Raw genomic sequence first — 57,159 nt, 5'->3', positions numbered from 1 at the left:
TGCAGACCATCTGGCGTCTGCGTCAGCCCGATGGCTGCCCGTGGGACCGCGAGCAGACGCACCGCAGCATTGGCAAGAACATGATCGAGGAGGCCTACGAGGCGCTCGATTGCATCGAGGCCGACGACGCGGCACACCTGCGCGAGGAGCTCGGCGACGTGCTCATGCAGGTAGTGCTGCATGCGCAGATTGCGGCGGACGCCGGCGAGTTTACGCTTGCCGACGTGGCACGCGATATCGACGCCAAGCTCATTCGCCGTCATCCGCACGTGTTTGGCGATGCGGACGCCGAGAGCTCCGATGAGGTGCTCAAGATTTGGGACGAGGTCAAGCTTGCCGAGAAGGCCGCCAAGGACAAGGCCGTGGCGGCGGGCGAGGCTGCACCCGAGGGCCTGCTCGACGGCGTGCCCACGCATCTGCCGGCGCTGATGCAGGCCCAGAAGGTGTCGCGCAAGGCAGCGGCCGTGGGCTTTGAGTGGGAGACGGTCCAGGACGTGTGGGACGAGGTCGCCGAGGAACGTGCCGAGTTTGAGGCCGAGGCTCCCGGCTCGCCCGAGCGCGAGATAGAGTTTGGCGACCTGCTCTTTGCCCTGGTCAACGTTGCGCGCAAGGAGGGCATAGACGCCGAGAGTGCTCTGCGCGCGAGCACGGCCAAGTTCCGCCGTCGCTGGGCCGCGATGGAGCAGATGGCTGCCAACGCCCATGTGGATCTGGCTGAGCTTTCGACCCACGGCCTCAATGACCTCTGGGATGCCGCCAAGGCAGAGGAGTAAGACTGCGGGAACGACGGGCTGACACGCCGCATCGTTCCCGCTAAATTTTTCGAAAAACAAGTGTATCCCTCGGCTAACTTAGGGCATAATGCAAAAAGTGCGACATGGCTAACTTACGGAGGCGCACCGACGGTGCACGGTCAGCCGGTCGCTTGCATCCATTACGTTTCCAAGTGAGAGGGAGACAACATGAGCGATATTTTGGATGTCTACGGTCGCGAGGTGCTCGACAGCCGCGGCAACCCCACCGTCGAGGTCGAGGTCGTGCTCGAGGACGGCAGCTTCGGGCGCGCGATGGTGCCTTCGGGCGCTTCGACCGGCGCCTTTGAGGCATGCGAGCTGCGCGACGGCGACAAGGGCCGCTATCTGGGCAAGGGTGTCTCGCAGGCCGTCGAGCACGTCAACAACGAGTGCGCCGATGCCGTCGTGGGCCTCGATGCCTTCGATCAGCGCGCCGTCGATGCCGCGCTGATCGCCGCGGACGGTACCCCCAACAAGACCAAGCTCGGTGCCAACGCCATTCTGGGCGTGTCGCTGGCCGTTGCCCGCGCCGCAGCCGAGTCGGCGGGCCTGTCGCTGTACCAGTACCTGGGCGGTGTCAACGCCCATCTGCTGCCCACGCCCATGATGAACATCCTCAACGGCGGCGTGCACGCCGACAACAACGTCGACTTCCAGGAGTTCATGATCATGCCGGTGGGCGCCCCGAGCTTTGCCGAGGGTCTGCGCTGGTGCGCCGAGGTCTACCACACCCTCAAGGGCGTGCTACACGAGGCCGGCTTGGGCGGCGGCGTGGGCGACGAGGGCGGCTTTGCGCCCAACCTCAAGACTAACGCCGAGCCGTTCGAGTACATTACCAAGGCCGTGGAGAAGGCCGGCTTTAAGCCCGGCGTCGACTTCATGTACGCCATGGATCCGGCGTCCACCGAGTTCTACAACGCCGAGACCGGCATGTACGAGCTCAAGGGCGAGGGCGTGGAGTACACGAGTGCTCAGATGGTTGATTACTGGGAGAAGCTCGTCGACACCTATCCCATCATCTCCATCGAGGACGGTATGGCCGAGGAGGACTGGGACGGTTGGGTCGAGCTGACCCGTCGCATTGGCAACAAGGTGCAGCTGGTGGGCGACGACCTGTTCGTCACCAACACCGAGCGCCTCAAGAAGGGCATCGAGCTGGGTGCCGCCAACGCGATCCTGGTCAAGGTCAACCAGATCGGTACGCTCACCGAGTCGCTCGAGGCCATCGAGACCGCCAAGGAGGCCGGTTACGCCTGCATCGTGAGCCACCGCTCCGGCGAGACCGAGGATTCCACGATCGCCGACCTGGTCGTGGGCGTCAATGCCGGCCAGATCAAGTCGGGCGCCCCGTGCCGCAGCGACCGTATCGCCAAGTACAACCAGCTCATCCGCATCGAGGACGAGCTTGAGGGCAGCGCGCGCTACGCCGGCAAGGCCGCGTTCTACAACATTCGCTAAACGGGCGAATTTGGCGAGGGGGAGGCTGACTCGGTTCCGCCCCGCCTTGGCTGGACGCCGCAAAGCGCTGTGGGCGCTGGGCCATATGGCTCAGCGCCTTTTTTATGTCGAGCAAAGGCTGGCGAAGGCGGTGCGGGCGCTCGTGCTATAACTAAAGGACTTAGCGCAAACAAACCTCAACCGCACAAGGCGCACATGGATCAGATTTACGACAACAGGTACTATTCCGCCGGTTCGCGCGAGCCGTCGCCTCGCCGTGCGCGCACGGTGCAGCTCGGTGGGCCCGATTATACGGGTGCTGCCCGTCCCACGCATCGCACGGCGGGCACTTCGCACTCCCATGCTCAAACGAATATGTCGACGCATCGCCTGGACCGTCCGTCGAGCGCGACGTACGAATCACGCCCGTCTGCTCAAGCGCACGACAAGTCGTCCAGGCCCTCGAGCCGTCTTTCGGGTTCGGACTTTATGCACTACGCCAACGACAACGCGGTGGTCAAGGCGATTTACGACTTTACCCACGGACCCCAGCGAGGGTTGTTTATCGGCATTGTCGTTGCCTTGGTGCTCGTGAGCCTGTACTTTCCCGTGCGCGACCTCTACGTTGCCAAGCGCTCGAGCGACATTTTGGCCAAGCAGGTCGAGATTCGCCAGCAATACAACGACGAGCTGCAAAAAAGTGTCGACAAACTGCTCTCGGAGGAGGGCATTAAGGACGCGGCGACCGAGGATTTGGGCCTGGTGATGCCCGGCGAGACCAAGATTGACGTGCTGGGCTTGGACGACGATTCGGATTCGTCTTCGAGCAAGAAGTCGTCGAACGCCAAAAAGGCCAGCGAAGTGGCCAAGGAGATTGAGGAAGTCGGCAAGGACGCGCCGTGGTACATTCAGACGCTCGACATGTTGTTTGGTTTTAACGGCGTCGAAGGTCAGACGGTCGCGTCCAGCGGCGAGTAGCGCCCAGAGGGGAGCCCGCAATGGCAGGTTGCAAACGATATAAGGTGGCGGCGATCGACCTGGGAACGGTGTCGTCGCGACTGGTGCTGGCGCAGGTCGAGGCCGGGGCGATCGTGGAATCGTTCAAGCATACCGAGATTACCGATCTGGGCGAGGGCGTCGACGCGACGGGCCGCTTTTGCGAGGCAGCGGTCGAGCGCGTGCTCGCCGCATGCCGCATGTTTGTGGACGAGGCGCGTGCCTTTGGGGCCGTGTGCATCTGCACCACGTGCACGAGTGCCGCGCGTGATGCGTCTAATGCCGCCCTGCTGCTGGACGGCCTGCGCGAGTTGGGGCTCAAACCACAGGTGATTCCGGGCGAGGTCGAGGCGCGCCTGACATTTTTTGGCGTGGCGCACGACTTTGCCGGCGAGCGCATCATCGTCGCGGATTCGGGCGGCGGCTCCACGGAGCTCGCGACGGGCGTATACGCTCCGGAGCGCAGCGTCTTTGCGCTGGAGGGAACGCGCTCGCTGGACATCGGTTGCCGTCGCGTGACGGAGCGCTTTTTCTCCGCGTTGCCGCCCGCGGATGGCGAGCTTGCTGCCGCTGCCGCGTGGGCAGGCGAGCAGTTCGCCGCCTATTTTGAGGGCCTGCCTGTCGACTTTGAGCGCGCCGAGCGCCTCGTTGCGGTGGGTGGCACCGTCACCACGCTCGTGGCACTCGTTCACGAGCTGGAACCGTATGATTCGAGCTTTGTGCACCTACGCGAGCTGTCGCTGGAGCAGGTCTCGGCCGCTATCGAGCGCATGTCTGTGTTGGACGCGGAAGGCATCGCCGCGCTACCGAGCGTGCAGCCCAAGCGCGCGGGCGTGATATTGGCTGGCGCCGTGGTGATTCGCGAGCTTATGCGAGCCGGCGACTACGACACGCTCACCGTAAGCGAGAACAGCCTGCTCGCCGGTATGGCTGCCACCATCAACGAGACTCTCGACGGCGCGACCCCCACCATCGGCTGGACCCCCACTCTCAGCACCCTCCAATAAGTTGCGGTGAAATACGGACTAAAATCGCCCTTTCGGGCACCGAACAGTCCCTATTCCACCGCAACTCAACAGCCGGCACTTAGGGACGTTCCTTTTCTGCCGGCACCTGGGGACAGTCCTTGGGTTGATATGGGCTGTCAAAAAAGCCCCGTCCCAAATTATCTGCTCTGCAGTTGACGGCGTCCAAAAGAAACAAGCCCGCATCCCCAGGGGGCACGGGCCCGTAAAAGCCAAATGGTAGGGGCGGTGGGACTCGAACCCACAATCCTTGCGGCGAGAGATTTTAAGTCTCCTGCGTATGCCAATTCCGCCACGCCCCCGTGAGACTAGAAGTCTAGCACAAGCCGTCCGTTACGCGTTGACGGCCATCGAGTGTTGGCCCGACTTCTCGAGGAACTCTTGGAACTTGGCCTCGTCGCCCTTGTTTTGGTACTGCAGCGCCAGCAGATACTCCAGGCGGCAGCTCTTGACCTTGTCGTCACCGGCTTCCTTGAGCATGCGCTCCAGCTCGGGAATGTCGTTGTGGCGCTTGAGGATCATCGTGTCGTACATCAGTTGGCATTCGTGCGCGACTGCCTCGGCCTGGCCGCCCTCAAAGCCTTTGATCTCGTGCAGCAACTCCTTGGACTTTTTGCGGTCTTCCTGGCCAACGTAGTAGTTAAAAGCTTTGATCACCAGGTCGACGCGCTGCATTTTGGGCAGGTTGAGTCCCAGCAGCAGGTCGAACATCTCGCTGGCGCGCTCGTGGTCCTCGCGCAGCAGATAGGAGTTCAGACGCAGGTAGTCGCGGTTGTAGCGCGGGTACAGCATGCCGGTGAGTTTGGCGTCGAGCAAACGGTCGAACTCGTCCCACTGCTTGGCAGCCATAAGCTGCTGCAGACGCTTGAACGTGGTGCGTTTTTTGACGCTAAAGAACACCGACACGGCGATGCAGATGATAACGACGGCGGTCCAAAGTGTGCGGGAATCGGGCATGTTAGGGTCCTTAGTCGCTCGTAAAGCGAGCGGTATGACAACACGTACTAGATGTATTATACGCAGCGCGCAAGCAAACTGGCATAAAAGCTCATCGAGGCTGAGCGCCATCGCTCTCTGCGGTACACTTACCTAAAGTAAACCATGAAGGGAGACATTACCTATGAAGAAGATCGTTTTGGCTTGCGGTGCTGGTGCTGCTACTTCCACGCTCGTTGCCCAGAAGGTCGCCACCCTGCTCGACGCCAACGGTTACGCTGACAAGTACGAGATCGTGCAGTGCGCCATTTCCGAGGCCAAGGACGCTTGCGACGAGGGCGCCGATCTGCTGATCGCCACCACCGTTGCCCCCGAGGGCCTCACCTGCCCGTACGTGAGCGGCGTGCCCTTCATGACCGGCATGAACCGCGTCGCTGCCGAGAAGGCCGTCCTCGACGTCATGGCTCAGTAGGCGCTGCCTGTATGAGTGAGCAGAACGCCAATCCGGTCGAGCTCTTTGGCATGTGCGTTGCCCATGTGGGCATTAACGCCACCGACCCGGCAGATGCCCTGGAGATCGCGGAGCTGTTCTCGACGATGATGGGCCTGCCCGTTATCGAGACCCCGGTTTCGTACTTTAACGATTCGCTGGTCGAGATCATGAAGCAGAACGGTCGTGGCACCAAGGGCCACATCGGCTTTGCCGTTAACGACATCGATGCGGCCGAGAAGTGGTTTGCCGAGCGCGGGCTCGAGGTCAACGAGGAGTCGCGCGTGCTGCTGCCCGACGGAGGCACCAAGCTCGTGTACTTTAAGCGCGAGTTCGCCGGCTTCGCCGTGCACCTGTGCCGCGAGTAGCGCATAAGCTGTCATAGCTAACGAAAAATGGGGCAAGGCGTGTGGCCTTGCCCCATTTTTAATGCCGAGAGGGTGACTGACGGGCTGCCGTAAAACGAAGGTGAATGGCTTTCCGCGAAGTGAACGAGTGAAATCGAACCCCTGGAGCATCGACACTTTGAAGGCACCGTTTCCTGCGGTTTTGTCAGGTTTTTCCTGCGGTTTTGGCGCTAAAAAGTGCGGATGCTTCGGGGGTCCAAAATAGGTCGTTCACTTCGCGGAAAAGCATTCACCTTCGATTCGTGAGAGACGCCCCTACCGCGGCAGGCGAATCGTAAAGCGGCTGCCGACGCCTTCGACCGAGGTCACGCCAATGACACCGCCATGGCTATCGACGATCCACTTGGCAATGGCAAGCCCCAGACCCGAGCCCTGCGCGCCGGCATCGCGCGCGTTGTCGGCGCGATAGAACCGTTCAAACGCGTGAGCTGCGGATTCCTGGTTCATGCCGATGCCCTCATCCTCGACGCTTATGTCGATTGCGCCCGTGCCCGTATCCGGCGCTACGCCAAATCTGATGGATGTGCCCGCACCTGAATACTTGGCGGCGTTTTGCACGATCACGCGCAGGGTCTGCTTCACGAGCGCCACGTCGACGGGCGCGTCGCAGCGCGGGTCGCTGGTAAGTGCGGCATCGTACGCCAGCCGATATGTGTGCCCGGCATCGATCATCTGCGATTCCTCGCATACCTCGCCGACCAGTGCGGCCAGGTTGGTATTCGCACGCCGCAGGACCGTGCGCCCGGCATCGCCGCGCGCCAAAAACAGCAGCTGCTCCACGAGCTCTTGCATGTGCTCGCTTTCGGCCTTGAGCGAGGCGATGGACTCTGCCAGCACGTCCGGGTCGTTTTTGCCCCAGCGGTCGAGCATGTTCACGTAGCCCTGAATCACCGCGATGGGCGTGCGCAGCTCGTGACTCGCATCGTTGACAAAGCGCATCTGCTGCAGCTTGGCCTCTTGCATCTGGCGCAGTAGGCGGTTGAGTGCAACCTCGATGCTTGCCAGGTCGGCGTCGCCGGTAGTGACGCTCGGCGAGTCGACGCTTGCGCGCTCGATGGCCTGCTCCAGTGTTTCCATCTTGCCGCCGGAGAGCTGCGCGCGGCCGAGCTTGTCTACGCGCAGAGCCAGGTCGTTGAGCGGCGCCATGGTGCGGCGCACACGTCGGGCGCCGCCGAGCATGTTGAGCACGCTGATAGCTTGCCAGCCTGCAACGACAAGGCAGAGAGGCCATAGCGTGACGAGGTCCTGTGCGAGGGGGAAAGTCTTGGTGGTACGCGCAAGTTCGACAGTATAGGTGAGCGTTGTCAGGTCCCAGCCGCGCGCGGGCGTCAGCGACATGCCGTGAACGGCGCCGCCAGGGATCCATCCCGCGGTAAACGCGCCATCGGGCAGCGTCTGGTTGTAGCCATAGACGAGGATCGCTGCCGCAGCAACCAGCAGCCACAGGTCGAGCCAGATGTAGCTCGCCAGGCGGCGCCACATATAGCTCCTGTTGATGGCGCGGGCGATGGAGGTGACGCGCTTGGCCTCGGCGTTACACGCGGCAGACATAGCCCACCCCGCGCACGGTCTGGATGATGCGGGCACCGCCGGCGTCTTCGATCTTGGCACGCAGGTGCGCGATGTGCACATCGACGTTGTTGGTGTCGCCCACGTATTCGTAGCCCAGCGCCTCGTGCGCGATACGCTCACGCGTGAGCACGGTGCCGGCGTGTGCTATAAGCAGGGCGAGGACATCGAACTCGCGAGCCGTGAGCGCGATGGGCGAGCCACCGACCGTAACTTCGCGGCGGTCGGGGTCGAGCGCAACCGAGCCCACGGCGAGCGTGGCGGGGGAGGGCGAGGCAGAGGTCTTGGCCGAGTCGCCAGCCGGGGACGTCGCGGCGGTACCGGCACCCGTAGCGCCCGCCCCGGCACCGGTGCCGACCGCGCCCGAAGCCGCCCGTATGGCCTCAGCGCGCTTCAGCGCCACGCGGATCCGTGCGAACAGCTCCTCAATCGCAAACGGCTTGGTCAGGTAATCATCGGCGCCGGCATCGAGCCCGGCCACCTTGTCCATCACGGCATCGCGCGCGGTGACCATGATCACCGGCACATCCTTGTGCTTGCGTATGCGCCGCAGCACCTCCATGCCGTTGAGCTGCGGCAACAGTACATCGAGCAGAATCAGATCGTAGTCGCGCTCCAGCGCCAGATCCACGGCGGTGCGGCCATCGCCGGCGTGCTTCACCTGGTAGCCTTCGTGCTCCAGCTCGAGCGTCACAAAGCGGGCGATTTTCTCTTCGTCCTCTACGATCAGGATCCGTGCCATGCGTGCCCCCGTCTGCGATTACTTGTCGTCGTTGAGATTTTGCTTGATGTCGTCCGCGGCGTTGGCAGCGCTATCCATAAGGTTGTTGATACTGCCGGGCACGTCGCCGTCGCTGTCGATGCGGTAGCGCATGCCAAAGAACAGGCCAATCAACATCAGCCATATCGTGGCGCCCCAGGCAAACAGCGCGACGATGGGGATCAGGATGGGGATGTTGAGGATGATCGCATCGCGGCGCGTGGCGATAAACTTGGTGTCCAGACTCAGGCGGAAGAGCTTTTTGAGGTACCCCCACACGCTATCCATCTTCTTGGAGAAGTCGGTCTTTTCGCTCGACTTCTCATAGGCCGCCTGCGCGGCGACCATTTCGGCCGAGGGTTCATCGACTGGCGCGGACTCGGTGGCGGCATGCGCCGATGTGGTCTGGGTCTTGCCCTGCGACTCGAGCCAAATGATGGCATCCAAAACGTTGCCGTCGGCAGCGTCGAGCGCCGCCTTGGCATCGGTGTAACTCACGTTGCACTTGGTGCGGATGGTTTCAACTTTTTCGAGGTCGTCCATGACCTGTCCTTTCGTTCGATGGGCGCGACGCCGGGCGATCTGCCCGGGCGCGAGCGTTGCGTTCGGCGGCCTGCGTTGCGCGGTGCCGCCCCGCCCTTGGTCGAACTCTATAGTGCAGGTTATAGATTAAGCGATTCTTGAGCCAAGATTAATGTTGGATGAGTTTTTGGGTGGCAGTGAGGAAGGGAGAGGTGCCCTTCTAGGTGGCTAGCAGCGAGGTCTAATACTTTTCCGAGAAGTGAACGAGCTAAATCGGACCCCCGAAGCATCGACACTTTAAAGGTGCCGTTTCCTGCGGTTTCGATACTGGAATCCTGCGATTTTGCCGACGAAAAATGCGGATGCTTCAGGGGTCCAAAAACAGACGCTCACTTTTCCGGAAAAGTATTAGACCTCGATAGCTGGGGATGGTGAGCCGGTAACAAGCCGGCGGCAGAAATGGGATAAGAAAAGCGTATGGATCGCATGGATCAAAACCACGTTGCAAAAGTATGAAAATATCCTACAATCGCAACATAAAGTACTTTAGCAACATAACGGCGATAAGCGAGCTCTCCGAGAGCGAGGGCGTGTTCACCACAGCTCAGGCGGCTCGCATGGACATCTCTCGAGATGCGCTGGCACACTCATGTCGTGCGGGACGTCTTGAACGGATATGCCACGGCGCCTACCGGATGTCTGGGACACAGCGCCGAGACACCGACGAGCTCAACGCTTTTTGGAAGCTCACCAATCCCTCCCTTTGCGCGTGGGAGAGAAAACGCCGGTGGGATGGCATCGCCGTGAGCGGTACGACGGCGGCGAACCTACAGCAAATAGGCGATTTCTATCTGTCCCCCTATAGGATGACCGCGCCCATGCGTATCAACACAAGAAACGAATCCCTTTCTTTTGTAAAGCGCGAGATTGCCGAGCGGGATATCGTTTGGCTCGACGGCCTGCCGGTAACTAAACCCGAGCGCACGCTTGTTGATCTTTGTCTCGATTGCGAGGACCCCTCATTAATTATCGATGCCTATCACGATGCTCTTGGACGTGGGCTCGATACGCAGCGGCTGAGAGGTCTTGTAGAAGAGAACTCTAAAACCGCCAAACGACGCGAGCTGATGAGGCCTTTGCTGATGGTACTGAACGGGTAGTGTGAATATGCAAGCTGACTCTTATGGCGTTCCGCAGCGCAGGCCTGTGTCGATCACCTATACTGGTTGGGCTCAACTGGAGAGGTGATAACTGGTTATGAAATCAATCAATGTTGCAGCAGCGATTATTCAGAAGGACGGGAAAATCCTGAGCTGCCAGCGCGGTTATGGCGAGTTTAAAGACGGCTGGGAGTTTCCGGGTGGAAAGCTCGAGCCGGGCGAAACGGGCGAGCAAGCGATCGTGCGCGAAATTCAGGAAGAACTCGAGGTCACGATTGGCAACCTCGAGCATTTGTGCACGGTTGAGCACGATTACGAGACGTTTCATCTGTCGATGCAGTGCTATCTAGCAAGCATCCTTTCGGGCGAGTTCAAAGAGCACGCCCACGAGGATATGAAGTGGCTCGATACCAATAACCTGTGGAATGTCGACTGGCTTCCGGCGGACGTTAAAGTCGTCAAGGAGCTCGAAAAAAAGCTCGGGCTTAAGTAAAAAAGGAGCGGGCGCCACATGACGACTCGCTCCTTTTTTTACTCGGCTTCACTCAGATCGCTGAGCATAAACTCGTAAATGTCCTGGCGCACGGGCGCATTGAGTTCATATTCGATTTCGACGGCGTTGTCGCCGCTCTTAGTTTTAATAGTTTTGAACTCGCCAGTCGGATGCATTTCGCCTAGGAAGTAAAATTCCTTGCCACCCTTATCGTCCTTGTTCTTGCGCATAAACAAATACGTCTTTAGCCCGTTGCCCGGCCATGCCTGCAGTCGCTGAATCTCGGGGGAGTTGAGCGTGCGATTGTTCTTAGAGATATGCAACTAGCTTACTCGGCGAAACAAAGCGGTCTTCATACTGAATTGACTCACTAATGTCGGGTGCCTTGTCATAGTTAATAAACACGGGGAATGTATTGGTCTTCTCGTCGTAGAAGTAGCCGCCAAGATTTTGGCCGTTGATGTTCTTTTCCCAGTTCATCAAGCGGCAAACTTCTTCGTACGTGTACTTGGCGTTGAGAACGAAATTTGTGTTTTGGTACGTCTCGGCATAGTCGAGTCGGTTACGCGCAATGCCAAAATCCAGCACCTCGAGAATCTGACGCTTGAACTCTACGTTGCGCAGAGCGGTCGCAAACGCTTCGGTCAGACGAGGTCCGCATCCATCGTCAATAAGCAGGGAAACGAAATCCTTGGGAGTGGCAAAGTCGCCCTTAAGGACTGTGATTGCCGACCTAACGGCGCTGTCCTTAAGCTGTGTGTGGTAGTTCCTAAGCGCAGCCTCGCGCATATGCCGGTAGCCCTCGTGTCCGGCTTCGACGAGCGTTTGAAGCAAATAGAGGTCTTCGAAACGCTTGCCCGCGGCGAGCTTTTGAGAAATAAATTTGAGAATTTTGGTTTGATCAGAGGAAAATTGAACCGTGTAGTCCGGCTCGTATTTGGATAGAAATGCGTGGTAGGACCCCAGGCCGCTATTCTTGAAGATAAGCAGCGGATCGATGGAGCCGTTACGATCAAATTCGAGCAGCGAGGGAATTTTGCCGAGTTTCTGGCGCAAGTCGAGATATTCGTTTTTCAAAAACCTGACGGAGGTGAAATCGCCGCCATCGATGGCCTTGTAGATGCGTGCCTCGGAAATACGATCGAAGCTCACGGTCGAGCATCCGGGGATCGTCGAATCGCCCTCTTGGACGAGTCGACGCAGGCGATCTTTGTTGTACGTTTTGTCACCCGAAAGCGCGATGGGCACCAAGAAGTTGCTCTGGTAGTTGCCAATAAAGTCGAGCACCAGCGCGTATTCCTTACCATCATTCAGACGCAAACCTCGTCCGAGCTGTTGAATAAAGATGATTGCGGAGTCGGTGCGTCGAAGCATGATGATCTGATTGAGCGAGGGGATGTCGACGCCTTCGTTCATGATATCGACCGAGAAAATATACTCGAGCTCGCCGGCTTCAAGTCGGCTGATAACGGCATCGCGGACTTCATCGGGATCTTGACCGCTAATCGCAGCCGTTCGATATCCGAGAGCGTTGAATTTGCGCGACAGTTCTTTGGCCTCGGCGTTTCGATTGCAGAAAATTAAGCCCCTGCGGCTGCTTTTGGTGACGCTATATTCTTCGATCTTCTCGGTGATGTGACGCACACGCTCGTCGGACGTTAAGCGCCCGAACAGGGCGGTATTTTCGACCGTCTCATCGTCAATCTCCAGATCGTGAATGCCAAAATAATGGAAGGGGGCTAGCATCTCCTCGGACAAAGCGTCCTGCAGCGTGATCTGGAATGCGATGACGTGATTGAAAAGGGCAAAGACGTCATAGCCGTCGGTGCGATTGGGTGTAGCGGTCATGCCCAGATAAAACCGAGGCGTAAAGTGCGACATGATGGATTGGTAGCCCTGAGATCCCGTGCGGTGGGCCTCGTCGATGACGATGTAGTCGAACTCATCGGGACGGAAATCGCTCAGATGTTTGGCGACCGAAGAACACATGGCAAACACACAGGTAGCATCGCTTGTATTCTTGCCAGTTTGATAGGTGTCGAACATATAGGTACTACCTAAGAGCCGTTCGTAGCTTGCACGGGAAGCGTCGATAATGCGCCGGCGGTGCGCAAGAAAGAGGACGCGCCGGGGTTTAGTTGCGAGCACATCGAACGCCGAAAGGAAGGTCTTGCCAGTGCCTGTTGCCGAGACCAGCAGGGCGCGAGTCTCGCCCTTGCGGTGGATTGCACCGAGCGCCTCAAGGGCGCGCTGCTGCATTTTATTGGGCTTGATTTCTTCGAGGTCGTTCGTGGTTGGGCTAACAGCTGCCTGGAACGTCGGTTTCGATTTGGGCTTTGGCGGACGCGCCGATCGATATGCGGCATAGTTCTCAATCCAGTCTTGGGAAAGCGCAACAGTCGAGGCGTCACTCCACAGCGAATTGAACTCACCTCTAAGCTCTCCGAGCAAGCGGCTGTTTTCAACGGTCTGGTACAGCACGTTCCATTCTTTATTGCAGGTGAGGGCGGTCTGCGTCATGTTCGAGCTGCCGACGATGACCGTGCTGGTTTCGCCCTTATCAAAAATGTATCCCTTGGCATGCAAATTACCCTGGAATACGCGAACTTCTATGTTGTCGTATTCCAGGAGCTTGCGAAAGGCATCGGGTGAGTTGAAATTGAGATAGGTGGACGTGAGCAGCCTGCCCTTGATGCCACGCCGTTTGAGTTCTTGAAATGCTTCGACCAGAATCTGCAGGCCGCCGTCTGCAACAAACGCTACGCAAAAGTCAAAAGAGCTGCAGGTTGAGAGCTGCTCCTTGATAACGGATAGTAGTGTTCCGCCTGTCGCCTTCGAGTTGGCGATGAGCTTGGGTGAATCGTTCTCGCGTGCGAGCGAGTCGAATTCAATATCAATCTGCTGCTGCGTAGTCATCCCGGCCAAACCTTTCGAAAGACTATGTTGGCGCCAGGATAACAGATCGATCGTTCGTATTTTGGGCGTATGACGATTAAGATTGGCGGTTTGGCGCGAGCTTTCGGACGTGTCCGCACGACATGCGACACTTACCCTGCCACCATGCTCCGCCGCGGCGGCATGCATCTGAACAACGACCCTCTAAGGAGTTTGATACCGATGAGCGACAACACCAAGCATCTCGCAAAGAGGTGCGTCAAGGACGCGGGGCCGTGCCTCGCGTTGTGCCTTGCCGGCGCAGCGGTCGCGCTGCTGGCTGTTCTGGGGCCATTCGACGTGCTTCGAAGTGCCAGTTCCCTGCACGTTTGCATAGCCCTTGCCGGCGCCATGGCGACCGGCGGCGTGCTCGATCTGGTCTTTTGGGTGTTTGACCCGTTTGGATGGAAGAACGAGGGGTAAGCCCTAAGGGATGGAAGGGCTGGAACGGTTGGCTTAGTGATCGTGCAGAATGTGGACTAGCGACTTACAGGGAAGTGGTGATCCGATGACGGTCTATGTGACGGGCGATATTCACGGCGGCCTCGACATGCAAAAGCTGCGCGATTGGGATCTTGGGGAAAGCCTGACGAGCGACGACTATCTCATCATTGCCGGCGACTTTGGCTTTCCGTGGGATTTCTCTGCCGAGGAATGTGCCGACATCGCTTGGCTGGAGTCGCGCCCCTATACCGTGCTGTTTGTCGACGGCAACCACGAGCGCTACGACCATTGGGCGGAGCGCCCCATGGAGCCGTGGCACGGCGGGCTGACGCAGCGCCTGTCGGATACTTCGTCCATCCGCCGCCTGACGCGCGGCGAGGTTTTTGAGCTCGACGGCTCAACGATCTTTACCATGGGCGGTGCCACGAGCGTGGACAAGGAATACCGCATTCCGTATTCCAGCTGGTGGCCGCATGAGCTGCCGAGTGAGCGCAGCTTTGAGGAAGCGCGGGCCAAGCTCGATAGCGTGGGCTGGAAGGTCGACTACGTGATCACCCACACCTGCTCAACGCGCATGCTCTCGCCCACGCTCTATCCGGCGCCTGGCTGGAATTACCCCGCTGTCGATCGGCTTACGGCATTTTTCGATGAGCTGGAAGACCGCTTGGACTACAAGCGCTGGTACTACGGGCATTTTCATCGGGATGCCAACCCGGCCGAGCGCCATACCGTGCTCTACGACTGCATCGTTCGCCTGGGCGACGAACTCCAGCCCTGGGATGTTGCGTAGGGGCGGGGCGTTTGGGCTTCGTGACGAACCAAAACCGGCTTGCTAAGGGGTTTACTCCCAAGCTGACTTGCGCTCGAGTAACGTTTTCGTAGCTTCAGGCATGGGGGAGTCAAGTATCTCGCAAAACGCATCGAACTCCTCTGGTGAAAGATGAGTTGTTGATACTTTGGCAATGTCGCTATTGAGGCGCTCGTCAGGGCGGGCTGCCGTCTGTTGCATGTTTGTCCTTTCATCCATAACGATGTTTTCCCGGTGCGCGCGGATAATATCCCAGCTAAAGTGCTCGACCAATTGCTCGGCGGTACGCGGCGTGGTGTCCGGCGCGATGCCTGTTTGCCCGGCGAGCCAGCCCAACAGTGCCTCGGATGTGCCAAAGCGGGCGCGGAGTTCGCCCAAGTCCAGATCGCGGTCTCGTTTGGAAAGGCGGCGGCCGTCCGGTGCCATGAGTAGCGGGATGTGCGCGTAGTGCGGCGTGGGCAGTCCCAGCAGATGCTGCAGATAGATTTGGCGCGGCGTGGAGCCAAGCAGGTCGCATCCGCGTACGATCTCGGTAATACCCATGGCGGCGTCGTCGACCACCACGGCTAGCTGATAGGCAAACACGCCGTCGCTGCGGCGCACCAAAAAATCGCCGCACTCGGTAGCGAGTGCCTCGCATTGGGCGCCGTACGTGCGGTCCACGAATTCGATCACGTCGTCTGCGAGGTCATCGACGGTGGGCACGCACAGACGCGTGGCTGGGGCGCGCAGGATGCTGCGGCGGGCAACCTCCTCGGCCGAAAGACTTCGGCAGGCGCCACGGTAGATGGGCGTGCCGTCGCTCGCGTGCGGTGCACTCGCGGCGTGGAGCTCGGCGCGTGTGCAAAAGCAGGGATAGGTGAGGCCGGCGTATTGCAACTGGCGCAGGGCGCTCTCGTACAGGTCTAGGCGATCGTGCTGATAGTAGGGGCCTTCGTCCCACTCCAGCCCCAGCCAGGCCAGGTCGTCAATCAATTGAGCGGCAAGTTCCGGGCGCTTGCAGCGATCGTCCAGGTCTTCGATGCGCAACACGATGCTGCCGCCCTGGCTGCGGGCCGAAAGCCACGCACACAGGCAGCTGAACACGTTGCCCAGGTGCATGCGGCCCGAGGGCGACGGGGCAAAGCGCCCCACGACGGGGGCGGGGGCGGGGTCGGGCTTGCTGTTGGTCGCCGTCGACGTGGCCACGGCGGGCGTTGCTATGTTGCGTGCGTTGATGTCCATGCGGACGAGTATAGCGCGGGGTGAGGTGAGGCGTCGTCGATGCTCGCAAGTTGCCGATGTCGCGTGTTGTGCGCGGCGGGCACCGACTCAACACCTCGATTACCGCCCCAAGCTCAGTCCCTTCAACCCCTCAAACGACAGAAACCCCGGCAGCTCTTCGCAACTGCCGGGGTTTCCGCGGAAAAGGGGGACATGATCCTCGAGCGAACGGCAAAGGGGCAAACCGTTTTCGCTCAACTGCTTTATGCCCCTCAACTGGCGGCTCAATCAGCGCATGCCGCGCCCACACAAAGCCGCTACACCTGTGATGGAGCTATGAAGTGGTATCTATTGCCGGAGCGGGCTATGCCAAGGAGTGTCCCAGATTGCCGGCAGATAAGGAACGTCCCCAGGTGCCGGCGGCGGGCGTGACTTTTGTCCCGTTTTGACGCTCCGCTGACCTAGATGTTCGTCACATGAACCCGCAAACGTGGGACAATGACGCTACTGGTACCACAGACAAAGGATGTGCCTATGAACGCCCCCGTTGCCCAGCCCTGTCGGCAGCGCCGCCTGTTTGCGCGGTTCGCTTCCGTCTGCGCACTCGTCGCGCTTGCGTTGTTGCTGCTGCCTGCCGTCGCGCACGCCGACGGCTACTCCATGAGCCAAACCTATATCGGTGCCACGGTTGAGGCCGATGGCTCGCTGACCGTTGTCGAGGGACGCCAGTTCGATTTCGACGATGACATCAACGGCGTGTATTGGGATATCAATACAGGCTCTAACCAGCAAGGCGGCTCGGTGGTCGTCAATGTGCTGAGTGTCGAGGAAGACGACGCTGCGTTTAACAAGGTCGACAGCGCAAACAAAGGCGACGACGGCGTTTACACGGTGGATCAGTCCGACGACGGCGTAAAGATTAAGGTGTTCAGCCCCCACGAGAGCGGCGACAGCGCAATCTACTACGTGAGTTATTCCATGACCGGTGCGGTTATGAACTGGGCCGATACCGCCGAGCTCTACTGGAAATTTGTGGGTGACGGCTGGTCTGCGGACTCCGATGACGTCGAGATGGAAGTCTACTTTGCAAATGCCGCTGCCGGGACGGCTGCCGTCAAGGGCGATAACTTCCGCGCATGGGGCCACGGCCCGCTGACGGGCGACGTGTCGCTCGATGCGGACGAGCCCACGGTCACCTATACCATTCCCTGCGTGCATGAGGGCGAATTCGCCGAGGCACGCATCGCCTTCCCCAGCGACTGGGTGCCGCAGCTTGCCGTCTCGGGAGAAAAGCGCATGTCGACGATTCTGAGCGAAGAGAAGGAATGGGCCGACGAGGCCAACGCTCGCCGTGAGCACGCGCGTGCGGTTGCCGGCGCGATTGCCGTGGTGTGTGTTGTCGTGGCGGTTGCCTATACCGGTGTGATCGTGATGCTTAAGCTGCGCAGGCCCAAGCCCAAGCCGCTCTTCCAGGACGAGTACTTCCGCGATGTGCCCTCGGCCGACCATCCCGCGGTGCTTGCGGCTCTCATGAGCTGGAACGACGTGCCCGATCAGGCATATATCGCCACGCTTATGAAGCTCACCGACGACCGCGTGATCAAACTGGAAGAAGCGACCGAGACCAAGAAGAAGGGCCTGCTCCGTCGCGAAAAAGAGGAGCAGACGTATCGCATCACAGTGACCGACGAGGCCTGGAAGGCTGCCAAGAAGGACGGCATCGATCGCGATGTGCTCAAGGTCTTCTTCGCCGGCGTTAAGCCCGATAAAGACGGCGTCCGTTCGCGCACGTTTAGCGAGCTGGAGGAGTATGCCAGCGAGCGTACTGAATCTGTTGGCGACAAGCTCGAGGACTATCAAAGCACGGTTAAGGGCAAGCTGGAGACGCGCGAGCTTATCGCCTCGGACGGCACCATCGCCCTAGTTGCCGGCTTGGTTCTCGGCATCATCATTGTCTGTGGTATTTTGGGTTCTCTGTTCTATACCGACTTTGCGGATGCCAATGTCGGTGCCGCTATGATCTCGATCCCCGTCACCATCGTGGGCTTTGTCCTGAGCTGCACCTTCCGTCGCTACACGCCGGAGGGCGCCGAGGTGGCGGCTCGCTGCAAGGCGCTCAAGCATTGGCTCGAGGACTTTACGCGCCTGAAGGAGGCCGTCCCCAGCGACCTGATCTTGTGGAACAGGCTGCTGGTGATGGGCGTTGCCCTGGGCGTTTCGAAAGAAGTGCTGCGACAGCTGGCCGAGGCCGTGCCTGCGGACCTGCGCAACAGCGACGACTTCTACGATAATTACCCCTGCTACTGGTGGTATTACCATCACTACGGCAACGAGTCCCCGCTCGATTCGTTCAACGATGTGTACCACGAGACCATTCGCGAGCTGGCTTCGAGCTCCGATAGCTCGAGCGGCGGCAGCGGCGGCGGCTTCTCGGGCGGCGGAGGCGGCGGCGTCGGCGGAGGCGGCGGCGGAACGTTCTAGCGAGCGCTTGCTTTGGGGTGGACCTTTCTGGGCGGTTGCCAGGGAAGATCCATCCCATTTTTGTGCATCGAAACGGGCCATACTTTCCGCTGCGGACCTTCGCGCAAGGGGCAGTGGGCAAAAAATGCCAAATATGAGTACTGTTGCTGCGTTGGTCACATATGTTTGCACATAATAATGGACTTCTAACGAGATTGTTTCTCTTTAGGAGTCCATTTTACTGTACATTTGGGGAGATACGTTAGTTCATCCGACGCGCCGAGATGCCTAAGAGACCTGAAAAAGCCGAATTGCGCTGCACTAAAAAAGTAACAGTACTCATATTTGATGTTTTTTGACCACAGCCATTTGCAGACCACCAAGGTACTCATTGGGGACAGACTTAAATGACCAGTCGTTGGGGATCAATCATTGGGGACAGACTTAAATTACTAGGTGTGGCTGCCTGGGCTAGGCTGTTAGGTCGAGTTCGTAGAGAAAGCTTTCGCGCGGCATGGCGTGGCGGCGCTCCTCGCGGTTGGCGCGGTGCGTGGCGGTGCGCTTAAAGCCGTGCAACTCGTAGAACTTCCACGAGCAGTTGGAGTCGGTGTACAGGTGCGCCCTTGTCGCCCCGCGCGAGGAAAGGTACGAGACCGCGGCGTCGAGCAACACCGAGCCAACGCCCAGGCCGTGGACTTCGCGATCAACGGCAAGCAGCGTGACCTCGTTGTCGTGTGGCAACGGGCTGCTTTCGAGCAGGCGGTTGTTGGTTCGGATGGTTGTGCGCACAAACGAGAGATACTCGGTGCAGGCATCGGGCTCCAGCTCGCGCATCTGCGAAAGCAGCGCGCGTTCGGTATCCATCCAATGTTCCTTGACGGTGGCGCCGGAGCTCTGTCCCGCACGCGCGAGCGCAATGCCACGCGCCTGACCGTCGATTACGGCAACCTGCGAAAACGTCGATGACGAAAGGCAATAGGCGAGGTCGCATGCGGCCTCAAGGCGGTTGTACTCATCGTTATCCGAATTGTTATGCCAAAGCTGTTGCAGAATCAGCGCGATGGCGTCGAAGTCTTCGGTATCAAACGGTCGGTAGAGAACCCGCGAGACCATGGTGCCTCTTTCTTTTGCGGATGCATATCGAGCACAGTTCTACCACGCTATTGGCATCTAATTATGGTGCCCCTGTGTTCCATGAACTCACCGTGCCCGGTGCCGTGCCCATCCCCTCCGCTCGCAAACTTTTTCTGCACATGCGCTCGTTGCGGGGTGCATCGATGCGCTCGATGCGCTACATTGAATCAGTATTTTCAATGCCGCTGCGCGAGCGCTGCAGATCGACGTATCACCGACTCACAGAGCACGGCGGCGTACCAGACAGGAGGACTGCATGGGATCTGATGTGAAGATCGCACGCGCGTTGATCTCGGTTACCGATAAAACGGGTGTCGTCGATTTCGCACGGACGCTGGTCGATGACTTTGGCGTCGAGATCATCTCTACGGGCGGCACGGCTCGTGCCATCGAGGACGCGGGCGTTCCCGTAACCCCCATCGAGGAGTTCACGGGCTATCCCGAGATGATGGACGGCCGCGTTAAGACCCTGCACCCCAAGGTTCACGGCGCGCTGCTGGCCCGCCGCGATTCCGAGCAGCACATGCAGGAGGCCGCTCAGCACGGCATTAAGCTGATCGACCTGGTCGTCGTCAACCTGTACGAGTTCGAGAAGACCGTCGCCAACCCCGAGGTCACCTTTGCGGACGCCATCGAGCACATCGACATCGGCGGTCCCTCCATGCTGCGCTCTGCCGCCAAGAACGCTGCGAGCGTCACCGTCATCTCCGACCCGGCCGACTACGATGCCGTCCTGGCCGAGATGCACGAGACCGGTGGCTGCACCACGCTTGCCACCCGTCGCCGCCTGCAGGTGAAGGTCTACCAGACTACCGCCGCCTACGACACGGCTATCTCCCGTTGGCTTGCCGCCCAGGCAAGCGACGTGGCGGACACCTCTGCCAAGCTCGAGATCTCGCTGGAAAAGGTCGACGACCTGCGCTATGGCGAGAACCCGCAGCAGAAGGCCACGGTCTATCGCTTTGCCGAGGGCTGCGAGAACACCGCGAGCTCTCAGTTCCCGCTTTTGGGCTCCGAGCAGATCCAGGGCAAGCCGCTCAGCTACAACAACTATCTGGATGCCGATGCCGCCTGGAGCCTGGTCCGCGAGTTCGACGAGCCGGCCTGCGTGATCCTCAAGCACCAGAACCCCTGCGGTTCCGCCGTTGCCGAGGACATCACGGCCGCCTACGACCGCGCCTTCGCTTGCGATCCCAAGAGCGCCTTCGGCGGCATCATCGCCTGCAACCGCGAGATTCCCTTTGAGTTGGTTGAGCACTTCGCCGACCAGAACAAGCAGTTCGTCGAGGTCATCATCGCCCCGAGCTATACCGCCGAGGCGCTCGAGCGCATGGCCAAGCGCCCCAACCTGCGCGTGCTGGCTACCGGCGGCGTGGACCACGGTGCCCAGGTGGAGCTGCGCTCCATCGACGGCGGCATGCTGGTGCAGGAAGTCGACCACGTGACCGAGGACCCCGCGACCTTTACGTTCCCCACCGACCGCAAGCCCACCGACGCCGAGATGGCCGAGCTCGAGTTTGCCTGGAAGGTCTGCAAGGGCGTTAAGTCCAACGCCATCCTGGTCTCCAAGGGTAAGGCCGGCATTGGCATGGGCCCGGGTCAGCCCAACCGCGTGGATTCCGCGTTGCTGGCCTGCGAGCGTGCCGAGGACTTCTGCGAGCGCGAGGGCGTGGAGAAGGGCGGCTTTGCCTGCGCAAGCGATGCGTTCTTCCCGTTCCGCGACAACGTCGACGTGCTTGCCGCGCACGGCGTGACCTGCATCATCCAGCCCGGCGGCTCCAAGCGCGACGATGAGAGCATCCAGGCCTGCAACGAGCACAATATTGCTATGGTCTTCACCGGCGCCCGCCACTTCCGCCATTAAGTAGGGAGGTGGCGCTGCGGCTTGCCCAGCCACCGCACCTTGCCGCTCATTCGTCGCTCGCGTACCCAAGTACGCGTCGCTCCTCTTTCACGGCAATCTGCGGCACCTGGGCAACCCTCGCCGACCTATTAGGTTGACTGGGGAGGATGGGATGTTATCTCGTCCCTTGGACTGGCCTCACTTCTAAAATAATCTCTGCAAAAGACGGCTGCTCCGTTTGGAGGGCCGTCTTTTTGGTATAAGAGGACGGAATGACTAACACGAAAGGTACAACCATGCCCCAGATTGATGATGCCGAGCTGTTTGGCAATGCCGAGGATCAGCGTGCGTACGAGGACTTTTGCGCCAATCAGGAGGCGGTCGAGAAGTTTACGCTCGACAAGCCCGCGCTTGTCTGCCGTTGGCGCATGTCCAACAAAAAGGTGCCCATGCTCAACCGCCACATCCGCGCGCTGTCCGAGCGACTGGTACAGGGCGAACCGCTTACCCATAACATGCTCAGCTGGGCCAAACAGCACGTTGAGTGGTCGCTTGTCGAGGGCGATTACGCTGCGCGCGACGGCGTACTCATGCTGGTGATCGACATCAACGGCAACGCTGCCATGACGGTGGGGGAGTACGAGCCGCTCGCCGATACGTCAGCCAAGGCGCTGCGTGCCCGCTCTGCCGAGGCCCGTTCCGAGGCCGACGAAACCGGCGTGGCGCCCGAGCTGCTTGCTGCCGTCAACGACGGCGAGCTGGCCTTTGTGGCGCCGGCGGACGAGCGCCTGTGCGGCACGGCGACGCTCATCGAACAGCTGGCCCAGACCAAGGACATCCCGGTCACGCGCGTAGACATCCCCGCTCAGCTCAAGGGCGCGCTGTTCCTGGTGAGCGACGAGCACGGCGTGGTCCCCGCCGACGATACCGATGCCGCCGAGGCGGACGCCGCCACGGTCGCCTTCTTCGCCGAAGGCTACGAAAAGCTCCGCGCCCGCCGCTAAATGATTATTCTGGGACGGGGATAAAAAATCATTTTGGTCCCCGTTCCCGTCGCGAGCGTAAGGCGGACAAAACGCCCCCGCTCGCGAACAGTTCTGTCACCTTGGCACCGCGCGCGGTGCACACCTGCAGTTTCGCAGCCATAATGGTGGCAAGACAACCAAGAGGGGAGCGGAATCCATGGCGCTAATCTATATCGTTGAGGACGACGAGCCCATTCGTCGTGAGCTTGCCGACATTCTGGCCCGTGCCGGTTTTGAGGTGGAGGCCTGCGAGTCGTTCGAGCACGTCTCGCGTGACATCCTGGCCGCTGCACCCGACTTGGTACTGCTCGACCTGACGCTTCCCGTCAAAGACGGTCAGCACATCTGCCACGAAGTCCGTCACGAATCCGAGGTCCCCATCATCGTCCTCACGTCGCGCACGACCGAGATCGACGAGGTCATGGCCATGACGCTCGGCGCGGACGACTTTGTCCCCAAGCCCTACAGCGCCCGCGTGCTTGTGGCGCGCATTAACGCACTGCTGCGACGCACCGCCACTGCCGGCGAGCGCAGCACGGTCGTCCACAAGGGGCTGGAACTCGACCTCGCCCGCTCCGCGGTCACCAACACGCAAACCGGCGACAGCACCGAGCTCACCAAAAACGAGCTGCGTATCCTCTCGCTGCTTCTGAGTCGCGCGGGTAAGATTGTCTCGCGCTCGGCCATCATGCAGGACCTGTGGGACTCCGATGCCTTCGTGGACGACAACACGCTCACCGTCAACATCAACCGTCTGCGTACCACGCTCGAAAAAATCGGCATCAAGGGGTATTTGACCACGCACCGCGGCCAGGGCTATTCGGTCTAGGGGTCGGCTATGTCGTTTGCCAAATTCCTCAAAGATGCGCTGCTTTCCGTCGCCGTGTGGACGTGCGGCGTGCTGCTGAGCTGCTTTGTGCTGGCGGTCGCCGGAGCCCCGGCATCTATCGTGGTCGTGGCGGTCGGCGTGTCCTTTATCTTTGGCATGCTGGGTATCGTGATTGAGTATGCGCGTCGCCGCCGTTTTCTGCATCAGCTGGAGCGCGCGGCCGAGGAGCTGGAAAGCCCCGCATGGGTACAGGAGATGGTCCAGTGCCCGACCTATGCCGAGGGCGAGCTCGAATACGAAGTCCTGCGCCGGGTGGGCAAGGCCGCCTGCGACGAGGTTGCCGAAGGCCGGCGCCAGACCGATGACTATCGTGACTATATCGAGAGCTGGGTCCACGAGGCCAAACTGCCCCTGGCTGCAGCCCATCTGATTTTGGAAAACCTGGACGGCAGCGAAGACGACCTGTCGCGTGTGGATGACCTGGGTCGCGAGCTGGCTCGCGTTGAGCGCTATATCGACCAGGCACTGTACTATGCGCGCTCGGAAGTCGTGGAGCGCGACTACCTGATTCGCCGTTGGGATCTCAAGACCTTGGTGACGGGCGCGATTAAAGCCAACGCGCGCGAACTTATCGCGGCACATGTGGCGCCGGTGTGCGAGAACCTCGACTTTGAGGTCTTTACCGACGAGAAGTGGCTCGAGTTTATTCTGGGTCAGCTCATTCAGAACAGCATTAAATATGCGTGCGAGGACGGCGCGAAGATCGTGTTTTCGGGCGCATTGCTGGACGAGGGCTTGGCGAGCGAACGCATCGAGCTCACCGTCGCGGACAACGGCTGCGGCGTGAGCGCGGCCGACCTGCCGCGCGTGTTCGAGAAGGGCTTTATCGGCGACAACGGCCGCGCCACCAAGCGCGCAACGGGCATCGGCCTCTACCTGGTGGCGCGCCTGTGCTCTAAGATGGGCATCGATGTCACCGCGGCATCGGAGCCGGGCGAAGGCTTTGTCGTCACGTTCGCCTTCTCAACGAACAAGTTCCAATACTTCGAGTAGCCGGGCCGTCTTGCGGTGCGAACGGCTATGTTCCCGAACGTGAACATAACTATGAGGCTCAAATGGATCTCCCAAAACAAAAACGTGCAGCCCAAACAAAACGTGCCGTCCCAAACGGGGCGGCACGCCATCTTTTATCAGCCAACTCGCTGAAGTAAGGCTGCGAAGGCCGCGAGGCCGGGAGGGGTTTCCTAAGGGCACATCCCGCAGCCGCAACGCGGCGAGGACGTGCCCGTGGAAACCCCGCAGGCCCCGCGGCCGGTGGGAGCAACGCTACTTTACGACCAAAATGTCGCAGTCCGTATTGCGCAGCAAAAACGTCGAAATCGAACCCAGAAGCGCATACTTGATCGAGGACAGGCCGCGGGCGCCGCAGAGCACCAGGTCGGGCTTGACCACGTCGAGCATCTCGTCTTTGAGCGTCTCGCGAATACGACCGGCGCGAATCATGACCTCGACCTCGGGAATATCGGGATTGGCCTTGGCCTCTTCGAGCTGCTTGGCGATGGAGTTCTTAAATGCCTCCTCTAGGCCGTTGACCAGATCGACCGGATAGGAACCGGCGCTCTCGAGTGCCGTGGAATCGATGACGTGGCCGATGATCAGCTTAGCGCCGTTGTTCGCGGCGACTTTGATGGCGCGTGCGAGCACAAAATCCTGCTGTTCAGTACCGTCGAGTGAAACAAATACCTTGGTGTAGCCCTCGTTCATGGTTTCCTCCTTGGTCTATCGCACGGGCGCGGGGCTCGTGCGTCGGGCGGGCGCGGGTGCGTTGACCGCCGGACACTTTATCTTGTTGCAGTTATACCCAAGGATTTCGGTTTAACTGCTCGCAATTCTGTGAACGGGCGAGTTTTTTGGTAAGGGTAGGCGCGGTCGCACCGCCAACGGTTGATAATGGGACATCGCCCGCATCGTCCGCAGAGCATCTACCGGCGGGTGTCTAACGAGGGGGTCCCTTTGGATATTATCGAGCTTCTAAAATCTGCCTTCATGGGCCTGGTCGAGGGCATCACCGAATGGCTGCCCGTTTCGTCGACGGGTCACATGATCTTGGTGGACGAGTTCGTCAAGATGAACGTGAGCGAGACGTTCTGGAATATGTTCCTGGTCGTGATTCAGCTCGGCGCCATTCTGGCCGTCTGCGTGCTGTTCTTCCATGAACTCAATCCGTTCTCGCCCAGCAAGGGCAAGGAGGGCCGTCGCGACACCTGGGTGCTGTGGGGCAAGATTGTGCTCGGTTGCATTCCTGCGGCGGCGATCGGCCTGCCGCTCAACGACTGGATGGAGGAGCATTTCTACAATGCTCCCGTCGTGGCGCTGGCGCTCATTGTGTACGGCGTGCTGTTTATCGTGATCGAGAACTGGCGCGCGAGCAAGCGCGAGGAAATGACCGTTGCCGGTTCGTTTGGTTCGCGTGCTGTGGTGTCGGGTGGACGTCCTGCCGGTGCGCACTTTGCGGCGCCCGCCGCGGCTACCGCTGAGGATGAGGACGATGACGAGAGTCTGGACTTTGGTTCCATCGCCACGCTCGAGGATCTAAGCTGGAAGACTGCGCTGGGTATCGGCTGCTTCCAGGTGCTTTCGCTGGTGCCTGGTACGTCTCGCTCCGGTTCTACCATCATCGGCGGCCTGCTTTTGGGCTGCACGCGCTCGGTGGCGTCTAAGTTCACGTTCTTCCTGGCTATTCCCGTTATGTTTGGCGCAAGTGCGCTCAAGCTGGTCAAGTACTTTATTAAGGGCGGTACTTTCGGCACCAACGAGATCGCCATCTTGGGCGTGGGCTGCGTCGTCGCCTTTGTGGTGTCGCTCATCGCCATTAAGTGGCTCATGGGCTTCGTCCGCCGTCACGACTTCAAGTGCTTCGGCGTTTACCGCATCATCTTGGGCATCGTGGTGCTCGCGTACTTCTTCGTCCTGGAGCCCATGCTCGGCCTGTAGCTTGGTTGACGCTGCGCGGCGGCCAGAGCGACAACTTGTCATTCAAAGAGGGCGGCGTGACCAAAAGGTCTATGCCGTCCTCTTTTTTGGGCGATGGGGCGGGCCTGACGGTGGCGCACGGAGTCGTGGTGTGATTTGCGTCGGTGTCCGCGCGGCTCGGTATACTGGTACGGCTCAAACTATGGCGCTGCCCGCAGGCGCGCCGTCCGTCAGATGAGGAGTCGCCCATGACCCAGCCCTTGCCCTGGGAAAAGAACGCCGCGGTACCCGTGCCGCCTGCGCCGGAACCCGTGCCGCTCGATGCATACACCGCCCCCGCTGCGCCGGAGTCCGAGCTCGTTCCGCTCGACATCTACGACGCCCCGGCTCCGGCGCCCAAACCTGCCAAGCCGCTCGTCGACATCGACAGTCTTAATCCCGCCCAGCGCGAGGCGGTCCTGACCACCGAGGGCCCGTTGCTGGTGCTCGCCGGCGCCGGTTCGGGCAAGACCCGCGTCCTGACCTTCCGCATCGCACATATGCTCGGTGACCTGGGCGTTAAGCCTTGGCAGATTCTTGCCATCACGTTTACCAACAAGGCCGCTGCCGAGATGCGCGAGCGTCTGGCGGCACTCATTCCCAGCGGCACCCGTGGCATGTGGGTGTGCACCTTCCATGCTATGTGCGTGCGCATGCTGCGCGAGGACGCCGACCTGCTGGGCTACACCGGTCAGTTCACCATCTACGATGATGACGACTCAAAGCGCATGGTGCGTGACATTATGCAGGCGCTCGGCATCGAGCAAAAGCAGTTCCCCATCAACATGATCCGCAGCAAGATCAGCTCGGCCAAAAACGCCATGATCGGCCCCGAGGACATGCTCAAGAGCGCCGATAGCCCCAACGACAAAAAGGCCGCGCAGGTCTACCTAGAGCTGGAGCGCCGCCTGCGCGCCGCCAATGCGATGGACTTTGACGACCTGCTCGTGCGCGCGCTCGAGCTGCTGCGCACCCGCCCCGAGGTGCTCGACAAGTACCAGGAGCGCTTCCGCTACATTAGCGTCGACGAGTATCAGGACACCAACCACGTCCAGTACGAGATCGCCAACCTGCTGGCCGCCAAGTACCAAAATCTCATGGTCGTGGGCGACGATGACCAGTCCATTTACAGCTGGCGTGGCGCCGATATCACCAACATCCTGGACTTTGAGAAGGACTTTAAAAACTGCAAGACCGTCAAGCTGGAGCAGAACTATCGTTCCACGGGTCACATCCTGAGCGCCGCCAATGCCGTGGTGCGCCACAACTCGCAGCGCAAGGACAAGCGCCTGTTTACGGCCGAAGGCGATGGCGAGAAGATCCAGGCCTTCCAGGCGAGCGACGAGCGCGACGAGGGCCGCTGGATTGCCGGCGAGATCGAGAAGCTGCATGTCAAAGGCACGAGCTACGACGATATCGCCGTGTTCTACCGCACCAACGCCCAGTCGCGTATCCTCGAAGATATGTTCCTGCGCGCGGGCGTGCCCTACAAGATCGTGGGCGGCACGCGATTCTTCGACCGCGCCGAGATCCGCGACGTCATGGCCTACCTCAAGATGATCGTGAACCCGGCCGACGAGATGAGCGTCAAACGCGTCATCAACACACCGCGCCGCGGCATCGGTTCCACCTCGATCCAAAAGATCGAGCAGCTGGCGCGCGACAACCGTTGCTCGTTCTTCCAGGCCTGCGAGATCGCGTGCGCCGAGACCGGTATGTTTAGCGCCAAGGTGCGCAATGGCCTGTCGAGCTTTGTGTCGCTGGTGCGCGAGGGCCGACGCATGGACGGCGAGCTCAAGGACGTCGTCGAGATGATTGTCGATAAGACGGGCCTGCTGCAGGCTTTCCGCGCCGAGGGCACCATGGAGTCCGAGAGCCGCGCCGAGAACATCCAGGAATTCCTGGGCGTCGCCGCCGAATTTGAGGAGACGCACGAGGATATCGAGGGCACGCTCGAGAGTCTAGAAGAGCTGCGCGCAGCCGGTGTTGCCGACGTGCCTGCCGGCGCCGAGTCCGAGCCCGTCGTGGTGAGTGCGCCCACGCCCGAGCCGGGGCCGTCTGCACCGGCATCCTCGTTTGAGGCACTTGTCGGCGCTCGTGACGCCGCGGGCTCCAATCCGCTCGATAGCCTAGCCGCCCCGGCGCTCTCGCCGCAGGATGCCCTGGTCGCCGCCATCGCGGGCAACGCGTATGCCGTGCCAACAGAGCTACCGGCGGGCGCCGTGCATGCCGACGAGATCGAGCGCACCTACGGTCCGCTCACCTGTAAGGCGCTGCCGGCACTCATGGAGTGGCTGGCCCTGCGCTCCGACTTGGATTCCCTGGCCGGCGAGACGCATGCCATCACCATGATGACCATCCACTCCGCCAAGGGCCTGGAGTTCCCGGCGGTGTTCGTTGCTGGCATGGAGGAGGGTATCTTCCCGCACGTGCACGACTTTGGCGGCAGCGATGACCCGGGCAAGCTCGAGGAGGAGCGTCGCCTGGCCTACGTTGCCATCACGCGTGCCCGTAAGTGCCTGTTCCTGACCTATGCGGCCACGCGTCGCACCTACGGCTCGACTTCTGCCAACCCGCGCTCGCGCTTCCTCAATGAGATTCCGTTTGAGGATATCGAGTTTAGCGGTATCGGTTCTGCCGGTTTTGAGGGCACGGGCTGGGAGAAGCGCGGCGACCGTCACGGCACCTTTGGATCGGGCATGGGCTCGGATATGTACGGCGGCAAGGTGTTCGGTTCGCATACGCGCTCGACCGGCGGTTCCGGTTCGCGCGGCGGATCGAGCTTTGACGATTTCTTTGGCGGCAGCAGCTACGGGACCGAGCGCCATCGTGGGGTCTCGCCCGATGCCGGCCGTGTTGCCTCGACCTTTGGCTCGGGCGCGCCGCGAGCCAAAAAGCCGTCGTCTAAGGTGTCGCCGACGGTGGAGCGCAAGGTCGATCGCGCCAGTGCATCGCAGGACTTTGCCGCGGGCGACACCGTGAGCCACAAGACCTTTGGCACGGGTACTGTGATTTCGGTCGCCGGAGACATGATCGAGGTCCAATTCGAAAAGACCGGCCAGACCAAAAAGTTGATGATGGGCTTTGCTCCAATTGTCAAGCTGTCGTAATCCCGGCGGACCCGGGCGGGCGTAAGGGGCAACATCGCCTGCTCGGGCAGTCCTGCGCAAGACGGAGAGCACATTAAGTGCTCTCCTTTGCGTGCGGAACTCGCGATCGATGTTGCCCCATACGCCCGCCCGGGTCCTTGGGTAACGTTGCTGAACGAGCGTTGCTCTGCCTCTCGCTTTTTGATCTGGAGAACCGGGTGGGCTGAATACTTAGACATGGCAAGGGGCTCCCCCGTTGAAGAACGGGGGAGCCCCTTGTTGCGTTTGGGTTGTTACCTTGTGGTTTTGGTGATTGAACGTTTTATACTGTTCAGTATAATTTTAGATAGTAACTAAAACGTTGGTGAAATGAAAATGGTGATAGGGAGTGTTAATATCCTGTCCCCCGAAACGCATCTTCTCCTTAGAGCTCGCTATCGATCCAAGGCCGGTAGAGGTGCAGATTCCCCGCATGTATCTTGAGTGGTTTTCGCTTCGCTTGGCACGGCTCGGCGTGTCTGAGCAAGGTCGTTTTATTGTCGCCGAACCAAAAGAGCCACCCAGTGTGATTTCGGCGCGGAATCTCGTCAATGCAGTGCGCAAGACAGATGCTCGCCCGGTGGCAATTTGCTGGGATGCCATGGATTTAGGCATTATGCGCGCGCTTTCTTCGGAGGGAATCGCATATATCCGAGATGAGCGAAATGCGTTTCTGCCGTTTATCGGAGCTGTTATTTCCGATGAGGTACTGGGTGCTTCCCCTGCTGCTCCGCTTTCGCCCCAATCTCAACGAATCGTTCTAAATCTCATCGCGGGACGATGGGTTGACTGCTCTGCCGGCGACCTAGCGCGTCTGTGTGGCAAAAGCGCGGCAAGCGTTAGCGGCTATCTTTCGGAAATCGCCGCTATTGCTCCTGGGCTAATCGCACGGGACGGCAAAAAGCGTATATTGCACGGCGCCGGGTTGTCGATCGAGACGTTGCTAGATGGGTTTGAGGATTATCTTCGCACGCCAGTTATAGAGCGCATCCGGCTTAAGGGGGCGGTCGACAGGGAAGAACTGCGAGCCGTTGATGCGCTGCTTTCCGGAGTGTCTGCCCTTAGCTATATGTCCGACCTTGCTCATGAAGACTCCGCCCCAACCATTGCTCTCGAAAAGAATCAGCTAGAGGCCTTAAAAGAACATATGGGCGACAGGTGGCTGGAGGCCCAGTGGTACGAACCGGCCTCTGTCGAGATTGAGGTCTGGTCGTATCCCGTGGACGAGCCGTCCGATATTAGTTTTGACACGACGGGCTTGCAATGTGTTGACCCGTTTTCCCTATACGTTGCCTGTGCGAAAGCGGAATACAAAGACGAACGTCTACTCGATGCGGTCGAACAGCTCAGGAGGACGATATGCCAAAAGTAAGGGGAGTAGAGCGATTTGCCGATGCCATGAGCAATTGCGAGGGCAGCTATGTCCTTATTGGCGGAGGGGCCTGCAGCGTTCTATTTGACAGCGAAGGTGATTCATTTAGGGCTACCGAAGATCTGGATGTCGTCGTAATTGTTGATAGAAATTGTATTGAATTTGCCACTGCATTATGGGCATTTATCAAAAGCGTCGGATACGAAATTGGAAAAACCGCCGATGGAAAATGTACTTACTATCGGTTTCGTATACCCGAAGGATCAAGGCGGGCCTTAGATTATCCCGGCCAAATCGAGTTGTTTGCCCGGCACCCTGACTTTACGCTCGAAGACGAAACGAGCGAGGTGGCTCCCCTTTCCTTTGACGGGGCGATATCGAGTCTTTCCGCCATTATTCTCGATGATGGTTACTATGATTTTATTCGTGATAACGCAACGAATATCGGGGGCATCACGTTGCTCGATGCGCTCCATATCATCCCTCTCAAGATGCGTGCGCACATTGATATCAACAGGAGCTATGAAGAAGGGCGTCATTGCAACGATATAGATCGGCGGAAGCATCGTTCGGATGTTGCTCGACTTGCCGGCTTGTTGTCGTCCTCGGCGCGTTTGGAGCTAACGGAGCAAATGAGGGCTGATGCGGAGGATTTCTTTACGGACTTTGCTTCTTATGTAAATCGACAGACCAATCGTAAGGAAAGAGCGCGGCTTCAGGACACGTTATTGTTTCTCAAAAAAGTCTACCTATAGGCACCCCGATTCGTTATGTATGACAAGGGCCCCGTACATGGACGGGGCCCTTTTTGATTTTTAGCTTGTTGTTGCTAGTCAGAGGCTCGCCGGGATGGGGCGCGGGGTTTGGTCGATCGCGAGTTCCGCACGAGCAGGCGATCAAACCCCGCGCCCATCCCGGCGAGCGCTTGGGGATCGGTAGCTTACAGGTGGCTGATGATCAGTTCCATCTTGCCTTCGAGGTCAATGGAGCTGACGGTACTGGGTGCCAGCAGGTGGCTGCCCTTGTGAACGGGCTCGCCGCACACGGTGCCCTCGCCGTCGATGACCGACAGGCACATGAAGGGCCAGCGCTGCTCCAAGGTCTTGCTGCCGTCGACGCGCACGCGATCGACGGTGTAGCAGGGGTTGGACTCGAGCTCGGTTACGCCATCGACCTCGGGCGCGGTTACGGTACCGTCGGTCGGTGCCTGCGCGTTAAAGTTGATGCAATCGAGGCTCTGCTCAATGTGCAGTGGGCGCAGCTTGCCGTCGGTGCCGGGACGGTCGTAGTCGTACAGGCGATACGTCACGTCGCTCGACTGCTGCGTCTCCAAAATGAGCGTGCCGGTCTTAATAGCGTGCACGGTACCGGAATCAATCTGGAAAAAGTCGCCCTTGTGGATCGGCAACACGTTGAGCATCTCGTCCCAACGGCCCTCCTCGATCATCTGCGCAGCCTCGGTGCGGTCGTGCGCGCGTTGCCCGACGATAATCGTGGCACCGGGCTCGCAGTCCAGCACATACCAGCACTCGGTCTTGCCCAGGCTGCCGTTCTCGTGCTCGGCGGCGTACTCGTCGTTGGGATGAATCTGGATCGAAAGGTCGTCCTTGGCGTCCAGAATCTTAATAAGCAGCGGGAACTCCTTGCCCTCGCAGTTGCCAAAGAGCTCGCGGTGCTCGGCCCACAGCCACGAGAGCGTGTGACCGGCATACGGGCCCTCCGCAATCTGGCAGTCGCCGTTGGGATGGGCCGAGATGGCCCAACACTCACCGATGGGACCCTCGGGAATGTCGTAGCCAAATACGGTTTCGAGCTGGCGGCCGCCCCAGATCTTCTCGTGGAAGATCGGCGTCAGTTTAATCAAATCGGACATGTTCATACCCCCATGGCGTTGCGCGGCCGCCCGCTCTAAATGAGCCAAAACGAGCGCCCGCATGACTACAAAAACCTATGCCAACGTTACGTTGTGCAGCTCAAAGCGGTCGCCGACGTTGTGCGAGATCGAATGCTCAAAGGCGATGCCGCTATCTAAAAAGCCAATCTGGCTGAGTTCGAGTAGGGGAGAGCCGGGCTTGGTGTCCAGGCGCTCAGCTTCTTCCTCGGTTGCCGCTACGGCGCGGATGGTGCGGTGGAAGCTCGAAATCTTCAGCCCACATTGCTCGCGGATGAAGCTGTAGACCGATCCGTACAGATCTTTCTTTTTAAGGCCCGGGATCAATTCGAGGGGCATGTAGGTGTACTCGATAACGATGGGCTTCTCGTCCACCTGGCGCACGCGCACGATGTGATAGGCAAAGTCATCCTCGGCAATTCCCAGCTGAGCGGCGACGTCCGCTGGTGGATTGACAATCGAGAAATCGTAGACTACCGAGGACACCTTCTCCCCGCGGTGCTCATGCGAAAAACCCGCGGCGCGGTCGTTCTTGCCCTGGAAAAACGCCTTGCCGGGAAGCCCCGCCGTGTCCTTGACGTAGGTACCCGATCCGCGCCGGCTGGTGACAAGGCCCTCCTCGGTGATCTGCTCGATAGCTCGTTTGACGGTGATTTTGGAAACGCTATAGAGCTCGCAGAACTCAACGACGGTGGGCAGCTTATCGCCCGGCTTAAGAGCGCCGTCCTCGATGCTTCGACGGATATCCGCAGCTATCGCCTCGTATTTGGGAATCATGGAACCCCCTTTCCGACATACATAAATACATAAGTAAGTATAACCATCTGCAAGGTATCCATATAATTCTTATCTAAGAAGTTCGAGAAAGAAAAAAGAAAAAGACGCTTTACTTATAAAATTAGAGCGCTATAGTTGTAGGCAACGAACGGAGCCCTGCAGTACAGCAGGGCCGACCGTTTGGGGACGGTTTTGTTTTGGCGGGCTGGATATCTGGATAACCGGTGCGCGCCCGCGCCGGATTGTCTGCCAAAGCAAACCCGTCTCCAACCGGAAGCTCTAGAACACGAAAGTGAGGACTTGATGGCACAGTATCAGCTGCCCCGTGACTTCTTCTTTGGCGCCGCTATGTCCGGCCCGCAGACTGAGGGCCAGTGGAACCAGGGCGGCAAGCTCGAGAACCTGTGGGACACCTGGTCCATCCAGGATCTGGGTTCGTTCTACAACCGCGTTGGCTCTTATGCCGGCAATGACTTTATGGCTAAGTACCAGGAGGACCTTCGCATTATGAAGGACTTGGGCCTGGATACCTATCGCACGTCCATCCAGTGGAGTCGTCTGCTCGATGCCGACGGCAACCTTAATGAGGAGGGCGCCGCGTGGTACCACGAGCTGTTCCGTGCCTCTCGCGAGGCCGGCTTGGAGCCGTTCGTCAACCTGTACCACTTTGACATGCCCACCTACCTCTTTGACCGCGGCGGTTGGGAGAGCCGTGAGGTCGTCGAGGCTTACGCTCATTACGCCGACGTTGCCTTCCGCGAGTTTGGCCAGGAGATCAAGTACTGGTTCACCTTTAACGAGCCTATCGTCGAGCCCGAGCAGCGCTATCAGGAGGGCGTGTGGTTCCCGCAGCTCCACGACTATAGCCGCGCTCGCACCGTTCAGTATCACATCTCGCTGGCGCATGCGCTGGCCGTGGCCAACTACCGCCGCGCCTATGACGAGGGCGCCGTTCGCAGCGATGCCAAGATTGGCATGATTAACTGCTTTACCCCGGTCTACACCAAGGAGAACCCCAGCGAGGCAGACCTCGAGGCCGTGCGTATGACCAGCGGTATCAACAATCGCTGGTGGCTCGATCTTATTACCAAGGGTGAGCTTCCCGCCGACGTGCTCGACAGCCTGGCCGAGGGCGGCGTTAAGCTTCCGTTCCGTGCCGGCGACCAGGAGATTCTCAAGCAGGGCGTTGTCGACTGGCTCGGTTGCAACTACTACCACCCCACGCGCGTCCAGGCTCCGGCGAGCAAGGTCGACCAGTACGGCCTGCCGCACTTTGCCGATGAGTACGTGTGGCCCGACGCCGTTATGAACGAGAGCCGCGGCTGGGAGATCTACCCGCAGGGTCTCTACGACTTTGGCATGGACTGCGCCAAGAATTACCCCGATCTTGAGTGGTTCGTTTCCGAAAACGGTATCGGCATCATGGACGAATACAAGAACCGTGACGCCGAGGGGACCATTCAGGACGACTACCGCGTCGACTTTGTGCGCCAGCACTTGGAGTGGGTCGCCAAGGCGATCGCCGAGGGCGCCAAATGCCGCGGATACCATTATTGGGCCGTCATCGATAACTGGTCTTGGGCAAATGCCTTTAAGAACCGTTACGGCTTTGTCGAGGTCGACCTCATGGACGGCTACAAGCGCCGCCTTAAGAAGTCGGCGGCTTGGCTCAAGCAGGTCGCAACGACCCACGTGGTCGACTAGCGACCAGACAAACGCCCAGACCGCGCGCCGCCGCGCGCAAAGCATGGCACATCTGGTGGCAGAGGGCGACAGACCACCGTGCGCATAGGAAAAGGCCGGATTTGAAAGTTAGGAGCAATCATGGCCAGTGACAACGGAAAGAGCTTCCTCGACAAGTTTGCCGAGGTCTCTGCGAAGGTGGGAAACCAGGTTCACCTGCGTTCCCTGCGCGATGCCTTCGCAACCATCACGCCGCTCTATATCCTTGCGGGTATCGCGGTTCTTATTAACAACGTCGTGTTCCCTCTGTTCCCGCTCGATGCAGCGGGCCTTGCCAACCTTCAGACTTGGGGCTCGGCAATTACGCTGGGCACCCTCAACGTCTCTGCCATCATCTTGGCTGGACTGATTGGCTACAGCCTCGCTAAGAACGAGCGCTTCGATAACCCGCTTGCCTGCGTGGTCGTTGCCATCTCCGCTTTCGTCATCATGATGCCGCAGCAGATCACCGCCACGCTTGCCGCCACGAGCCCGCTGCTCACCGACAAGATTACCTCTGCCGAGGTCACGGGCGCCCTTTCGACTGCCAACACCGGTACCAACGGTCTGTTCGCGGCCATTATCATCGCCCTGCTCTCCGTCACGCTCTTCATTAAGATTTCCGGCGTCGAGAAGCTCAAGGTCAAGCTGGGCGAGGGTGTGCCTCCTGCGGTCTCCAACTCCTTTAACGTCATGATCCCGATGCTGCTCAACCTCTCGATTTTCGCCATTGCCGCGGCTCTGCTCGCCGTGTTTGCCGGCACCGATCTGTGCACCATCATCTCCACGTGCATTTCCAACCCGCTCAAGAGCATCATGAACGCCGGTCCGTGGGCTGTTATTCTCATCTACACGCTTGCGAACCTGCTGTTCTGCGTCGGTATTCACCAGTCCACCATCTCTGGCGCTACCGTCGAGCCGATCCTGACCATGCTCATCGTCGACAACATGGCTACCTTTGCCGCCGGCGGCACCATCCAGCCCGATCACTACATGAATATGCAGATCGTCAACAGCTTCGCCCTCATCGGCGGCTCGGGTTGCACCCTCATGCTCCTGCTCGATACCTTCCTGTTCTCCAAGAACAAGGCTTCCAAGACCGTTGCCAAGATGGCTATCGTTCCTGGCCTGTTTAACATTAACGAGCCGGTCATCTACGGTTACCCCGTCGTGTACAACCTGCCGCTCATGATTCCGTTCGTTCTTCTTCCCGACCTGTTCATCGGCATCACCTATGGCCTGACCTGCGCGGGCATCATTAGCCCCTGCATCGCCCAGGTGCCTTGGACCATGCCTCCCGTCATCAACGCCCTGCTTGCCACGGGCTTTGATTGGCGCGCCGGCGTGTGGCAGGCTCTCGAGCTCGTCATCGGCATGGCTGTCTACCTGCCCTTTATGAGGATCTCCGAGAAGGCCATCGCCAAGCAGGAGGCCCTTGCCGAGCAGAACGCCTAAACGTTCTCTTTCCCTTCCATCGTTGCGGGCGCCGGTACGCGGTGCCGGTGTCCGCGGCTCTCCTCCTGCGTAAAGCTGCAGGGGGTGGGTACAGTAGCCGCAAGGAATAAAACCAGTTGTCGTCTGCGCGCCGCGCAGTAATAAGGAGGAAACCATGAAGAAGATCATGCTTTGCTGCAATGCCGGCATGTCCACGAGCCTGCTGGTCCAGAAGATGCAGTCCGAGGTCGCGAGCCGCGGTCTGGACATCGAGGTCGAGGCTCGCCCCATGAACGAGGCTCACGATCACCTGGACGAGTGCGATATCTTGCTGCTCGGCCCGCAGATTGGCTACACCAAGGGCGATTTTGAGAAAGAGGCCGCCGGTCGTTTCCCGGTCGAGGTCATCAACATGGTCGACTACGGCCGCATGAACGCCGCCGGCATCATCGACCACTGCGTCAGCGTGATGGGCTAGGTGCGGCGCATGGAGGATATGAACGAGCTGCAGATGACCTGCTTTGAGATCATCAGCTACGTCGGCACCGCCAAGAGCATGTACATCAATGCCGTGCAAAAGGCCAAGGAGGGCGATTTTGACGCCGCCGAGGAGCTTATTAAGCAGGGCGACGAGGCTTACAACGGTGGCCACGATGTTCACATGGGGCTTCTGAAGAAGGAGGCCAACGGCGAGCGTAACGGCGAGGCCCCGCTGATTCTGCTGCATGCCGAGGACCAGATGGCGGGCACCGAGACCATGCGCGTCATGGCCACGGAGCTCATCGAGGTCCACAAGCAGCTGCAGGCACTGAAGGCCTAGCCGGCGTTATTGCCGTGACGGACCGTGCGGTCCAACAGACAACACAGTCCCTTTCACGGGCGCCAGGAGTCTCCGCCTCCCGGCGCCTTTATATTTGGGGAAGGTCTTGCGCGACCTTTTGAGCGGTCGTTTGCGTTTTCACAGATAAAACCTGCCAAAACAAACCTGTCCCTTTTTGGCAGGTTTTTGCCTTGGGAGCGGTACCATACAGGCAATGTTTAAACGAGAAAGGCGGGCTCCCATGGAACCTAAGCAGTATTACATCGGCATCGACGTCGGCGGCACTTCGGTTAAGGAGGGCCTGTTCGACGAAGGCGGTAACCTGCTGGCCAAGGCCAGCGTGCCTACGCCTCCTATCGTTGACGCTGCGGGCTTTGCCGCGGTGACCGAGGCTATCGACCAGGTGGTCGCCAAGGCCCAGATTCCGCGCGCCTTTGTGGCGGGCATTGGCCTGGCAGTTCCGTGTCCCATCCCGGCATCGGGCGATGCCAAGGTCAAGGCCAACATTGCCATTAACCTGCCCGAGCTGAGAGTCGCCATTCAGGAGCACTGCCCCGACGCGGTCGTTAAGTACGAGAACGATGCCAACGCCGCTGCCATGGGCGAGGCCTGGCTCGGCTCTGCCAAGGGCGTGCAGAACGTGGTGATGGTCACCATCGGTACCGGCGTGGGCGGCGGCGTTATCGTTAACGGCGACGTGGTGTCGGGCGTTGTGGGCGCCGGCGGCGAGATTGGCCACATGTGCCTGAACCCCGAAGAGGAGCGCACCTGCGGCTGCGGCGGACATGGCCACCTGGAGCAGTATTCCAGCGCCACCGGCGTGGTGAGCAACTACCTTGCCGAGTGCAAGAAGGCAGGCGTCGAGCCCATCGAGCTCACCGGTCCCTCCGATTCCAAGGACGTGTTCCAGGCCTGCCGCGAGGGTGACAAGCTCGCGCTGGCCGCGGCCGATACCATGGCCGACTATCTCGGTCGCGCCCTGGCGCTTATTGCCAACGTGGTCGATCCCGAGATGTTCCTCATCGGCGGCGGCGCATCCGCCTCGGCCGATGTCTACCTCGACAAGGTCCGCGAGCACTTTAAGCAGTACGCGCTTTCCGCCTCGCGCGAGACGCCCATTAAGGTCGCTTCGCTCGGCAACGACGCCGGCATCATCGGTGCCGCCTACGTAGCCCTGCGCGCCGCCGGTAAATAGCTGCTGCAAGGGGGCAGACTTCGCCCCAACACTTGCCCCAAATTGCGCCGCGGCCCTTGCGTCTCATAAGGTTCGGCGCCAGCGTGCTACCATAGCTACGTCCAAGTACACATATCAAGTGGAGGATATCCATGGCAAACGTTCTTGTCTTTGGTCACCAGAACCCCGATAACGACGCCATCATGAGCGCCGTCGTCCTGTCCCAGCTGCTCAACCAGGTTGAGTATGCCGGCAACACCTACGAGGCTTGCGCTCTGGGCCAGCTTCCGGCCGAGTCCGCCAAGCTGCTCGCCGACGCCGGCATCGCCGAGCCTCGCGTGATCGAGTCCGTCGAGGCCGGTCAGCTCGTCGTCCTCACCGACCACAACGAGTCTGCCCAGTCCGTCGCCGGCCTTAAGGACGCCACGGTCTTTGGCGTCGTCGACCATCACCGCATCGGCGACTTTGAGACCGCCGGCCCGCTGCATTACATCTGCCTGCCCTGGGGCTCCAGCTGCACCATCGTCACCAAGCTCGCCGGCGTGCTCGGCGTTGAGCTTTCCGACGTCCAGGCCAAGCTGCTGCTCTCGGCCATGATGACCGACACGCTCATGCTCAAGAGCCCCACCACCACCGATGTCGACCGCGCCGTCGCCGCCAAGCTCGGCGAGCAGGTGGGCGTCGACCCGGTTAAGTTTGGCATGGAGGTCTTCCTCACCCGTCCGTCCGGCTCCTTCACTGCAGCCGAGATGGTCGGCAACGACATCAAGATGTTCGAGCCCGCTGGCAAGAAGCTGCTCATCGGCCAGTACGAGACCGTCGACAAGACCCGTGCACTCGGCATGATCGACGAGATTCGCGAGGCCATGCGCGCCTACGCCGCCGAGAAGGGTGCCGACGGCATTGTCCTGTGCATCACCGACATCATGGAGGAGGGCTCGCAGGTCCTGCTCGAGGGCGAGACCGAGGCTGCTCAGAAGGGCCTGGGCATTGCCGACGAGCACGACGGCGTCTGGATGCCGGGCGTCCTCTCCCGTAAGAAGCAGGTCGCTGCCCCCATCATGGCCGCCTGCTAGGTTTAGTTGACCGAACGCCACGACCGGATCGCGGACGCCCCGCGCTCCGGTCGTTTTTTGTGCACGGCGCCGCGTCGTCTCTCGGACGGGTGTGCCCGTGCCGTTGAGCAAATAATGTTCAACCTGTGGTTCCGCTTTTCGGCCACGCCTGCGTGCTTGTCGTGCAGGGTAGGCTAGATGCAAGCGTAATACGTTAGAGCGCGGCGCCGCCACTTGGGCGGGCCGTGCTTTTTTAAGACGGGAACTTTCCCGTGAAAGGAGCCGCCCATGGCAGCAACTGAGCAGCTGTTCAACGTTCGTGAGCGCAAGCGCTTTGAACGTCACGACATTTGGGAGCGCATCGCAGAGAACGGCACGATTTCCGCCGCGGTCATGGTGATTGCTGCCATCGCCGCCGTCATTTGCGCCAATACCGATGCCTACGAGGCCATCCATCACTTTTTGGAGACCCCGCTGTATGTGGGTCTGGGCAACCTTACGGCTGGTCTCACCGTTGAGCTTTTCGTCAACGACTTCCTCATGGCGATTTTCTTTTTGTTGGTGGGCATTGAGCTTAAGTACGAGATGACGGTCGGCGAGCTCAAAAACCCGCGTCAGGCCATGCTTCCCATGCTGGCAGCCGTGGGCGGCGTCGTCGTTCCCGCCTGCATCTACCTGATCTTTAACCATGCCGGCGCGCACAACGGCTGGGCCATTCCCATGGCAACCGATATTGCCTTTGCGCTGGGCGTGCTGTCGCTTTTGGGCAATCGCGTGCCCAACGGCGTGCGCGTGTTCTTCTCGACGCTCGCCATCGCCGACGACCTCATCTCCATCGCCGCCATCGCCATTTTCTACGGTCAGAGCCCCAATCCGTTTTGGTTGGGCGCCGCCGCGCTTGTGACCTGCGCGCTCGTGTGGCTCAACAAGACGCAGCATTACCGCCTTGCCCCGTATTCGGTACTGGGTCTGCTGTTGTGGTTCTGCATGTTCAAGAGCGGCGTACATGCCACGCTTGCTGGCGTCATCTTGGCCTTTACCATCCCGGCCAAGTGCGGCGTCAAGCTCGATAGCCTCACCGATTGGTTGGGCGAGTGCCTGCCGCTGCTCGATGACCGTTACGATGACGAGGCACACATCCTGGGCCAGCATGACTTTACCGTCTCGACCACCAAGGTCGAGCGCGTCATGCACCGCGTGACCCCGCCGCTCATCCGCATGGAGCGTCTGATCTCCACGCCGGTCAACTTTGTGATCCTGCCGATCTTTGCGTTCGTAAACGCTCAGGTTCGCTTAGTGGGCGTGGACATGAGCACGCTGCTCACCGACCCGGTGACGCTCGGCGTGTACTTTGGCATGCTGCTGGGCAAGCCGATCGGCATCTTTGGTATGACGTTTGCCCTGGTTAAGCTTAAGGCCTGCGAGCTGCCGCACAATGTCAACTGGCACATGATTGCCGGCGTGGGCATTCTGGGCGGTATCGGCTTTACCATGTCGATTCTCATCAGCGGCCTTGCCTTCCCGACGGCCCAGTTTGAGGTTCTTGCAGCCAAGGCCGCTATTCTCGCCGGCTCTGTCACCGCGGCCGTGCTTGGCATGATCTACATGAGTGTGATCTGCAAGCACCCCGCGACCAAGGACGAGTAAGAGCGCGAAAACCGGCTCCAGAACCGATTCGGGCGCGTTCAAAATGCGGATTCGGGCGGTGCTTGCCGCCTGCCAGACGCGCCAGCGGTCAAAAAACGCCGTTTGTGAGTACTGTCACAAACGGCGTATCATTTTAGGTGCGGAAAATAATGAACAAAGTTATAAGAACTGTACGTTAATGAGTGACCATCGACTTCCAATTTGGCGCTAGCTGACGGTGATTAGGAAGTTTCAAGTCGAGTTTTGCCGATTTCGACCAAGAATCGCTGCTACTAAAAAGGTAACAGTACTCATATTTGCCCTTTTTTGGCCACAAGCCCTAAAACAAGCCTCGCCAAGGTCGGGAAGCGGGCCAAATCGCCGGCCTCGAGGCTTATTCCACGGTTCCGTAGACGGCGCCCCAGCCGTGGGCGGCTAGGGCCGAGTTAAGCTGGTCACACAGCGACTGGCGGTCGTAATAGCCGGGCGGTAGCAGGTTGACGATTTCCATGAGATCGGGCGCCAGGTCCAAGATTTCGGCCTGTACGATCAGGTCCAGGCGGTCGATGGCATGGCGGTCGTAAAACAGCCCGTCGACCAGGCGCTGCAGGTCGCCGAATTCCTCGGCCCTAAACGATCCGTATTCCATAGTGCCTCCTTGGGCGCCCCACGCCGGCATGCGCGGCGATGTCGTAATTCATTGCGATGGACTTAATCTATCACGGCTTCATACCGTTGCGGCGGTGGCGGTCTATACTTAGACGAACTGCAACGTACCGCTTCGCGAAAGGTCGCACCCATGCAGACGATCTACCAGAAGATGGAAACCACCGAACTCGATGCCGCCATCGAGGCGCTCAAAGCCGAGGTCGCCGAGGTCAAGGCCAAGGGCCTGGCGCTCGACATGGCCCGCGGCAAGCCGTCGCCCTCCCAGGTGGACATCTCTCGACCCATGCTCGATATCCTCAATGCCGATGCCGATCTGCACGACGGCAATGTCGACTGCTCCAACTACGGCTGCTTCGAGGGCATTCCCTCGGCTCGCAAGCTGGCAGGGGAGTTTTTGGGTTGCCCCGCCGAGCAGACGCTTGTGCTGGGCTCATCGAGCCTTTTGATTGAGCATGACATCGCCGGCATGTTCTGGCGCTGTGGCTCGTGCGGCAGCGAGCCCTGGGACGCCTACGAGGCCGCGCACGACGGCAAGAAGGTCAAGTTCCTGTGCCCCGTTCCCGGCTACGATCGCCACTTTGGCATCACCGCCGACTTGGGCATCGAGAACGTCCCCGTCGCGATGACCGACAACGGCCCCGACATGGACGAGGTCGAGCGCCTCGTTGCCGCCGACGACTCCATCAAGGGTATCTGGTGCGTGCCCAAGTATTCCAACCCCACGGGCATCACCTTTAGCGAGGACACCGTGCGCCGCCTGGTCGAGATGCCCACGGCCGCGCCCGATTTCCGCATCTTCTGGGACAACGCCTACTGCGTGCACGACCTGTACGACGAGACCGACGAACTCGCAAACATCTTTGACCTCGCTCGCGCGGCGGGCACCGAGGATCGCGTGGTGGCATTCGCCTCGACGTCAAAGATCACCTTCCCGGGCGCCGGTATCGGCTTTATCGGTGCGAGCCCCGCGGTTATCGCTGAGTTCTCCAAGCGCCTGAAGGCTGGCCTTATTAGCGCCGACAAGCTCAACCAGCTGCGTCACGTGCGCTTCCTTCCCACTATCGAGGCGGTCAAGGAGCACATGAAAAAGCATGCCGAGTTCTTGCGCCCGCGCTTTGAGGCCGTTGAGCGCAAACTCACCGAGGGTCTGGGCGATACGGGTTGCGCCACCTGGACGCACCCCCGCGGCGGCTACTTTGTGAGCTTCGATGGTCCCGAGGGCTCGGCCCAGAAGGTCGCCGCGCTTTGCGCCGACCTGGGCGTCAAGCTCACGCCGGCCGGTGCTACCTGGCCCTATGGCAAGGACCCGCGCGACACCAACATCCGCATCGCGCCGAGCTATCCCACGGTCGAGGACCTGGAGGCCGCGCTCGATGTGCTGGTGCTGGCCGTCAAGCTCGTCGCTGCCGAGCTTGCGCGTGCCGAGCGCGCCTAACGCGCGGCTTCCCGTACTATCCGCACTTTCGATACGTAAAGGAGCGTATACATGGATTTGGGTATTTCCACCAACCCCACGCCGGAGCTCTACACCATTAAGGTCACCGGCGAGATCGATATCTCTAACGCCGATAGCCTGCGCAATGCCATCGACCTGGCGCTCGAGCAGCCCACCGAGGCCGTTGAGCTCGATTTTGCCCAGGTGAGCTACATCGATTCGACGGGCATTGGCGTGCTCGTGGGCGCCGCGCACCACGCGGTCGACCACGGCAAGCGCTTTAGCTGCACCAATGTGCAGCCCCCGGTGATGCGCGTGGTTCAGCTGTTGGGTGTCGACCAGGAGATTTCGATCACCGCTGCATAATCTTTGTTCCCAAAAGGGCGTGCCGTTTGGCATATGTTTGTGATGCGCTCGGACGTTTTGGCGTCCGGGCGCTATACTTGACCGAATGAATAGGCGAGTTCCGGCCGAATGGCGCGGTGCGGGCTCGACTCACATCGAGCCTTGGAGGTATGTGTGTTTGGTATTGGAGAGGGTGAGCTCGCGATCATCGTGGTCTTCGGCTTTTTGCTGTTTGGCCCGGATAAGCTCCCGCAGATGGGCCGTACGATCGGCCGTGCCATCCGTCAGTTCCGCGAGACGCAGGAAAAGATGACGGCCGTTGTTCAGTCCGAGATTATCGATCCGGTAAGCGAGGCCGCGTCGGCCCCGGTCAAGCCCAAGAAGGCTGCTGCGACCGACGACGATTCCGATGCGGACGAGGACGCCGCCGAGACGGCAGCGCCCGCCAAGAAGGAGACCTTTGCCGAGCGTCGCGCCCGTCTTGCTGCCGAGAAGGCCGCAAGCGAGGGTGCTGCTGAGGGCGAGAATGCTGCCGAGGAGGCCGAGGGTGCAGAGCCTGCCGTTGCTGCTGATGCTGCCGTCGAGCCCGAGCCTGCTGCAGAGCCGGAGCCCGAGCCGGCAGAGCCCACGACGGCTGACCTCTACGCCCGTCGTCCCCGCAAGCGCAAGGCCGTCGTCGACCAGCTCGCTCGCGAGCTCGAGGCCGAGGACGACGCTGCTGCCGCCGACGCCCCGAAGGGAGGCGATGAGTAATGCCTATCGGACCTGCGCGTATGCCGCTCTTCGATCACCTGGGAGAGCTTCGTCGCCGCCTGACCATCGTGGTCGTGTCGGTGTTTGCCGCCGCTATCGTGCTGTATTTCGCCACGCCCGTGGTGCTCGACATCCTGAAAGACCCCATCCGTTCCTTTGTGCCGGACGGGAAGTTCTACATCACCACCACGCTCGGCGGCTTTGGCCTGCGCTTCTCGCTTGCCATCAAGATGGCCGTGGTCATGTGCACGCCCATGATCATCTGGCAGATCCTGGCGTTTTTCCTGCCGGCACTGCGCCCCAACGAGCGCAAGTGGGTCGTGCCCACGGTGCTCACCTCGACGGTGCTGTTTTTCCTGGGTGCCATCTTCTGCTACTTCATCATTATCCCGGCAGGCTTTGAGTGGCTCATCGGCGAGACCTCGGCCGTCGCTACGGCGTGGCCCAATCTGGAGGACTACGTCAACATGGAGCTGCTCTTTATGATCGGCTTTGGTGTGGCGTTTGAGCTGCCGCTCATCATCTTCTACCTGTCCGTTTTCCACTTCGTGTCCTACGCGGCCTTCCGCAGCGCCTGGCGTTACGTATACGTTGGCCTGCTCGTGGGCTCGGCTGTGATTACGCCCGACGGTTCGCCCGTTACGCTGGGTCTCATGTATGGCGCCCTGCTCTCGCTCTACGAGATTTCGCTCGCCATCGCTCGCGTGGTCATTACCGCGCGCGAGGGCAAGGAGGGCCTGTTCGTGAGCCGTCTGGACCTGTTCTCGGACGACGAGGACGACGAGGAGTAAATCGGTATGCACGAGGTTGGCATTGTCAACGGCATACTCGATACAGTGATTCGCGCGGCGCGTGGGGCAGGGGCCTCGCGCGCCGTTTTGGTAACGCTGCGTATCGGGGATATGACCGAAGTTGTGCGCGAGGCGCTCGACTTTGCGTGGGAGACGTTTCGCGACGAGGACCCGCTTACGCGCGGCTGCGAGCTTGCCGTGGAGGAGGTCCATCCACAAAGCGAGTGTCTGGACTGCGGTGAGGTTTTCGATCATGACCGCTTCCACTGCCGCTGTCCCCAGTGTGGCGGCGCCAACGTGCGCCTGCTGCACGGTCGCGAGCTCGACATCGCCAGTATCGAAATCGAAACCCCCGACGATTAGCCCGCCAGCCACCTGGGAACGGGGTATAAAGGGGCCAAAGTAAGGAGCGCTAAGTATGGCCGAGAAAACGATTGATATCGCGTCGCCGATTCTGTCGCGCAACGAGCGCCTGGCAGATCAACTGCGCAAGCGTTTTGAACAGACGAACATCTACGTGATCAACGTGCTGTCGAGCCCCGGCTCGGGTAAGACCACCATGATTCTGGGCACCAACGAGCGTCTGCGTGACAAAGCCGGCCTGCGCTGTGCCGTCATCGAGGGCGATATCGCCTCGGATGTCGACGCCATCACCATGAAGGAAGCCGGCATGCCCGCCATCCAGATCAACACGGGCGGCCTGTGCCACCTCGAGGGCAACATGATCATGGAGGCCGTCGACGCCTTCGACCAGGCCGTCGGTCTGGAGAACATCGACGTCATCTTTATCGAAAACGTGGGCAACCTGGTCTGCCCGGTCGACTTTGACCTGGGCGAGAACCTGTCCATCATGATTCTCTCGGTGCCCGAGGGCGACGACAAGCCCATCAAGTACCCGGGCATCTTCCAACACGCCGGCGCGCAGCTGCTCAACAAGGTCGACGTGGCTCCGGCTTTCGATTTTGACATGGATAGGTATACTAAGACACTCGATGACCTCAATCCGCAAGCGCCGCGGTTTGCCGTGAGCGCGCGCAAGGGCGAGGGCATGGATGCCTGGTGCGATTGGCTCATCGGGCAGATTGAGCAAGCAAGGGCGTAAGTCGGCCGCCATACGGGCGGGCGTAGCCGCAGAGATACGAGATAGGAGCCTCTTTTGAAGCTCATCATCGCCGAGAAAAACGATGCCGCGCGTCAAATCGCCGAGCGGCTGTCCACGGGTAAGCCCAAAAAGGACAAGGTGTACAACACCGCCATCTACCGTTTTGAGTGGAAGGGCGAGGAGTGCGTGACCATCGGCCTTGCCGGTCACATCCTGGCACCCGATTTTTGCGACAGCGTGCTGTTCGATAAAAAGCTGGGCTGGTATTCGGTCACCGAGGACGGCGAGATGCTGCCGGCCGACATGCCCGATGGCCTGGCTCGTCCGCCCTACGACACCAAGCGCAAGCCGTTTCTTGCCGATGGTATCTCCATCAAGGGCTGGAAGCTCGAGAGCCTGCCTTACCTCACCTGGGCGCCCGTCATTAAGCTGCCGGCCGAGAAAGAACTCATTCGTTCGCTCAAGAACCTCGCTAAAAAGTCCGACAGCGTCATCATCGCCACGGACTTCGATCGCGAGGGTGAGCTGATCGGTTCGGACGCCCTCAACAAGGTGCGCGAGGTCGCGCCGGACTTGCCGGTCGCCCGCGCCCAGTATTCTTCATTTACCAAGGCCGAGATTACGCAGGCCTTCGACAATCTTGTCTCGCTCGACCAGAATCTGGCCGACGCCGGCGAGAGCCGCCAGCACATCGACCTCATTTGGGGCGCGGTGCTCACGCGCTACCTGACGCTCGCCAAGTTTGGCGGCTTTGGCAACGTGCGCTCCGCCGGCCGCGTGCAGACTCCGACGCTCGCCCTGGTGGTCGAGCGCGAACGCGAACGCATGGCGTTTGTGCCCGAGGACTATTGGCAGATTCGCGGCATGGGTGCCGCTCAGGGTGCTGCCGAGGATGACCGCTTTAAGATTGCGCACAAGACGACACGTTTTACCGACAAAGATGCTGCCGAGACGGCGTACGGCCACGTCGACGGCGCTACGACGGCAACCGTCGCCGCGGTGACCAAGCGCTCCCGCAAGCAGCAGCCGCCCACGCCGTTTGCGACGACCTCGCTGCAGGCTGCCGCCGCGGCCGAGGGCATCTCACCTGCACGTACCATGCGCATCGCCGAGTCCCTCTACATGGCGGGCCTCATCAGCTATCCGCGTGTCGACAACACCGTGTACCCTGCGACGCTCGATCTGGGCGCCGTGGTGAGCGACCTGGCAAAGATCAACCCGGCGCTGGCGCCCGTGTGCAAAAAGGTACTCGCCGGCCCCATGAAGCCCACGCGCGGCAAAGTCGAGACCACCGACCACCCGCCCATCTACCCCACGGGCGAAGGCGATCCGTCCACGCTCGACGGCGGCCAGCGCAAGCTCTACGACCTCATCGCCCGCCGCTTCCTGGCGACGCTTATGGGTCCCGCGACCATCGAGAATACCAAGCTCGAGCTCGACGTGAACGGTGAGCCGTTCGTGGCTTCGGGCGATGTGCTCGTGACCCCGGGTTTCCGCGAGGCGTACCCGTACGGACTCAAGCGCGACGAGCAGATGCCGCCGCTGGAGCAGGGCGACACGGTCGACGTGTTCGACATTAAGCTCGAGGCCAAGCAGACCGAGCCGCCCGCGCGCTACAGCCAGGGCAAGCTCGTGCAGGAGATGGAAAAGCGCGGCCTGGGCACCAAGTCCACGCGCGCGAGCATCATCGAGCGCCTGTACGCCGTGCGCTACCTCAAAAACGATCCCGTTGAGCCGAGCCAGCTGGGCATCGCCATCATCGACGCGCTGACGCAGTTTGCCCCGCGCATCACGAGCCCCGATATGACCAGCGAGCTCGACGGCGACATGACTCGCGTCGAGCGCGGCGAGGACACCGAAGAGCATGTCGTGACGCACTCGCGTGCGCTGCTGGCCGGCGTGCTCGACGAGCTGCTCAAGCATACGCAGGAGCTCGGCGACGCCATCAGCGACGCCGTCACGGCCGATGCGCGCGTGGGCACCTGCCCCAAGTGCGGCAAGGACCTGGTTATGAAGACGAGCGCCAAGACCCGCGGCAGCTTCATTGGCTGCATGGGCTGGCCCGACTGCGACGTGACCTATCCGGTGCCGAGCGGCGTCAAGGTGAGCCCGCTCGAGGGCGAGGCCGCCGTGTGCCCCGAGTGCGGTGCGCCGCGCATCAAGTGTCAGCCGTTCCGCCAGAAGGCTTTCGAGATTTGCGTGAACCCGACGTGCCCCACCAACTACGAGCCCGACCTTAAAGTGGGCGAGTGCAAGGTGTGTGCCGAGGCCGGACGCCATGGCGACCTGATCGCGCACAAGAGCGAGAAGAGCGGCAAGCGCTTTATCCGCTGCACCAACTACGATGACTGCGGCGTGAGCTATCCGCTGCCGGCGCGTGGCAAGCTCGAGGCGACGGGCGAGACCTGTCCCGAGTGCGGCGCCCCCATCGTGGTGGTCAACACGGCGCGCGGTCCGTGGCGTATCTGCGTCAACATGGACTGCCCGACCAAGGAGAAGAAGCCCGCCCGCGGCCGCAAGACGACAACCAAGGCGAGCACGGCAAAGAAGACGACGGCGGCCAAGAAGACGACGGCTAAGAAAGCCACTGCCGCCAAGAAGACGACCGCGAAGAAGTCGACTGCCACGAAAGCAGCCGCCGACAAGTAACGGCGCAGTCGAAACATTGCCCAAAACAAAACGAGCGAGGGTCCTATGATCCACGCTCGTTTTTTATCCGGCAGTTAGGGACGTTCCTTTTCTGCCGGCAGTTTAGGAACGTCCCTAACTGCCGGCTCGGGAACGACAAAGCGCTAGTTCACCTCGACAGGCTTGGCGCCGGGATAGCGCTCCTCAAAGTCTAGGCGGTACTTATTGTCATTGGTGCCCGCCACGTTGTCGCGCGACAGCGGCGCCACGATCTCATTCTTGTGGTCCGCAGGCTTGGCGTATTTCAGGCTGATCTCCCAGGCATCACAGATTGCGTCAATGCGGTGATCCAGGTCGTCGTACAGGGCGATGATGTCCTTCCAGGAGCTGTAGTTCTTGGAGCTCGTCGGGACGTCCAGGTCCTCGACGATGTCGTAATACTGCTCGATGGTGTCCTCCGTGCGCTCGGCGACGTCGGCGAGATTTTGACGGGTGGTTCGATCCTCTTCCAGATAGTTGCCGTTGAAGTTCTGCGCGCAGCCACGGACCTGGCTGTCGAGATCTTCGAGCAGGTCGTAGTATTCGCTCAGTCGGCGGTAGAGGTTCTGCTCAGAGAGCGTTGCTTCGCCGCCATCCTCGTCGTCATCGTCATCATCGTCGTACAGGCTGTTGGGATCGCCGAGAGGCTTTAGGTCATCGTCGTCGACGTCATGGTGCAGCTTAGCTACCTCGGCAGTCGTCTGCGTGGCGGCGTTGTCGAACGGTCTGATTGCAAAGAAGATGACCAGGGCGATGATGATCGCCACCAGCACAACGATAACGGCGATAAGCGGCCCGGTGCCGCTCTTTTTGGGAGCGGGGGTCTGTGGCGAAGCGGGCACGTATGCGGGGGCCGGCTGCTGTTGGGGCGAGCCGCTCGCGACGGGTATGCGCTGCGTGGTCTCGACGGCCTCGGTCCTTGCGGCGGGGTCGGGGCTATAAGCGAGGGAGTCGTCCGCCTTGGCTTGCGGCGTATCAAGGGAGCCGGTCTGTTCAAAAGCGGGCTGGCTATCGCTCGCGGCTGTTTGCTCAACGGGTGCACCGCACGAGGTGCAGAACTTGGCATCATCCGCAAGAAGCTTGCCGCACGAGGCGCAATACCGAGACATTGCCACTCCTTTCGCCACATTTCAATGCAATACGACGATTATACCCAGCATCCAAAATTCCCCATCATAAGTTGCGGTGAAATAGGGACTGTTTGGCGGTCTCAGAGCTTCAATCAGCCCCTATTTCACCGCAACTTTGGAAAGGCACCTTTAGCCATTGGGGACGCGCCGAGCACTGGGGTATCATGGCTTGGTTGCTATAACTCGCATTTACGCGCCTTGTAGGAAGGGGCTGCGCCCATGGCTTTTGAGCCTGCTCAACATAGCTTTATCACGCTCGAGGGCGTCGACGGCGCCGGCAAGTCCACGCAGGCGCGCCTGCTTGCCCGCGCGCTCGAACTCGCTGGCTACCAGGTTGTGAGCCTGCGCGAGCCGGGCGGCACCGCCATCAGCGAAAAGATTCGCGCTTTGCTGCTCGACCCCGCCAACACGGCGATGGGAGACACCTGCGAGTTGCTGCTCTACGAGGCGGCGCGCGCCCAGTTGGTGCACGAGGTCATAGTCCCCGCCCTTGCGGCCGGCAAGGTGGTCCTGTGCGATCGCTTCTACGATTCCACGACCTGCTACCAGGCATTTGCCGACGGCCTCGATCGCCAGATGGTGCGCGACGCCAACAACCTGGCCGTCGCGGGAACGCACCCGGCGCTCACACTCGTCTACCACATCACGCCCGAGCAGGCGGCGCTACGCATGGCAGCCCGTGGCGCGGCGGATCGCATGGAGGCCAAGGGCATGGCATTCCAGGAGCGTGTCTACGAGGGGTTTTGCGCAATTGCTGCCGAGGAGCCAAACCGCGTAAAGCTCATCGACGCCACTACGACCGTCGAGGAAGTCTTCGAGAAGACGGTCGAGCAGGTTCGCGCGTACGGTCTCGACATTCCGCGGGAAGCCGTCGCCGCCGCGCTTGCCAAGGAGGCCGAGTAACATGGCTCCCGCTCAGGCAAGCCTGCTGGCCAAGCTCGACACCCAAGAGCGCGTGCGCGACTTTTTGACCAATGCCGTCGCTAGCGGTCGCGCATCGCACGCCTACCTGTTTTTGGGCGCGCCCGGCGCGGGCAAGCTCGACGCCGCGTGGGCGCTCGCCCAGGCCTTCCTGTGCGAGCAGGACGGCTGCGGCGCATGCGACAGCTGCGTGCGCGTTGCTCGGCATACGCATCCCGACGTGCACTATTACACGCCCGAGAGCGCCACGGGTTACCTCATTGCCCAGACCCGCGAGCTGCTCGATGACGTGCCGCTGGCGCCCATCCGTGCCAAGGCCAAGGTCTACATCATCGACCGTGCCGAGCAGCTGCGCGCCAACACCGCCAACGCGCTGCTCAAAACACTCGAGGAGCCGCCCGAGGGCGTTATGTTCATCTTACTGGGCACCTCGGCCGACGTGATGCTGCCCACTATCGTGAGTCGTTGCCAGTGCGTGCCGTTTCGGCTGGTATCGCCCGCCGTCGCCGCGCAGGCCGTGAGCCGCGCCACCGGTCAGGACCCTGCGCGTTGCCGCATGGCGGTCGCCGTGGCGGGAAGCCCCACACGCGGCATCGAGTTTCTTAAGAGCGCCGAGCGCCAGGATGCCCGCCGTCAGATGGTCCGTGCCATCGACTCACTCATTGCCGCCGACGAGGCCGACGTGCTCAGCCGCGCCAAGTCGCTCATCGTCGCCGTTAAGGCGCCGCTCGCCGAGGTCAAGTCCACGCAGGAAAAGGTACTCGAGCAAAACGCCGACTACCTGTCGCGTGGAGCATTGAAGCAGCTTGAGGACCGCAACAAGCGCGAACTCAACGCGCGCGAGCGTTCGGGTATCATGGAAGCGCTGGCGAGCGCGCGGACGCTCATGCGCGACGTGCTGCTGACACTTCAGGACGAGGCAGCCGACGTGGTGAACGAGGATGTGCGCGACACGATCGGTCGGCTTGCCGTCGCGACCAATGTTGCGGGTGCCACCCAGGCGCTCGAGGCGGTCGCAACCGCCGAGCGCAACATCGCCAGAAACGTTACTCCCCAGCTGGCCATCGAGGTCATGCTGTTCGATATCAGGAAGGCACTGAAATGCCGTTAGTCGTACCCGTTAAGTTTACCTACGCCTCGCGCGACCTGTGGTTTGACCCGCAGGACCTGGATATCCTCGAGGCAGATTACGCTATTTGCTCCACCGAGCGCGGAACCGAGATCGGCCTGGTCACGGCTGATCCCTTCGAGGTACCGCAAGACGAGATCGGTCAGCCGCTCAAGCCCGTGCTGCGTGTGGCGAGCGACATCGACCTGCAGCTTGCCGACGACCTGGCCATCCAGGGTGACGAGGCCATGGTCGATTTCCGCCGTCTGGTCAAAGAGCTCGACCTCGAGATGAAGCCGGTCGGCGTCGAGTACCTGTTTGGCGGCGAGAAGGCCGTGTTCTACTTTGCCGCCGAGGAGCGCGTCGATTTTCGCCAGCTCGTCAAGGATCTGTCCTCGACGCTGCACATTCGCGTCGACATGCGCCAGATCGGCGTGCGCGACGAGACCCGCCTGGTGGGCGGCTATGCCCAGTGCGGCCAGGAGCTCTGTTGCACGCGCTTTGGCGGACAGTTTGAGCCCGTCTCGATCCGCATGGCAAAAGAGCAGGACCTGCCGCTCAATTCCTCCAAGATCAGCGGCGTGTGCGGCCGCCTGATGTGCTGCCTGCGCTACGAGTTCGAGGCCTACAAGGACTTTAAGAGCCGCGCGCCCAAAAAGAAGACGCTTATCGATACGCCACTTGGCAAGGCGCGTATTCAGGAATATGACACGCCGCGCGAGCAGCTGGTGCTGCGCCTGGAGAACGGCAAGGTCTTTAAGGTCAACCTGGCCGATATGACGTGCTCGGAGGGCTGCAAAAAGAAGGCTGCCGAGCAGGGCTGCAATTGCCGCCCCGACTGCGTGACGCGCGATGTGCTCGAGCGCATCGAGTCGCCCGAGATGCGCCTGGCGCTCATGGAACTCGATCGCGAGAACGGCGTCGACGTGGGCGATGGCCTGTCGAGTGCCGACCGTCTGGCCGGCACTTCGATGCCCAAGCGCCGTCGTCGCGATGCTGAATCCGATGCTCGCGCCGGTCAGGGGCAGGGCGAGGGTCGTGGCCGCGGAAAGGGCCGTGGCAATGCCGCAACGCCTGAGGCCGAGGAGGCCGCCGGTGGCCGTCGTCGTCGCAAGCGCGCAGGCTCGGGCGATGCTGCCGAGGCTGCAGCCGCGGGCAAGAACGCCTCTCGCGAGCGCGAGGTTCAGCAACCCCAGCAGCAGAATCGCGGCGGTGGCATGAACCCCACACGTCGCCGCCGCCGTCATCTGTCGAGCGAGGAGCGCGAGGACGCCTTCCGCGCCGCAGCTGCTCGCGAGGCTGGTGTCGCTTCCAAGGGCGCCTCGGCCTCCGATGCGTCTGCCGACAAGGGCGGCAAGTCACGTGGCGAGGATGAGCGCGCGCCGCGTCCGCGCCGTCGCCATTCCTCGGGCACGCAACAGAAGCCCTCAGTGCCCTCCGTTGCCGATCAGGTCTCGGATGGCGAGGTCAAGGTCACGCGCCGTCGTCCCGGAGATGGCGGGGGAGCGGCTGCCAAGGCTTCGCGTGGCGCCGCTCGCGACGAGCGCGAGTCGCGCGAAGATCGCGGTGGCGAGGGCTCGGCCGACCAGGGCCAAAAGCGCCGTCGCCGTCGCCGTTCCCGCAAGCCGCGCCAGAATGGTGGCGAGGGCTCGACCCCGTCTTCGGCCGCACCACAACCGCCCGCCGGCGAATAACGCCCGCGAGCGGATTTAACCCGCCTTACCTCAATCGCGTCGGGGTACCATAGCGCTGAATCAACAACCCTCCCTGCGACCGAACGTAGGGAGGGTTGTGTCTTGAAGAGCCATCTGAACAAATTGAGCCGTCTGCAGGGTGCCGGCGCCCTACCGTTTGCGGACGAATTGCTGCCGTTTGCCGAGCGGGCGGCACGCGAGGCACTCGAGGTATTGTCGCCAACACGATGTGCCGGCTGCGAGCGCGCCGGTGCGCTTATTTGCCAAGACTGCCTGGCCGCGCTCACGCTCATCGACCCACGTCATAGCTGTACCCGATGCGGCGCCCCGTTTGGGGATTTGCTGTGCACTGAGTGTTCGGTCGAGGGCACGTCCTCGGCAATGGCGGAGGCGCTCGACCGCTGCCTGGCGTGCTCCGTCTATGCGCATCCGCTGCCGCGCATCATTAAAGCGTACAAGGACGCGGGCGAGCGACGCCTGGCGCCGTATCTGGCGGAGCTGCTTTACGACACCGCCCTGCATGCCCAGGTCGTAGCGCCCGAACGCTTAGGAGGTGTGCTGTCCGGTGCGGATGCGGTGGTGTTTGTGCCTGCGACGGCGGCAGCGTTTCGGCGGCGTGGCTTTGATCATATGGAGGCCATTGCGCGCCCATTTTGCGAGCTGTCGGGTGTTCCCCTGCTCGATGCCCTCGTCAAGTACGGGCATAGCGACCAGCGCGAACTCGGTCGTGAGGAGCGTCGCGAGCGTGCCCAAGGCATGTACGAGACGGTTGAGGACGTGCGCGGCCGCCGCCTACTGCTTATCGATGATGTCATTACCACGGGCGCGACCATGGCAGCAGCCTCGGCGGAGCTCAAGCGTGCCGGCGCTGCGGCAGTCGATGGCCTTGCTATCGCACGTGTTTGGTAGGGGTGGTTTTGTGGCAGTGAAGATTGAGCGGCGCAACGAGCCGACAGGCGAACAGCTAGCGGCTTCCGTAATCCTAACAGGCGCTTCAGCGCTGCGCATGATGCGCGCCGAGCGCCGGCAGATGGGTTATATCAGCTGGAAGGACCTTAATCCCGATGAAGAGCGCCGTGTGCTGCGCACGTCGTCGCCCTCGACCGAGGATATCTATCTTCCTGACTTGGTGCGAATTGGAGCCAAAAGCGGCGAGGTGCAAGAAGATCTGTGCTTGCTGGTGGGATCTGCGGCGCAGCGCCGCCGCATGCCTGGCGTAGGCTGGTCCGTATGTTCCGGGTTGCCCGCCGGCTCGATTCTAGAGGTGGAACCGGGGGTGTACGGCCTATCTCCCGAGGCCCTTTGTGTTGCCGTTGCGCGCGAGGTCGGCTGCATCCAGGCGTTTGCCCTGGCCCAGGAGCTGTGCTCTAAGATTTCACTGAGCGACCGCGGGAAGTATCTGCCTCCCTACACCTCGCCTGTTACGAATAAACTTGCAAAGGACAAGGACCAGCCAGCAGACGTGGGCTACTTTGAAGTCGAGCCGGCGCTGACGCCCGATCGCCTGGCAGATTACCTTGCGGCATGCAAGGGGAATGTGGCCAAACAGCTGCTGCGCCTGTGCCCCTACCTGTCTGAAAACCTGCGCTCACCCATGGAGTGCATCATGCTCGCCCTGTTTTCGCTTCCGTTTTCCTATGGCGGGTTTGCCTGCGGACCTTTTAAGACCGACTGCAAGATCGAGTTCGATGACCGTGCGCAGGCAATCTCGGGGATGCCCCATGCAGTTTGCGATGCGTATCAAGAGGCAGCCCGGTTTGACCTGGAATACAACGGTGAGCTGGGCCATTCCTCTCGGAGGGGACGTATCCATGATGAAAAGCGCAACACGGGCTTGACTACTATGGGAATCGAGGTCGCGACGGTCAACAACGAAATGCTCTGCGACATGGAAGCGATGGAAGCGCTCGCATGGCGCATCCACCAGCGTATGCGAAAGCGGTACCGGAATCGTGTCGATGCCCGCAGGAAGAAACAAGAGGCGTTGCTTAACACGCTGCGGGCGTGTTTTGGGCTTAAGCCGGTCTAATTCACGTCGAAATTAGGGGGTTAATCATATGCCCTGGCCAAAATATGGCAAATATGAGTACTGTCATTAAATCAGTAACAGCAAAATCAAGGAATTTAGGACTCGGAGGCGGCATAAAGTAAGAAGATAATAAACAAATGTGGAATAACTAAGCATCAGGTTGGCGACACTAAGCGCAAAATCTGTCCGAGAGGCCAAAATTGCCTGTTACTAAATTGGTGACAGTACTCATATTTGCCATTTTTTGGCCACGGCACCCCAAGAAGGGCGCCCCGGAGCTCCCCATAGGGGAGCTCCGGGCTTCATGGGGGCACGAATAGCCCACTCCGACCTGCGAAATCTGTACTCGCGATGCGAATGACGCCCCTAACCTTAAACTTTAGCTTGAACTTAGCTATAATGCGCTACGTTCCTACCAGGCTGTGGTTGCGGACGGACGAAATGCCCGTCCTAGTCCAAGACAGACGCGGTCAAAGGGATCCACGTAAGCGACCGCGTGCGCGCGGCGCGATCATGGCGCGTCCTAGATGTAAGCCGCACCGTCCGTTCTACTTTCTTTGGGGCAATACCGCCTCGCGGGCGAGCGGGCCAGTCGTGAAGGTGGCTGCGGCCTCCCGAGCAAACACCCCGGTGCGCAAGTGTGGGGTCAAATACCAGGTCAGCTGGTGGGAACAATCTGATATTCCGCGCGACGCACGGATCGTATACGACACAGAAGGCAGGGTAGTGGATATGGTGAGGGGCAGCTTGATGCACGCGGCTCGGTTAGGTGCTGGGGCCGCAGCGGTCATCGCCGTTTTGGGCCTGAGCGGATGCGCGTTCAACCCGCTGTCTACGTTCACGACTCCCACGATCGACCAGATCGAGTACGAGACCGTCACGCCCACGGTGTCGGATGATGCCCTGGTCACTCCCGGTACCCTGACGGTTGCCCTCGATACCTCCGATGCGCCGCAGGCCATGCAGGGCGCCGACGGCGAGCTCACGGGGTATGCGGTCGACGCTGCCCGCGCCCTCGCAAGCCGCATGGGCCTCAAGGTCGCCTTTGTCGATGCGTCCTCGGCAGGTTCCGCGCTCGGCGACAAAAAGGCTGATATCTTTATCGGCGAGATCAACTCCACGGACGGGGACGTTAGCTCGCTCGGCACCTGCCTGTACGATGCCGCTTCCGTGTTCGGTAGAACCAGCGATGGTGGGTCGCTAAACGTTTCCACCGATACCCTTAACACGTCTAC

At 60.6% G+C, this 57,159-nt stretch carries 52 protein-coding genes and 1 tRNA gene (2 of these 53 only partly in view); 39 read left to right on the top strand and 14 right to left on the bottom strand.

The window, feature by feature from the left end; translation table 11 throughout:
- From mazG to I2H81_RS02170, 4 genes are all read left to right on the top strand, one after another.
- A protein-coding gene (gene mazG / locus I2H81_RS02185) for a nucleoside triphosphate pyrophosphohydrolase (RefSeq protein WP_195644352.1) crosses the window boundary here: on the top strand, positions 1 to 773 show its 3' portion. Its footprint begins 88 nt before the window's first position; only the last 773 of its 861 coding nucleotides appear in the window; its start codon lies beyond the left edge, outside the window; the stop codon is at positions 771 to 773.
- Positions 774 to 962: 189 nt separating this feature from the next.
- On the top strand, positions 963 to 2,252 hold the full coding sequence (gene eno / locus I2H81_RS02180; protein WP_117769943.1) for a phosphopyruvate hydratase: 1,290 nt from the start codon (positions 963 to 965) through the stop codon (positions 2,250 to 2,252).
- A gap of 195 nt (positions 2,253 to 2,447) precedes the next feature.
- Entirely contained in the window at positions 2,448 to 3,209 is a 762-nt protein-coding gene (locus I2H81_RS10350; protein ID WP_229108000.1) for an FtsB family cell division protein, read from the top strand.
- Positions 3,210 to 3,229: 20 nt separating this feature from the next.
- Positions 3,230 to 4,234: a Ppx/GppA phosphatase family protein gene (locus I2H81_RS02170; protein WP_195644351.1), complete on the top strand. Its 1,005-nt coding sequence runs from the start codon at positions 3,230 to 3,232 to the stop codon at positions 4,232 to 4,234.
- A 235-nt stretch (positions 4,235 to 4,469) separates the two neighbouring features.
- On the opposite strand, the gene I2H81_RS02165 is transcribed toward I2H81_RS02170, so the two are convergent.
- Positions 4,470 to 4,554: transfer RNA gene (locus I2H81_RS02165), tRNA-Leu, on the bottom strand.
- Between the two features lie 31 nt (positions 4,555 to 4,585).
- On the bottom strand, positions 4,586 to 5,209 hold the full coding sequence (locus I2H81_RS02160) for a hypothetical protein (protein ID WP_195644350.1): 624 nt from the start codon (positions 5,207 to 5,209) through the stop codon (positions 4,586 to 4,588).
- Between the two features lie 163 nt (positions 5,210 to 5,372).
- On the opposite strand from I2H81_RS02160, the gene I2H81_RS02155 reads away from it, so the two are divergent.
- Positions 5,373 to 5,660, top strand: coding sequence for a PTS sugar transporter subunit IIB (locus tag I2H81_RS02155; protein WP_117640417.1), 288 nt, complete (start codon positions 5,373 to 5,375; stop codon positions 5,658 to 5,660).
- Positions 5,661 to 5,671: 11 nt separating this feature from the next.
- The gene (locus I2H81_RS02150; protein ID WP_195644349.1) at positions 5,672 to 6,046 is read left to right on the top strand and encodes a VOC family protein; all 375 of its coding nucleotides are present in this window, start codon (positions 5,672 to 5,674) and stop codon (positions 6,044 to 6,046) included.
- A 294-nt stretch (positions 6,047 to 6,340) separates the two neighbouring features.
- Here I2H81_RS02150 and I2H81_RS02145 read toward each other — a convergent pair whose 3' ends face one another.
- From I2H81_RS02145 to I2H81_RS02135, 3 genes are read right to left on the bottom strand one after another with little or no spacing between them, the layout of a single operon-like run.
- On the bottom strand, positions 6,341 to 7,636 hold the full coding sequence (locus I2H81_RS02145) for a sensor histidine kinase (RefSeq protein WP_195644348.1): 1,296 nt from the start codon (positions 7,634 to 7,636) through the stop codon (positions 6,341 to 6,343).
- Positions 7,620 to 8,396, bottom strand: coding sequence for a response regulator transcription factor (locus tag I2H81_RS02140; RefSeq protein WP_195644347.1), 777 nt, complete (start codon positions 8,394 to 8,396; stop codon positions 7,620 to 7,622). Before I2H81_RS02140 ends, I2H81_RS02145 begins: the two co-directional genes overlap by 17 nt.
- 18 nt (positions 8,397 to 8,414) lie before the next feature.
- Positions 8,415 to 8,957 carry a UBA domain-containing protein gene (locus I2H81_RS02135; protein WP_195644346.1) on the bottom strand — a complete coding sequence of 181 codons (543 nt, stop codon included), beginning with the start codon at positions 8,955 to 8,957 and terminating at the stop codon, positions 8,415 to 8,417.
- A gap of 491 nt (positions 8,958 to 9,448) precedes the next feature.
- Between I2H81_RS02135 and I2H81_RS02130 the strand changes: the two genes are divergently transcribed.
- Together I2H81_RS02130 and I2H81_RS02125 are read left to right on the top strand one after the other, a co-directional pair.
- Positions 9,449 to 10,096, top strand: coding sequence for a type IV toxin-antitoxin system AbiEi family antitoxin domain-containing protein (locus tag I2H81_RS02130; RefSeq protein ID WP_267489981.1), 648 nt, complete (start codon positions 9,449 to 9,451; stop codon positions 10,094 to 10,096).
- A gap of 97 nt (positions 10,097 to 10,193) precedes the next feature.
- Positions 10,194 to 10,589 carry a (deoxy)nucleoside triphosphate pyrophosphohydrolase gene (locus I2H81_RS02125; protein ID WP_195644344.1) on the top strand — a complete coding sequence of 132 codons (396 nt, stop codon included), beginning with the start codon at positions 10,194 to 10,196 and terminating at the stop codon, positions 10,587 to 10,589.
- A 38-nt stretch (positions 10,590 to 10,627) separates the two neighbouring features.
- Here I2H81_RS02125 and I2H81_RS02120 read toward each other — a convergent pair whose 3' ends face one another.
- Positions 10,628 to 10,912: a DUF3427 domain-containing protein gene (locus tag I2H81_RS02120; RefSeq protein ID WP_195644343.1), complete on the bottom strand. Its 285-nt coding sequence runs from the start codon at positions 10,910 to 10,912 to the stop codon at positions 10,628 to 10,630.
- A complete protein-coding gene (locus I2H81_RS02115) occupies positions 10,899 to 13,505 on the bottom strand; it encodes a DUF3427 domain-containing protein (RefSeq protein ID WP_195644342.1) in 2,607 nt (868 codons plus the stop codon). The genes I2H81_RS02120 and I2H81_RS02115 overlap by 14 nt, the downstream gene beginning before the upstream one ends.
- A 201-nt stretch (positions 13,506 to 13,706) precedes the next feature.
- Between I2H81_RS02115 and I2H81_RS02110 the strand changes: the two genes are divergently transcribed.
- On the top strand, positions 13,707 to 13,946 hold the full coding sequence (locus I2H81_RS02110) for a hypothetical protein (RefSeq protein WP_195644341.1): 240 nt from the start codon (positions 13,707 to 13,709) through the stop codon (positions 13,944 to 13,946).
- An 85-nt stretch (positions 13,947 to 14,031) separates the two neighbouring features.
- On the top strand, positions 14,032 to 14,757 hold the full coding sequence (locus I2H81_RS02105) for a metallophosphoesterase family protein (RefSeq protein ID WP_195644340.1): 726 nt from the start codon (positions 14,032 to 14,034) through the stop codon (positions 14,755 to 14,757).
- A 51-nt stretch (positions 14,758 to 14,808) separates the two neighbouring features.
- On the opposite strand, the gene gluQRS is transcribed toward I2H81_RS02105, so the two are convergent.
- Entirely contained in the window at positions 14,809 to 15,999 is a 1,191-nt protein-coding gene (gluQRS, locus tag I2H81_RS02100) for a tRNA glutamyl-Q(34) synthetase GluQRS (RefSeq protein WP_324253198.1), read from the bottom strand.
- Positions 16,000 to 16,512: 513 nt separating this feature from the next.
- On the opposite strand from gluQRS, the gene I2H81_RS02095 reads away from it, so the two are divergent.
- Positions 16,513 to 18,459 (top strand): DUF2207 domain-containing protein, encoded by a 1,947-nt coding sequence (locus tag I2H81_RS02095; protein WP_195644339.1) that lies wholly within the window; start codon positions 16,513 to 16,515, stop codon positions 18,457 to 18,459.
- A gap of 450 nt (positions 18,460 to 18,909) precedes the next feature.
- On the opposite strand, the gene I2H81_RS02090 is transcribed toward I2H81_RS02095, so the two are convergent.
- Positions 18,910 to 19,551 (bottom strand): GNAT family N-acetyltransferase, encoded by a 642-nt coding sequence (locus I2H81_RS02090; RefSeq protein ID WP_195644338.1) that lies wholly within the window; start codon positions 19,549 to 19,551, stop codon positions 18,910 to 18,912.
- 277 nt (positions 19,552 to 19,828) lie between these two features.
- Between I2H81_RS02090 and purH the strand changes: the two genes are divergently transcribed.
- From purH to I2H81_RS02070, 4 genes are all read left to right on the top strand, one after another.
- Positions 19,829 to 21,436: a bifunctional phosphoribosylaminoimidazolecarboxamide formyltransferase/IMP cyclohydrolase gene (purH, locus tag I2H81_RS02085; RefSeq protein WP_195644337.1), complete on the top strand. Its 1,608-nt coding sequence runs from the start codon at positions 19,829 to 19,831 to the stop codon at positions 21,434 to 21,436.
- 275 nt (positions 21,437 to 21,711) lie between these two features.
- On the top strand, positions 21,712 to 22,419 hold the full coding sequence (locus I2H81_RS02080; protein WP_229107998.1) for a hypothetical protein: 708 nt from the start codon (positions 21,712 to 21,714) through the stop codon (positions 22,417 to 22,419).
- A gap of 178 nt (positions 22,420 to 22,597) precedes the next feature.
- Positions 22,598 to 23,269 (top strand): response regulator transcription factor, encoded by a 672-nt coding sequence (locus tag I2H81_RS02075; RefSeq protein WP_195644335.1) that lies wholly within the window; start codon positions 22,598 to 22,600, stop codon positions 23,267 to 23,269.
- Between the two features lie 9 nt (positions 23,270 to 23,278).
- A complete protein-coding gene (locus I2H81_RS02070) occupies positions 23,279 to 24,322 on the top strand; it encodes a sensor histidine kinase (protein WP_195644334.1) in 1,044 nt (347 codons plus the stop codon).
- A 273-nt stretch (positions 24,323 to 24,595) separates the two neighbouring features.
- Here I2H81_RS02070 and I2H81_RS02065 read toward each other — a convergent pair whose 3' ends face one another.
- On the bottom strand, positions 24,596 to 25,033 hold the full coding sequence (locus I2H81_RS02065) for a universal stress protein (RefSeq protein ID WP_006235921.1): 438 nt from the start codon (positions 25,031 to 25,033) through the stop codon (positions 24,596 to 24,598).
- A 249-nt stretch (positions 25,034 to 25,282) separates the two neighbouring features.
- Between I2H81_RS02065 and I2H81_RS02060 the strand changes: the two genes are divergently transcribed.
- From I2H81_RS02060 to I2H81_RS02045, 4 genes are all read left to right on the top strand, one after another.
- The gene (locus I2H81_RS02060; RefSeq protein WP_195644333.1) at positions 25,283 to 26,263 is read left to right on the top strand and encodes an undecaprenyl-diphosphate phosphatase; all 981 of its coding nucleotides are present in this window, start codon (positions 25,283 to 25,285) and stop codon (positions 26,261 to 26,263) included.
- Between the two features lie 227 nt (positions 26,264 to 26,490).
- Positions 26,491 to 29,391, top strand: a complete 2,901-nt coding sequence (locus I2H81_RS02055; RefSeq protein ID WP_195644332.1) for an ATP-dependent helicase — start codon at positions 26,491 to 26,493, stop codon at positions 29,389 to 29,391.
- Positions 29,392 to 29,842: 451 nt separating this feature from the next.
- Positions 29,843 to 30,781 (top strand): hypothetical protein, encoded by a 939-nt coding sequence (locus I2H81_RS02050; RefSeq protein ID WP_195644331.1) that lies wholly within the window; start codon positions 29,843 to 29,845, stop codon positions 30,779 to 30,781.
- Complete coding sequence (locus I2H81_RS02045) at positions 30,769 to 31,536, top strand: hypothetical protein (RefSeq protein ID WP_195644330.1); 768 nt, start codon at positions 30,769 to 30,771, stop codon at positions 31,534 to 31,536. The genes I2H81_RS02050 and I2H81_RS02045 overlap by 13 nt, the downstream gene beginning before the upstream one ends.
- 185 nt (positions 31,537 to 31,721) lie before the next feature.
- Here the strand turns inward: I2H81_RS02045 and I2H81_RS02040 are convergent, their stop codons facing one another.
- Together I2H81_RS02040 and I2H81_RS02035 are read right to left on the bottom strand one after the other, a co-directional pair.
- Entirely contained in the window at positions 31,722 to 32,654 is a 933-nt protein-coding gene (locus I2H81_RS02040; RefSeq protein ID WP_411266922.1) for a type I phosphomannose isomerase catalytic subunit, read from the bottom strand.
- 75 nt (positions 32,655 to 32,729) lie between these two features.
- Positions 32,730 to 33,449: a GntR family transcriptional regulator gene (locus tag I2H81_RS02035; protein WP_195644328.1), complete on the bottom strand. Its 720-nt coding sequence runs from the start codon at positions 33,447 to 33,449 to the stop codon at positions 32,730 to 32,732.
- Positions 33,450 to 33,752: 303 nt separating this feature from the next.
- On the opposite strand from I2H81_RS02035, the gene I2H81_RS02030 reads away from it, so the two are divergent.
- From I2H81_RS02030 to nhaA, 7 genes are all read left to right on the top strand, one after another.
- On the top strand, positions 33,753 to 35,153 hold the full coding sequence (locus I2H81_RS02030; RefSeq protein ID WP_195644327.1) for a glycoside hydrolase family 1 protein: 1,401 nt from the start codon (positions 33,753 to 33,755) through the stop codon (positions 35,151 to 35,153).
- A gap of 120 nt (positions 35,154 to 35,273) precedes the next feature.
- Positions 35,274 to 36,626 (top strand): PTS sugar transporter subunit IIC, encoded by a 1,353-nt coding sequence (locus I2H81_RS02025; protein WP_117799799.1) that lies wholly within the window; start codon positions 35,274 to 35,276, stop codon positions 36,624 to 36,626.
- 154 nt (positions 36,627 to 36,780) lie between these two features.
- Positions 36,781 to 37,083 carry a PTS sugar transporter subunit IIB gene (locus tag I2H81_RS02020; protein ID WP_117735519.1) on the top strand — a complete coding sequence of 101 codons (303 nt, stop codon included), beginning with the start codon at positions 36,781 to 36,783 and terminating at the stop codon, positions 37,081 to 37,083.
- A gap of 9 nt (positions 37,084 to 37,092) precedes the next feature.
- A complete protein-coding gene (locus I2H81_RS02015) occupies positions 37,093 to 37,425 on the top strand; it encodes a PTS lactose/cellobiose transporter subunit IIA (RefSeq protein ID WP_199407153.1) in 333 nt (110 codons plus the stop codon).
- A gap of 241 nt (positions 37,426 to 37,666) precedes the next feature.
- A complete protein-coding gene (locus tag I2H81_RS02010) occupies positions 37,667 to 38,620 on the top strand; it encodes an ROK family protein (protein WP_229107997.1) in 954 nt (317 codons plus the stop codon).
- A 131-nt stretch (positions 38,621 to 38,751) separates the two neighbouring features.
- Positions 38,752 to 39,675, top strand: coding sequence for a manganese-dependent inorganic pyrophosphatase (locus I2H81_RS02005; RefSeq protein ID WP_118226883.1), 924 nt, complete (start codon positions 38,752 to 38,754; stop codon positions 39,673 to 39,675).
- A gap of 267 nt (positions 39,676 to 39,942) precedes the next feature.
- Entirely contained in the window at positions 39,943 to 41,301 is a 1,359-nt protein-coding gene (nhaA, locus tag I2H81_RS02000; protein WP_195644325.1) for a Na+/H+ antiporter NhaA, read from the top strand.
- Positions 41,302 to 41,674: 373 nt separating this feature from the next.
- On the opposite strand, the gene I2H81_RS01995 is transcribed toward nhaA, so the two are convergent.
- Entirely contained in the window at positions 41,675 to 41,929 is a 255-nt protein-coding gene (locus tag I2H81_RS01995) for a hypothetical protein (RefSeq protein ID WP_117772872.1), read from the bottom strand.
- Positions 41,930 to 42,079: 150 nt separating this feature from the next.
- Here I2H81_RS01995 and I2H81_RS01990 point away from each other — a divergent pair, with 150 nt between their 5' ends.
- The 7 genes from I2H81_RS01990 (at position 42,080) to I2H81_RS01960 (ending at position 49,024) form a co-directional block, all read left to right on the top strand.
- Positions 42,080 to 43,384 carry an aminotransferase class I/II-fold pyridoxal phosphate-dependent enzyme gene (locus I2H81_RS01990; RefSeq protein WP_195644324.1) on the top strand — a complete coding sequence of 435 codons (1,305 nt, stop codon included), beginning with the start codon at positions 42,080 to 42,082 and terminating at the stop codon, positions 43,382 to 43,384.
- A gap of 51 nt (positions 43,385 to 43,435) precedes the next feature.
- Complete coding sequence (locus I2H81_RS01985; protein WP_035137695.1) at positions 43,436 to 43,750, top strand: STAS domain-containing protein; 315 nt, start codon at positions 43,436 to 43,438, stop codon at positions 43,748 to 43,750.
- A 153-nt stretch (positions 43,751 to 43,903) separates the two neighbouring features.
- Positions 43,904 to 44,482 carry a twin-arginine translocase TatA/TatE family subunit gene (locus tag I2H81_RS01980; RefSeq protein ID WP_195644323.1) on the top strand — a complete coding sequence of 193 codons (579 nt, stop codon included), beginning with the start codon at positions 43,904 to 43,906 and terminating at the stop codon, positions 44,480 to 44,482.
- Complete coding sequence (gene tatC / locus I2H81_RS01975) at positions 44,482 to 45,273, top strand: twin-arginine translocase subunit TatC (protein WP_195644322.1); 792 nt, start codon at positions 44,482 to 44,484, stop codon at positions 45,271 to 45,273. The genes I2H81_RS01980 and tatC overlap by 1 nt, the downstream gene beginning before the upstream one ends.
- A gap of 6 nt (positions 45,274 to 45,279) precedes the next feature.
- Positions 45,280 to 45,636, top strand: coding sequence for a hydrogenase maturation nickel metallochaperone HypA (hypA, locus tag I2H81_RS01970; protein ID WP_022093859.1), 357 nt, complete (start codon positions 45,280 to 45,282; stop codon positions 45,634 to 45,636).
- A gap of 55 nt (positions 45,637 to 45,691) precedes the next feature.
- On the top strand, positions 45,692 to 46,375 hold the full coding sequence (hypB, locus tag I2H81_RS01965) for a hydrogenase nickel incorporation protein HypB (protein WP_195644321.1): 684 nt from the start codon (positions 45,692 to 45,694) through the stop codon (positions 46,373 to 46,375).
- A 54-nt stretch (positions 46,376 to 46,429) separates the two neighbouring features.
- Entirely contained in the window at positions 46,430 to 49,024 is a 2,595-nt protein-coding gene (locus I2H81_RS01960) for a DNA topoisomerase I (protein WP_195644320.1), read from the top strand.
- A gap of 143 nt (positions 49,025 to 49,167) precedes the next feature.
- Here the strand turns inward: I2H81_RS01960 and I2H81_RS01955 are convergent, their stop codons facing one another.
- Positions 49,168 to 50,151, bottom strand: a complete 984-nt coding sequence (locus I2H81_RS01955; RefSeq protein WP_195644319.1) for a zinc-ribbon domain-containing protein — start codon at positions 50,149 to 50,151, stop codon at positions 49,168 to 49,170.
- A gap of 240 nt (positions 50,152 to 50,391) precedes the next feature.
- Between I2H81_RS01955 and tmk the strand changes: the two genes are divergently transcribed.
- The 6 genes from tmk to I2H81_RS01925 form a co-directional block, all read left to right on the top strand.
- The gene (gene tmk / locus I2H81_RS01950; protein ID WP_195644318.1) at positions 50,392 to 51,075 is read left to right on the top strand and encodes a dTMP kinase; all 684 of its coding nucleotides are present in this window, start codon (positions 50,392 to 50,394) and stop codon (positions 51,073 to 51,075) included.
- Position 51,076: 1 nt separating this feature from the next.
- Positions 51,077 to 52,204 (top strand): DNA polymerase III subunit, encoded by a 1,128-nt coding sequence (locus tag I2H81_RS01945; protein ID WP_195644317.1) that lies wholly within the window; start codon positions 51,077 to 51,079, stop codon positions 52,202 to 52,204.
- Positions 52,195 to 53,895 carry a PSP1 domain-containing protein gene (locus I2H81_RS01940; protein WP_195644316.1) on the top strand — a complete coding sequence of 567 codons (1,701 nt, stop codon included), beginning with the start codon at positions 52,195 to 52,197 and terminating at the stop codon, positions 53,893 to 53,895. The genes I2H81_RS01945 and I2H81_RS01940 overlap by 10 nt, the downstream gene beginning before the upstream one ends.
- 102 nt (positions 53,896 to 53,997) lie before the next feature.
- Positions 53,998 to 54,804 (top strand): double zinc ribbon domain-containing protein, encoded by an 807-nt coding sequence (locus I2H81_RS01935; protein WP_229107996.1) that lies wholly within the window; start codon positions 53,998 to 54,000, stop codon positions 54,802 to 54,804.
- Positions 54,805 to 54,814: 10 nt separating this feature from the next.
- A complete protein-coding gene (locus tag I2H81_RS01930; RefSeq protein WP_195644315.1) occupies positions 54,815 to 55,924 on the top strand; it encodes a hypothetical protein in 1,110 nt (369 codons plus the stop codon).
- Positions 55,925 to 56,674: 750 nt separating this feature from the next.
- Positions 56,675 to 57,159 carry the start of a substrate-binding periplasmic protein gene (locus I2H81_RS01925; protein ID WP_195644314.1) on the top strand. The gene runs 508 nt beyond the window's last position, so the window shows 485 of its 993 coding nt (coding positions 1-485); the start codon lies at positions 56,675 to 56,677; the stop codon falls past the right edge of the window.

Origin of the sequence: Collinsella aerofaciens (assembly GCF_015561195.1) — a bacterium.
In the GTDB taxonomy this organism is placed as follows: Bacteria; Actinomycetota; Coriobacteriia; order Coriobacteriales; family Coriobacteriaceae; genus Collinsella; species Collinsella aerofaciens_AC.
The sequence above is the reverse complement of the archived record's forward strand: the minus strand, read 5'-3'. Positions and strand labels throughout refer to the sequence as shown.

Coding starts and splice junctions, on each gene's coding strand:
- I2H81_RS02155 (WP_117640417.1), top strand. CDS start 5,373: ATGAAGAAGATCGTTTTGGCTTGCGGTGCTGGTGCTGCTACTTCCACG.
- I2H81_RS02140 (WP_195644347.1), bottom strand. CDS start 8,396: ATGGCACGGATCCTGATCGTAGAGGACGAAGAGAAAATCGCCCGCTTT.
- I2H81_RS02110 (WP_195644341.1), top strand. CDS start 13,707: ATGAGCGACAACACCAAGCATCTCGCAAAGAGGTGCGTCAAGGACGCG.
- I2H81_RS02030 (WP_195644327.1), top strand. CDS start 33,753: ATGGCACAGTATCAGCTGCCCCGTGACTTCTTCTTTGGCGCCGCTATG.
- tatC (WP_195644322.1), top strand. CDS start 44,482: ATGCCTATCGGACCTGCGCGTATGCCGCTCTTCGATCACCTGGGAGAG.
- I2H81_RS01955 (WP_195644319.1), bottom strand. CDS start 50,151: ATGTCTCGGTATTGCGCCTCGTGCGGCAAGCTTCTTGCGGATGATGCC.
- I2H81_RS02105 (WP_195644340.1), top strand. CDS start 14,032: ATGACGGTCTATGTGACGGGCGATATTCACGGCGGCCTCGACATGCAA.
- I2H81_RS02075 (WP_195644335.1), top strand. CDS start 22,598: ATGGCGCTAATCTATATCGTTGAGGACGACGAGCCCATTCGTCGTGAG.
- I2H81_RS01990 (WP_195644324.1), top strand. CDS start 42,080: ATGCAGACGATCTACCAGAAGATGGAAACCACCGAACTCGATGCCGCC.
- I2H81_RS02160 (WP_195644350.1), bottom strand. CDS start 5,209: ATGCCCGATTCCCGCACACTTTGGACCGCCGTCGTTATCATCTGCATC.
- I2H81_RS01940 (WP_195644316.1), top strand. CDS start 52,195: ATGCCGTTAGTCGTACCCGTTAAGTTTACCTACGCCTCGCGCGACCTG.
- tmk (WP_195644318.1), top strand. CDS start 50,392: ATGGCTTTTGAGCCTGCTCAACATAGCTTTATCACGCTCGAGGGCGTC.
- I2H81_RS02010 (WP_229107997.1), top strand. CDS start 37,667: ATGGAACCTAAGCAGTATTACATCGGCATCGACGTCGGCGGCACTTCG.
- I2H81_RS02070 (WP_195644334.1), top strand. CDS start 23,279: ATGTCGTTTGCCAAATTCCTCAAAGATGCGCTGCTTTCCGTCGCCGTG.
- hypA (WP_022093859.1), top strand. CDS start 45,280: ATGCACGAGGTTGGCATTGTCAACGGCATACTCGATACAGTGATTCGC.
- I2H81_RS02130 (WP_267489981.1), top strand. CDS start 9,449: ATGAAAATATCCTACAATCGCAACATAAAGTACTTTAGCAACATAACG.
- gluQRS (WP_324253198.1), bottom strand. CDS start 15,999: ATGGACATCAACGCACGCAACATAGCAACGCCCGCCGTGGCCACGTCG.
- I2H81_RS02150 (WP_195644349.1), top strand. CDS start 5,672: ATGAGTGAGCAGAACGCCAATCCGGTCGAGCTCTTTGGCATGTGCGTT.
- nhaA (WP_195644325.1), top strand. CDS start 39,943: ATGGCAGCAACTGAGCAGCTGTTCAACGTTCGTGAGCGCAAGCGCTTT.
- eno (WP_117769943.1), top strand. CDS start 963: ATGAGCGATATTTTGGATGTCTACGGTCGCGAGGTGCTCGACAGCCGC.
- I2H81_RS02025 (WP_117799799.1), top strand. CDS start 35,274: ATGGCCAGTGACAACGGAAAGAGCTTCCTCGACAAGTTTGCCGAGGTC.
- I2H81_RS02090 (WP_195644338.1), bottom strand. CDS start 19,551: ATGGTCTCGCGGGTTCTCTACCGACCGTTTGATACCGAAGACTTCGAC.
- purH (WP_195644337.1), top strand. CDS start 19,829: ATGGGATCTGATGTGAAGATCGCACGCGCGTTGATCTCGGTTACCGAT.
- I2H81_RS02080 (WP_229107998.1), top strand. CDS start 21,712: ATGCCCCAGATTGATGATGCCGAGCTGTTTGGCAATGCCGAGGATCAG.
- I2H81_RS02145 (WP_195644348.1), bottom strand. CDS start 7,636: ATGTCTGCCGCGTGTAACGCCGAGGCCAAGCGCGTCACCTCCATCGCC.
- I2H81_RS02065 (WP_006235921.1), bottom strand. CDS start 25,033: ATGAACGAGGGCTACACCAAGGTATTTGTTTCACTCGACGGTACTGAA.
- I2H81_RS02055 (WP_195644332.1), top strand. CDS start 26,491: ATGACCCAGCCCTTGCCCTGGGAAAAGAACGCCGCGGTACCCGTGCCG.
- I2H81_RS02125 (WP_195644344.1), top strand. CDS start 10,194: ATGAAATCAATCAATGTTGCAGCAGCGATTATTCAGAAGGACGGGAAA.
- I2H81_RS02035 (WP_195644328.1), bottom strand. CDS start 33,449: ATGATTCCCAAATACGAGGCGATAGCTGCGGATATCCGTCGAAGCATC.
- I2H81_RS02095 (WP_195644339.1), top strand. CDS start 16,513: ATGAACGCCCCCGTTGCCCAGCCCTGTCGGCAGCGCCGCCTGTTTGCG.
- I2H81_RS02170 (WP_195644351.1), top strand. CDS start 3,230: ATGGCAGGTTGCAAACGATATAAGGTGGCGGCGATCGACCTGGGAACG.
- I2H81_RS02020 (WP_117735519.1), top strand. CDS start 36,781: ATGAAGAAGATCATGCTTTGCTGCAATGCCGGCATGTCCACGAGCCTG.
- I2H81_RS02040 (WP_411266922.1), bottom strand. CDS start 32,654: ATGTCCGATTTGATTAAACTGACGCCGATCTTCCACGAGAAGATCTGG.
- I2H81_RS01945 (WP_195644317.1), top strand. CDS start 51,077: ATGGCTCCCGCTCAGGCAAGCCTGCTGGCCAAGCTCGACACCCAAGAG.
- I2H81_RS02115 (WP_195644342.1), bottom strand. CDS start 13,505: ATGACTACGCAGCAGCAGATTGATATTGAATTCGACTCGCTCGCACGC.
- I2H81_RS02015 (WP_199407153.1), top strand. CDS start 37,093: ATGGAGGATATGAACGAGCTGCAGATGACCTGCTTTGAGATCATCAGC.
- I2H81_RS02005 (WP_118226883.1), top strand. CDS start 38,752: ATGGCAAACGTTCTTGTCTTTGGTCACCAGAACCCCGATAACGACGCC.
- hypB (WP_195644321.1), top strand. CDS start 45,692: ATGGCCGAGAAAACGATTGATATCGCGTCGCCGATTCTGTCGCGCAAC.
- I2H81_RS01985 (WP_035137695.1), top strand. CDS start 43,436: ATGGATTTGGGTATTTCCACCAACCCCACGCCGGAGCTCTACACCATT.
- I2H81_RS01995 (WP_117772872.1), bottom strand. CDS start 41,929: ATGGAATACGGATCGTTTAGGGCCGAGGAATTCGGCGACCTGCAGCGC.
- I2H81_RS02045 (WP_195644330.1), top strand. CDS start 30,769: ATGCCAAAAGTAAGGGGAGTAGAGCGATTTGCCGATGCCATGAGCAAT.
- I2H81_RS02135 (WP_195644346.1), bottom strand. CDS start 8,957: ATGGACGACCTCGAAAAAGTTGAAACCATCCGCACCAAGTGCAACGTG.
- I2H81_RS10350 (WP_229108000.1), top strand. CDS start 2,448: ATGGATCAGATTTACGACAACAGGTACTATTCCGCCGGTTCGCGCGAG.
- I2H81_RS02050 (WP_195644331.1), top strand. CDS start 29,843: ATGTATCTTGAGTGGTTTTCGCTTCGCTTGGCACGGCTCGGCGTGTCT.